The sequence below is a fragment of the Clostridium sp. TJA038 genome, assembly GCF_058310255.1.
The window spans coordinates 807,398-865,068 of the sequence record NZ_JBZEFA010000001.1; the positions used below are offsets into that span (position 1 = coordinate 807,398).

Annotated in this window: 56 protein-coding genes, 1 tRNA gene and 2 riboswitches (2 of these 59 running past the window's edge); of the genes, 40 read left to right on the top strand and 17 right to left on the bottom strand. The window is 26.5% G+C overall.

All coding sequences use genetic code 11. From position 1 onward, the window contains the following. The 4 genes from AC4FQV_RS03850 to AC4FQV_RS03865 form a co-directional block, all read left to right on the top strand. Window positions 1-2,846, top strand: the 3' portion of a protein-coding gene (locus tag AC4FQV_RS03850) for an insulinase family protein (protein ID WP_491164536.1). 73 nt of this gene lie to the left of the window's left edge; 2,846 of the gene's 2,919 nt are visible here — the last part of the coding sequence; the start codon falls outside the window, past its left edge; the stop codon is at window positions 2,844-2,846. Window positions 2,847-2,997: 151 nt separating this feature from the next. Beyond that, complete coding sequence (locus tag AC4FQV_RS03855) at window positions 2,998-3,903, top strand: exonuclease domain-containing protein (RefSeq protein ID WP_491164539.1); 906 nt, start codon at window positions 2,998-3,000, stop codon at window positions 3,901-3,903. Between the two features lie 132 nt (window positions 3,904-4,035). Beyond that, window positions 4,036-4,380, top strand: coding sequence for a hypothetical protein (locus AC4FQV_RS03860; RefSeq protein ID WP_491138708.1), 345 nt, complete (start codon window positions 4,036-4,038; stop codon window positions 4,378-4,380). A gap of 10 nt (window positions 4,381-4,390) precedes the next feature. After that, window positions 4,391-5,686 (top strand): zinc ribbon domain-containing protein, encoded by a 1,296-nt coding sequence (locus AC4FQV_RS03865; RefSeq protein WP_491164541.1) that lies wholly within the window; start codon window positions 4,391-4,393, stop codon window positions 5,684-5,686. Between the two features lie 42 nt (window positions 5,687-5,728). On the opposite strand, the gene deoD is transcribed toward AC4FQV_RS03865, so the two are convergent. Next, a complete protein-coding gene (gene deoD, locus AC4FQV_RS03870) occupies window positions 5,729-6,436 on the bottom strand; it encodes a purine-nucleoside phosphorylase (protein WP_491164543.1) in 708 nt (235 codons plus the stop codon). Between the two features lie 180 nt (window positions 6,437-6,616). Here deoD and AC4FQV_RS03875 point away from each other — a divergent pair, with 180 nt between their 5' ends. Then, on the top strand, window positions 6,617-6,832 hold the full coding sequence (locus tag AC4FQV_RS03875) for a hypothetical protein (protein WP_491164545.1): 216 nt from the start codon (window positions 6,617-6,619) through the stop codon (window positions 6,830-6,832). Window positions 6,833-6,882: 50 nt separating this feature from the next. On the opposite strand, the gene AC4FQV_RS03880 is transcribed toward AC4FQV_RS03875, so the two are convergent. Then, window positions 6,883-8,469, bottom strand: coding sequence for a DEAD/DEAH box helicase (locus tag AC4FQV_RS03880; RefSeq protein ID WP_491164547.1), 1,587 nt, complete (start codon window positions 8,467-8,469; stop codon window positions 6,883-6,885). A gap of 203 nt (window positions 8,470-8,672) precedes the next feature. On the opposite strand from AC4FQV_RS03880, the gene AC4FQV_RS03885 reads away from it, so the two are divergent. The 13 genes from AC4FQV_RS03885 to AC4FQV_RS03945 all read left to right on the top strand — a co-directional run bounded on the left by AC4FQV_RS03885 (window position 8,673) and on the right by AC4FQV_RS03945 (window position 21,379). After that, window positions 8,673-9,461 (top strand): sugar phosphate isomerase/epimerase family protein, encoded by a 789-nt coding sequence (locus AC4FQV_RS03885; RefSeq protein ID WP_491164548.1) that lies wholly within the window; start codon window positions 8,673-8,675, stop codon window positions 9,459-9,461. A 125-nt stretch (window positions 9,462-9,586) separates the two neighbouring features. Then, window positions 9,587-10,873, top strand: a complete 1,287-nt coding sequence (tig, locus tag AC4FQV_RS03890; RefSeq protein ID WP_491138700.1) for a trigger factor — start codon at window positions 9,587-9,589, stop codon at window positions 10,871-10,873. A 189-nt stretch (window positions 10,874-11,062) separates the two neighbouring features. Next, entirely contained in the window at window positions 11,063-11,647 is a 585-nt protein-coding gene (gene clpP, locus AC4FQV_RS03895) for an ATP-dependent Clp endopeptidase proteolytic subunit ClpP (protein ID WP_491138698.1), read from the top strand. A 39-nt stretch (window positions 11,648-11,686) separates the two neighbouring features. Further along, window positions 11,687-12,994 (top strand): ATP-dependent Clp protease ATP-binding subunit ClpX, encoded by a 1,308-nt coding sequence (clpX, locus tag AC4FQV_RS03900; protein ID WP_491138697.1) that lies wholly within the window; start codon window positions 11,687-11,689, stop codon window positions 12,992-12,994. A 108-nt stretch (window positions 12,995-13,102) separates the two neighbouring features. Continuing rightward, on the top strand, window positions 13,103-14,794 hold the full coding sequence (gene lonB, locus AC4FQV_RS03905) for an ATP-dependent protease LonB (RefSeq protein ID WP_491164550.1): 1,692 nt from the start codon (window positions 13,103-13,105) through the stop codon (window positions 14,792-14,794). Between the two features lie 135 nt (window positions 14,795-14,929). Then, entirely contained in the window at window positions 14,930-17,263 is a 2,334-nt protein-coding gene (lon, locus tag AC4FQV_RS03910) for an endopeptidase La (protein WP_491164552.1), read from the top strand. Beyond that, complete coding sequence (yihA, locus tag AC4FQV_RS03915; protein WP_491138693.1) at window positions 17,263-17,856, top strand: ribosome biogenesis GTP-binding protein YihA/YsxC; 594 nt, start codon at window positions 17,263-17,265, stop codon at window positions 17,854-17,856. The genes lon and yihA overlap by 1 nt, the downstream gene beginning before the upstream one ends. 179 nt (window positions 17,857-18,035) lie before the next feature. Continuing rightward, the gene (locus tag AC4FQV_RS03920; protein ID WP_491138692.1) at window positions 18,036-18,428 is read left to right on the top strand and encodes a hypothetical protein; all 393 of its coding nucleotides are present in this window, start codon (window positions 18,036-18,038) and stop codon (window positions 18,426-18,428) included. 35 nt (window positions 18,429-18,463) lie between these two features. Then, entirely contained in the window at window positions 18,464-18,670 is a 207-nt protein-coding gene (locus tag AC4FQV_RS03925) for a hypothetical protein (RefSeq protein ID WP_491164554.1), read from the top strand. Between the two features lie 20 nt (window positions 18,671-18,690). Beyond that, entirely contained in the window at window positions 18,691-18,924 is a 234-nt protein-coding gene (locus tag AC4FQV_RS03930; RefSeq protein WP_491138688.1) for a hypothetical protein, read from the top strand. Window positions 18,925-19,009: 85 nt separating this feature from the next. Continuing rightward, window positions 19,010-19,513 (top strand): hypothetical protein, encoded by a 504-nt coding sequence (locus AC4FQV_RS03935; RefSeq protein ID WP_491138687.1) that lies wholly within the window; start codon window positions 19,010-19,012, stop codon window positions 19,511-19,513. A 98-nt stretch (window positions 19,514-19,611) separates the two neighbouring features. Beyond that, entirely contained in the window at window positions 19,612-20,184 is a 573-nt protein-coding gene (locus AC4FQV_RS03940; RefSeq protein ID WP_491138685.1) for a zinc dependent phospholipase C family protein, read from the top strand. Between the two features lie 325 nt (window positions 20,185-20,509). Further along, window positions 20,510-21,379 carry a methionyl aminopeptidase gene (locus AC4FQV_RS03945; RefSeq protein WP_491164556.1) on the top strand — a complete coding sequence of 290 codons (870 nt, stop codon included), beginning with the start codon at window positions 20,510-20,512 and terminating at the stop codon, window positions 21,377-21,379. A gap of 37 nt (window positions 21,380-21,416) precedes the next feature. On the opposite strand, the gene AC4FQV_RS03950 is transcribed toward AC4FQV_RS03945, so the two are convergent. Beyond that, entirely contained in the window at window positions 21,417-22,349 is a 933-nt protein-coding gene (locus AC4FQV_RS03950) for a DUF6414 family protein (protein ID WP_491164558.1), read from the bottom strand. Between the two features lie 138 nt (window positions 22,350-22,487). Here AC4FQV_RS03950 and AC4FQV_RS03955 point away from each other — a divergent pair. The 7 genes from AC4FQV_RS03955 (at window position 22,488) to cax (ending at window position 28,314) form a co-directional block, all read left to right on the top strand. Further along, window positions 22,488-22,574, top strand: a tRNA-Leu gene (locus tag AC4FQV_RS03955). Window positions 22,575-22,771: 197 nt separating this feature from the next. Continuing rightward, window positions 22,772-23,560: a M15 family metallopeptidase gene (locus AC4FQV_RS03960; protein WP_491138680.1), complete on the top strand. Its 789-nt coding sequence runs from the start codon at window positions 22,772-22,774 to the stop codon at window positions 23,558-23,560. A gap of 34 nt (window positions 23,561-23,594) precedes the next feature. Next, window positions 23,595-24,500: a DUF368 domain-containing protein gene (locus AC4FQV_RS03965; protein WP_491138679.1), complete on the top strand. Its 906-nt coding sequence runs from the start codon at window positions 23,595-23,597 to the stop codon at window positions 24,498-24,500. 211 nt (window positions 24,501-24,711) lie between these two features. Beyond that, on the top strand, window positions 24,712-25,125 hold the full coding sequence (locus tag AC4FQV_RS03970) for a hypothetical protein (RefSeq protein ID WP_491138678.1): 414 nt from the start codon (window positions 24,712-24,714) through the stop codon (window positions 25,123-25,125). 111 nt (window positions 25,126-25,236) lie between these two features. Beyond that, window positions 25,237-25,608, top strand: coding sequence for a hypothetical protein (locus AC4FQV_RS03975; protein ID WP_491164560.1), 372 nt, complete (start codon window positions 25,237-25,239; stop codon window positions 25,606-25,608). A 63-nt stretch (window positions 25,609-25,671) separates the two neighbouring features. Further along, window positions 25,672-26,952 carry an alkaline phosphatase family protein gene (locus AC4FQV_RS03980; RefSeq protein ID WP_491164562.1) on the top strand — a complete coding sequence of 427 codons (1,281 nt, stop codon included), beginning with the start codon at window positions 25,672-25,674 and terminating at the stop codon, window positions 26,950-26,952. Window positions 26,953-27,264: 312 nt separating this feature from the next. Then, entirely contained in the window at window positions 27,265-28,314 is a 1,050-nt protein-coding gene (gene cax / locus AC4FQV_RS03985; protein WP_491138674.1) for a calcium/proton exchanger, read from the top strand. A 59-nt stretch (window positions 28,315-28,373) separates the two neighbouring features. Here cax and AC4FQV_RS03990 read toward each other — a convergent pair whose 3' ends face one another. From AC4FQV_RS03990 to AC4FQV_RS04000, 3 genes are all read right to left on the bottom strand, one after another. Then, complete coding sequence (locus tag AC4FQV_RS03990) at window positions 28,374-29,459, bottom strand: pyridoxal phosphate-dependent aminotransferase (RefSeq protein WP_491164564.1); 1,086 nt, start codon at window positions 29,457-29,459, stop codon at window positions 28,374-28,376. A 109-nt stretch (window positions 29,460-29,568) separates the two neighbouring features. Further along, window positions 29,569-30,264 carry an energy-coupled thiamine transporter ThiT gene (gene thiT / locus AC4FQV_RS03995; RefSeq protein ID WP_491138670.1) on the bottom strand — a complete coding sequence of 232 codons (696 nt, stop codon included), beginning with the start codon at window positions 30,262-30,264 and terminating at the stop codon, window positions 29,569-29,571. A gap of 96 nt (window positions 30,265-30,360) precedes the next feature. After that, window positions 30,361-30,465, bottom strand: a riboswitch (TPP riboswitch). A gap of 120 nt (window positions 30,466-30,585) precedes the next feature. Further along, window positions 30,586-31,365, bottom strand: coding sequence for a histidinol-phosphatase (locus AC4FQV_RS04000; protein WP_491138668.1), 780 nt, complete (start codon window positions 31,363-31,365; stop codon window positions 30,586-30,588). A 304-nt stretch (window positions 31,366-31,669) separates the two neighbouring features. On the opposite strand from AC4FQV_RS04000, the gene AC4FQV_RS04005 reads away from it, so the two are divergent. The 5 genes from AC4FQV_RS04005 to ybaK all read left to right on the top strand — a co-directional run bounded on the left by AC4FQV_RS04005 (window position 31,670) and on the right by ybaK (window position 35,431). Beyond that, window positions 31,670-32,173 carry a GNAT family N-acetyltransferase gene (locus AC4FQV_RS04005; protein ID WP_491138666.1) on the top strand — a complete coding sequence of 168 codons (504 nt, stop codon included), beginning with the start codon at window positions 31,670-31,672 and terminating at the stop codon, window positions 32,171-32,173. 216 nt (window positions 32,174-32,389) lie between these two features. Next, the gene (locus AC4FQV_RS04010) at window positions 32,390-33,145 is read left to right on the top strand and encodes an MJ1433 family protein (protein WP_491164566.1); all 756 of its coding nucleotides are present in this window, start codon (window positions 32,390-32,392) and stop codon (window positions 33,143-33,145) included. Between the two features lie 127 nt (window positions 33,146-33,272). Next, window positions 33,273-34,220 carry a ribonuclease Z gene (locus tag AC4FQV_RS04015; protein WP_491164568.1) on the top strand — a complete coding sequence of 316 codons (948 nt, stop codon included), beginning with the start codon at window positions 33,273-33,275 and terminating at the stop codon, window positions 34,218-34,220. Window positions 34,221-34,292: 72 nt separating this feature from the next. After that, window positions 34,293-34,853, top strand: coding sequence for an ATP-binding protein (locus AC4FQV_RS04020; protein ID WP_491164569.1), 561 nt, complete (start codon window positions 34,293-34,295; stop codon window positions 34,851-34,853). A 92-nt stretch (window positions 34,854-34,945) separates the two neighbouring features. Next, entirely contained in the window at window positions 34,946-35,431 is a 486-nt protein-coding gene (gene ybaK / locus AC4FQV_RS04025) for a Cys-tRNA(Pro) deacylase (protein WP_491164571.1), read from the top strand. 60 nt (window positions 35,432-35,491) lie between these two features. On the opposite strand, the gene AC4FQV_RS04030 is transcribed toward ybaK, so the two are convergent. Further along, a complete protein-coding gene (locus AC4FQV_RS04030) occupies window positions 35,492-35,866 on the bottom strand; it encodes a hypothetical protein (protein WP_491164573.1) in 375 nt (124 codons plus the stop codon). A gap of 171 nt (window positions 35,867-36,037) precedes the next feature. Between AC4FQV_RS04030 and AC4FQV_RS04035 the strand changes: the two genes are divergently transcribed. The 3 genes from AC4FQV_RS04035 to AC4FQV_RS04045 all read left to right on the top strand — a co-directional run bounded on the left by AC4FQV_RS04035 (window position 36,038) and on the right by AC4FQV_RS04045 (window position 38,844). Then, entirely contained in the window at window positions 36,038-36,406 is a 369-nt protein-coding gene (locus AC4FQV_RS04035; RefSeq protein ID WP_491138658.1) for a DUF2164 family protein, read from the top strand. A 156-nt stretch (window positions 36,407-36,562) separates the two neighbouring features. Beyond that, the gene (locus AC4FQV_RS04040) at window positions 36,563-38,125 is read left to right on the top strand and encodes a C40 family peptidase (RefSeq protein ID WP_491138656.1); all 1,563 of its coding nucleotides are present in this window, start codon (window positions 36,563-36,565) and stop codon (window positions 38,123-38,125) included. A 107-nt stretch (window positions 38,126-38,232) separates the two neighbouring features. After that, window positions 38,233-38,844 carry a hypothetical protein gene (locus AC4FQV_RS04045; protein WP_491164576.1) on the top strand — a complete coding sequence of 204 codons (612 nt, stop codon included), beginning with the start codon at window positions 38,233-38,235 and terminating at the stop codon, window positions 38,842-38,844. Between the two features lie 29 nt (window positions 38,845-38,873). On the opposite strand, the gene AC4FQV_RS04050 is transcribed toward AC4FQV_RS04045, so the two are convergent. The 4 genes from AC4FQV_RS04050 to AC4FQV_RS04065 form a co-directional block, all read right to left on the bottom strand. Then, window positions 38,874-39,437 carry a class IV adenylate cyclase gene (locus AC4FQV_RS04050; RefSeq protein WP_491138653.1) on the bottom strand — a complete coding sequence of 188 codons (564 nt, stop codon included), beginning with the start codon at window positions 39,435-39,437 and terminating at the stop codon, window positions 38,874-38,876. A 133-nt stretch (window positions 39,438-39,570) separates the two neighbouring features. Next, window positions 39,571-40,437 (bottom strand): class II fructose-1,6-bisphosphate aldolase, encoded by an 867-nt coding sequence (gene fba / locus AC4FQV_RS04055; protein ID WP_491138652.1) that lies wholly within the window; start codon window positions 40,435-40,437, stop codon window positions 39,571-39,573. A gap of 87 nt (window positions 40,438-40,524) precedes the next feature. Beyond that, entirely contained in the window at window positions 40,525-40,959 is a 435-nt protein-coding gene (locus AC4FQV_RS04060) for a DUF4363 family protein (protein ID WP_491138650.1), read from the bottom strand. Next, window positions 40,956-41,654 carry a DUF421 domain-containing protein gene (locus tag AC4FQV_RS04065; RefSeq protein ID WP_491138649.1) on the bottom strand — a complete coding sequence of 233 codons (699 nt, stop codon included), beginning with the start codon at window positions 41,652-41,654 and terminating at the stop codon, window positions 40,956-40,958. Before AC4FQV_RS04065 ends, AC4FQV_RS04060 begins: the two co-directional genes overlap by 4 nt. Window positions 41,655-41,780: 126 nt before the next feature. Between AC4FQV_RS04065 and AC4FQV_RS04070 the strand changes: the two genes are divergently transcribed. Further along, a complete protein-coding gene (locus tag AC4FQV_RS04070; protein ID WP_491138648.1) occupies window positions 41,781-43,436 on the top strand; it encodes a nucleoside kinase in 1,656 nt (551 codons plus the stop codon). An 84-nt stretch (window positions 43,437-43,520) separates the two neighbouring features. Here AC4FQV_RS04070 and galT read toward each other — a convergent pair whose 3' ends face one another. Both galT and AC4FQV_RS04080 read right to left on the bottom strand, forming a co-directional pair. Next, window positions 43,521-45,017, bottom strand: coding sequence for a UDP-glucose--hexose-1-phosphate uridylyltransferase (gene galT / locus AC4FQV_RS04075; RefSeq protein WP_491164578.1), 1,497 nt, complete (start codon window positions 45,015-45,017; stop codon window positions 43,521-43,523). Window positions 45,018-45,211: 194 nt separating this feature from the next. Beyond that, window positions 45,212-46,375: a galactokinase gene (locus AC4FQV_RS04080; protein WP_491138645.1), complete on the bottom strand. Its 1,164-nt coding sequence runs from the start codon at window positions 46,373-46,375 to the stop codon at window positions 45,212-45,214. Window positions 46,376-46,590: 215 nt separating this feature from the next. Between AC4FQV_RS04080 and AC4FQV_RS04085 the strand changes: the two genes are divergently transcribed. After that, on the top strand, window positions 46,591-47,622 hold the full coding sequence (locus AC4FQV_RS04085) for an aldose epimerase family protein (RefSeq protein ID WP_491164581.1): 1,032 nt from the start codon (window positions 46,591-46,593) through the stop codon (window positions 47,620-47,622). Between the two features lie 40 nt (window positions 47,623-47,662). Here the strand turns inward: AC4FQV_RS04085 and mglC are convergent, their stop codons facing one another. The 3 genes from mglC to mglB all read right to left on the bottom strand — a co-directional run bounded on the left by mglC (window position 47,663) and on the right by mglB (window position 51,348). Then, complete coding sequence (gene mglC, locus AC4FQV_RS04090) at window positions 47,663-48,691, bottom strand: galactose/methyl galactoside ABC transporter permease MglC (RefSeq protein WP_491138642.1); 1,029 nt, start codon at window positions 48,689-48,691, stop codon at window positions 47,663-47,665. Beyond that, window positions 48,663-50,210, bottom strand: a complete 1,548-nt coding sequence (gene mglA / locus AC4FQV_RS04095; protein WP_491138641.1) for a galactose/methyl galactoside ABC transporter ATP-binding protein MglA — start codon at window positions 50,208-50,210, stop codon at window positions 48,663-48,665. Before mglA ends, mglC begins: the two co-directional genes overlap by 29 nt. A gap of 67 nt (window positions 50,211-50,277) precedes the next feature. Continuing rightward, window positions 50,278-51,348: a galactose/glucose ABC transporter substrate-binding protein MglB gene (gene mglB, locus AC4FQV_RS04100; protein WP_491138640.1), complete on the bottom strand. Its 1,071-nt coding sequence runs from the start codon at window positions 51,346-51,348 to the stop codon at window positions 50,278-50,280. Window positions 51,349-51,565: 217 nt separating this feature from the next. On the opposite strand from mglB, the gene AC4FQV_RS04105 reads away from it, so the two are divergent. Continuing rightward, complete coding sequence (locus tag AC4FQV_RS04105; protein WP_491164584.1) at window positions 51,566-52,579, top strand: LacI family DNA-binding transcriptional regulator; 1,014 nt, start codon at window positions 51,566-51,568, stop codon at window positions 52,577-52,579. A 53-nt stretch (window positions 52,580-52,632) separates the two neighbouring features. On the opposite strand, the gene AC4FQV_RS04110 is transcribed toward AC4FQV_RS04105, so the two are convergent. Next, the gene (locus tag AC4FQV_RS04110; protein ID WP_491138636.1) at window positions 52,633-53,475 is read right to left on the bottom strand and encodes a patatin-like phospholipase family protein; all 843 of its coding nucleotides are present in this window, start codon (window positions 53,473-53,475) and stop codon (window positions 52,633-52,635) included. Window positions 53,476-53,591: 116 nt separating this feature from the next. Next, window positions 53,592-53,703: riboswitch (TPP riboswitch) on the top strand. 64 nt (window positions 53,704-53,767) lie between these two features. Here AC4FQV_RS04110 and thiD point away from each other — a divergent pair. From thiD to AC4FQV_RS04130, 4 genes are all read left to right on the top strand, one after another. Next, window positions 53,768-54,562, top strand: a complete 795-nt coding sequence (thiD, locus tag AC4FQV_RS04115; protein ID WP_491138635.1) for a bifunctional hydroxymethylpyrimidine kinase/phosphomethylpyrimidine kinase — start codon at window positions 53,768-53,770, stop codon at window positions 54,560-54,562. A gap of 31 nt (window positions 54,563-54,593) precedes the next feature. Further along, window positions 54,594-55,223, top strand: coding sequence for a thiamine phosphate synthase (gene thiE, locus AC4FQV_RS04120; protein ID WP_491138634.1), 630 nt, complete (start codon window positions 54,594-54,596; stop codon window positions 55,221-55,223). A 144-nt stretch (window positions 55,224-55,367) separates the two neighbouring features. Next, entirely contained in the window at window positions 55,368-57,149 is a 1,782-nt protein-coding gene (gene recQ / locus AC4FQV_RS04125; RefSeq protein ID WP_491138632.1) for a DNA helicase RecQ, read from the top strand. Window positions 57,150-57,239: 90 nt separating this feature from the next. Beyond that, window positions 57,240-57,671, top strand: partial view of a serine protein kinase gene (locus AC4FQV_RS04130; protein ID WP_491164586.1) — the 5' end (the start) only. Its footprint extends 1,491 nt past the window's final position; 432 of the gene's 1,923 nt are visible here — the first part of the coding sequence; the start codon lies at window positions 57,240-57,242; its stop codon lies beyond the right edge, outside the window.

The window sequence follows — 57,671 nt, forward strand, 5'->3', positions numbered from 1 at the left end:
GTTTAGCTTTAACCTTTCAACATGAAAAAACTAAGGCTAAGTTAATAAAAATATTAAGTGAAGATGATAATAAATGTTTTGCAATAGGCTTTAGAACACCACCAGAAAACAGTACTGGTGTTCCTCATATTTTAGAGCATTCAGTTTTATGTGGTTCTAGAAAATTTAATACAAAAGAGCCTTTTGTAGAACTTTTAAAGGGTTCTTTAAATACTTTTTTAAATGCAATGACCTATCCAGATAAAACAATATATCCTGTAGCATCAAGAAATGATAAAGATTTTATGAATCTTATGGATGTTTATTTAGATGCTGTGCTATATCCTAACATATATAAGCATAAAGAAATATTTATGCAAGAAGGATGGCACTATTACATAGAGAATAGAGAGGATGAATTAAAATATAATGGTGTTGTTTATAATGAAATGAAAGGGGCCTACTCTTCACCAGACTCTATACTTTATAGAGATATAGCTAAAACAATATATCCAGATACTTGTTATGCTTTATCTTCAGGAGGAGACCCTGATAAAATACCAGATTTAACTTATGAAGAATTTTTAGATTTTCATAAAAGATATTATCATCCGTCAAATTCTTATATTTTCTTATATGGAAATGGAGATACAGAAAAAGAATTAGAGTTTATAAATGAAGAATACTTAAAAAACTTTGAATATAAAAATATAGACTCAAGAATTAAGGAACAAAAAGCTTTTGCTTCTATGAAAGAAGAAGTTTTTAATTATGGTATAGCTGAAAATGAAGATTTAAATGATAAAAGTTATTATAGTTTAAATTTTGTAATTGGAGATTCTACAGAGGGAGAGCTTACTTTAGCCTTTGATATCTTAGCCTATATTTTAACTAGAAGCACAGCTGCACCTTTAAAGAAAGCTTTAATAGATTCTGGTATAGGAAAGGCAGTATCTGGAGAATTTGACAGTTCAACTAAACAATCAACTTTTGCGATATTAGTTAAAAATTCTAAATTAAACAAAGAAGAAGAATTTAAAAAGATAGTTATGAATACCTTAGAAGACTTAGTTAAAAATGGTATTGATAAGGAGCTCGTAGAAGCTTCTATAAATAGAGTAGAGTTTGAATTAAGAGAAGGAGATTTTGGCTCTTACCCTAAGGGGCTTATATACTATTTGAAAATTATGGATAGTTGGCTTTATGAAGGGGAGCCTTATGTTCATTTAGAATATGAAAAAAATCTAGAAAAAATAAAATCAGCTTTAACTAGTAATTACTTTGAGAATTTAATTGATAAATATATATTAAAAAATAATCATGCTTCTTTAGTAGCGCTTCATCCTAAAAAAGGAATAAATGAAGAAAAGGCTTTAAAACTAAAAGAAAAGCTACAGAAGATAAAAGAATCTCTTAGTGAAGAAGCTTTAGATGAAATAATAGAAAATTGTAAAAAGTTAAAAGAAAGACAAAGTACACCTGATAAAAAGGAAGATTTAGAAAGTATTCCTATGTTATCTTTAAAGGATATAGATAAAGAAGCTATAAAGATACCTGCTGAAAAGAAGGAAATAGAAAAAATCTTAACCTTACATCATGATTTTCAATGTAATAAAATAGACTATGTTAATTTTTTCTTTAAGACTAGAACAGTTTCTATGGAATTAATACCATATGTTAGCTTGTTATGTGATATTTTAGGTAAATGTGGTACAGATAATTATGATTATTCTAAATTATCAAATTCTATTAATATTAATACAGGAGGAATAAGTTTTGGTGCTATAACCTTTGCAAACTTAAAGAAAAATGATGAGTTTAATCCTTATTTAGAGGTTTCTTATAAAGCTTTAAGTAGTAAGGGAGAAAAAGCAATAGAATTAGTTTATGAAATTATAAACAAAACTAATTTAGATGATATTGATAGAATTATGCAAATAATAAATGAAAAGAAAGCTAGACTAGAAGGAGCTATTTTTGATAGTGGTCATAGAATAGCTATGAAAAAAGTTTTATCTTATTGCACTTCTAGAGGAGCCTATGATGAAAAGATAAGTGGTCTTAATTATTATGACTTTTTAGTTAATTTAGATAAAGAAGATAAGGAAACTATATGTAATAATTTAAAAAAGGTAAGAGAGTTAATATTTAATAAAAAGAATATGCTTATAAGTTATTCAGGAAGAGAAAAAGAATATGATAAATTTAAAAAAGATGTAAGCTTATTAATAAAAAATATTAGTGATAAAGAATTTGAAGAAAAAGAGTATAACTTTAATTTAGGAAATAAAAATGAAGGGCTTATTCTTCAAGGGGATGTAGATTATGTAGCTAAAGGTGGAAATTACAAAGATAAAGGATATAAATATTCAGGGGTTTTATCTTTATTAGAAAGTATTTTAGGTTTTGATTATTTATGGAATGCTGTAAGAGTTAAGGGAGGAGCTTATGGAGTTTTCTCTAACTTTAGAAGAGATGGAGGGGCTTATATAGTTTCTTATAGAGACCCTAATATAGAAAGTACTTTAGAAGCTTATGATAATATACCTAATTATTTAAATAACTTTAAGGTAGATGAGAGAGAATTAACTAAATATATAATAGGAACTATAAGAAAGTATGACCAACCAATAAGTAATGGAATAAAAGGTGATTTAGCAGTTTCTTATTATTTAAGTAATTTTACTTATGAAGATTTACAAAAAGAAAGAGAAGAAATAATAAATGCAGATTGTGAAAAAATAAAAAGTTTTGCACCTATGATTAAAGAATTAATGAAGGAAAATTATATCTGTGTTTTAGGAAATGAAGATAAAATAAAAGAAAATAAAGAGTTATTTAGTGAAATAAAAAATGTAATAAAATAATTTTTAGTATTTAAATTATCTTTATAAATTTTTAGACCTTATATTTAGAAAAAACTTCTAGATATAAGGTCTTTTTTCTTTTGTAATAAAAGACTAAAATAAAATATGATATAATATAGGTTACTGTATATAGAAAGGGAGAAATATATAAATGGATTTTGTGGCAATAGACTTTGAAACTGCTAATGAAAAAAGAAATAGTGCCTGTTCTATAGGATTAGCAATTGTTAAAAATAATAAAATAATAGAGGAAAAATATTTTTTAATAAAGCCTTGTGAAATGAGGTTTTTACCTATGAATATATGGATACATGGCATAAGACCAGAGGATGTTAAAGAGGAAAGAAATTTTAAAGAAATTTGGAAAGAAATTAGAGATTATATAGATGGAGCTTTTGTAATTGCCCATAATGCATCCTTTGATATTAGTGTTCTTAGGAAAACTTTAGATTTTTATGGTATAGAGTATCCTAATTTTAAATATGCTTGTACTGTTGTTATGGCAAAAAATTATTATAAAAACTTACCAAATCATAAATTAGGAACTGTAAGTGAAGCTTTAGGTTTTGAATTTTCTCACCATCATGCAGGAGAAGATGCAAGAGCTTGTGCTAATATTTTGATGAATATATGCAAAGATTTAGATATATCTTCAATTGAAGAACTTTCAAAAAAGTTATCTATAAGAATTGGAGAAGTATATAATGGAGGATATAAATCTTCGGGAAGATTAGGGGAGTGTAAATACTCTAGTTTTTTAAAGCTTAAAGAAAATAAGGACAACAGAAATATATTAAAGTGTAAAAATGTGGTTTTTACAGGGCCTTTAAGTTCTATGTCTAGAGGAGAAGCTATAGGAAATGTAATAAGATGTGGTGGATTTGTTAAAAATTCAGTAAGTAGAAAAACTAATTATCTAATTACAGGTATTAAGGATTTAGCAAAGTTAAAAGAAAAGGAAAAAAGTTTAAAATTAAAAAAGGCAGAAAGTTTAATAAAAGAAAATTTTGATATTAAAATAATAAGTGAAGAGGAATTTTTATCTATAATAAAATAATTTTACTTATATTTTAAATAGTTTATTTACAATAAGCTTTATTATGCTAAAATAAGTTAGTAAAATTAATTAATTTATGCAATACTAGTATTAGCTAGTAAATATTTAAGTATAAATTTTAGAGGTGATTTAATGAATAAGTTATTTACTATAAGTGGGGTAGACTTTTTTTTAGAGGATTTTCAAGATGATATAAAGGAATTTCAGGATATAATACCTATATTACAAGATTTTCAAGAGGAATTAACCTTAGAAAAAATAAATTGTACAGATAAAAATGATTGTTGTTATAAAAGTAATGAAAATTATATAGGAGAATTAGTAGGGGCCTTAACAGAAGACGATGAATTTTATTCTTTAAAGGAATTAAGAAGTAATTATGATAAATTTAAAGATGAAATTTTATATCCTTTTGGAATACAAGTTTATAAATGTACAGCCTGCAATAAATGGATTATAAATTTATTAGAGGAGTAAATTTATAATTATGGAGAAGTTTAAGGAGAGTATTAAAGGGGTAGGGCATAAGGTTTCGAGCTATTACAAGAAATTTAAGGATAAAATTATAAAGGAAAGAGATCCAAAAATAATTTTACTTTGTATTTTAGCAGTAATTTTAATGATAGTTTTCTTATATGGAAATGTAAGTAGTAAAAAGAGAGATGTAATTGAGCAACTTTCTAATTCTTTAAGCAAAGGGAATGAACGAGCTTTAAGAAATTTAATAGAGGATGGAAATAAAAATTCAGGAATAACTAAAGAAGAATTAATACCTTATATTAACTTTTTTAAAGCAGATAAAAGTAGAATTAATAAGTTAGTTTACGCTTTAGAAAATGGAGATGAGCTTTATTCTACAAAGTTAGAATCTAAAAAAGGTTTTTTTGGAGAGAAGTGGTATGTTGATATTGAAAAGAAAAATCTTTTGGTTTCATCAAATTTTCCAGAAACAAATGTATATTTAGATAATAATTTTATAGGAACTACAAATAACAGTAAAAAATTAGAGATTCCTAATATTATGCCTGGAGTTTATAAGGTTAAAGTTGAAAAAAAGGCTTATAATTCTAATTTGAAAGAGGAAAAAGAGTTTATATTGATGGATGATAATAAGGTTGATATACCTTTAAAAGGTATGCTTGTTACTATAAAGAGTACCTTTGAAGATGGTGAAGTTTACATAAATGGAGAGGATTCTGGAATAAAGGTTAGAGATTTTAAGGATGTAGGACCTTTTCCAAAGGATGGTTCTACTTATTTAACAATAAAATGTAATACTCCATGGGGAGAAATTGAAAGTGATAAAGTGTATATAAAAGATCATCCCGATTTAAATATAGAATTAAATTTAAAAGATACTGTTATAAAAGATGACGTAGAGAAGGTTGTAAAAGAATTTTATGGAAGTGTATTTCAAGCTTTAAATTCAGAAAATAAAGGCGACATAAGAGATGCTAGAGAAAATGTAAAAGATACAGTATATAATATTTTAAGTCAAAAATATTTTCTTCTAAAAAATGATTATGACATAAGCGATCTTAAAATAAAGATGGAAAATAGTACTATAGAACAAAATAAGGGAGTTTATGAGGCGAGAATTGTTGTAAATGTATCTTATAAAATAAAAAAGAAGATTTTAGGCATAGATATAAAAAGTGAATTTATGGAGAAGAACTTTTTTACTGATTTAAAATTTGAAAATGGAAAGTGGATAGTTTGTGAAGTGCAAAACTTTTCCTTACCAGGTTTAGAAAAAGATAATACTAAAGAGGGAAATAGTTAAATAAAAAAGCTATATAAAATATTTTATATAGCTTTTTTATATTTATAAAGTTATAGCAGCATCAAGGGCAACTTCCATCATTTTTGTAAAAGTAGTTTGACGTTCTTCTGATGTAGTTTCTTCAGCTGTAATTAAGTGGTCGCTTATTGTAAGTATTGTTAAAGCATTAACTCCATATTTAGCAGCTAAAGTATATAAAGCAGCTGTTTCCATTTCAACAGCTAAAGTACCAAACTTAGCCCATTGTTTCCATGCTTCTGGATTATCATTATAAAAACTATCAGCTGTAAATACACTACCAACCTTTGGGTCGTATCCTTTTTCAAAAGCTGTGTCATAAGCAGCTTTTAAAAGCTTAAATGATGCTGTAGGAGCAAAATCTAAACCATTAAATCTAACTTTATTTATTGCAGAATCAGTATGAGAAGACATAGCTAAAACTAAATCTCTAACCTTTATGTCTTCTTGCATTCCTCCTGCTGTACCTACTCTTATTAAGTTTTTAACACCATAATCTCTTATAAGCTCATTAACATAAATTGATATTGAAGGTACTCCCATACCAGTACCTTGAACTGATATTCTTTTTCCCTTATATGTTCCTGTATATCCTAACATTCCTCTAACTTCATTATAACAAATTGGGTTTTCTAAAAATGTTTCCGCTATAAATTTAGCTCTTAAAGGATCTCCTGGTAATAAAATTGTTTCAGCTATTTGACCTTCTTTTGCACCTATATGAATACTCATAAGTTACCTCCTCTTAATGTAAATGTTTTATAAGTAAATTTTATCATAAATAATGAAAAAATGCTAAAAATTATATAAATTTAAAATTAATATTAAGTAGTTAAAGAATATTTAATATGTTATATTAGTAAATAACAATTAAATTTTAAAAATCTTTTCAATATAATGAGGTGATAAATTTTGTTAAATATAGATAAAAGTGAAATAAAAGATACTTTAGAATATGAAAGTTTTGGAGAAAATGAATTTCCACTTAAATATTTAAGTGAAGAAGAGTTAAGAGAGTTAGGCTTTAAAAAAAGTTGTTGTGGAAGTTTAGGTGGATATAATAAAAAAAATCATAGGAAATGTTTAGGTTGTTCTAAAAAGGGAGGAAGTAGTTGTTGTAAAAAATAATATTTTTAAATAAAAAATACATACTCAAAGGAGTATGTATTTTTATTTTATTATTTTCTTCTTTTTGCAACTTCTATATTAACAGTTCTCTTGTTAAGTTTTTTACCCATTGATTTTTTCATTATGTTATTTACAACATCAGAATCAACATTTGCAAAGCAGAAGTTTTCTTTTATATCTATATCTCCTACTTGTTTAGGACTTATTCTAGCAGTTTCTTTTAAGAAGTTTACAAGAGTTTTAGGTGTTATACCATCTCTTCTTCCAACTGACATAAATAATCTTGTTTCATCCATTACAGGAGCTTCTATAGAATTTGATGTATAATCAAAAGAAGATTCTTTATCAAATACTATTTTTAAAAGAGCAGCAGCTACATCTACTAAACTGTAATCTTCATCTAACTGAGTAGCTATTGGAATAAATTTTTGGAAATCTTCATTAGCTTCTTCTATGGTAGATTTTACAGAGTTTATTATATTATTATGTTTATTTTGGAATATTTCATCAACTGTAGGGACAGCTTTTCTTATTATTTTACTTTTAGTATGCTTTTGAATTTGTTTAAGCATCATATATTCTTTTGGAGTAACTAAAGAGTAAGCAACTCCTTCTCTATTTGCTCTACCAGTTCTTCCGATTCTATGTACATAACTTTCGTTATCTTGTGGTAGGTCATAGTTTATAACATGAGTTACGCTTTCTACATCTATTCCTCTAGCTGCAACATCTGTAGCAACTAAGAAGTCTAAGCTACCTTCTTTAAATTTTCTTAAAGTTTGAAGTCTATGGTTTTGGCTCATATCTCCGTGCATACCTTCAACCATATATCCTCTAGCTTGCATTTTTTCTACAACTTCATCAACACCTTTTTTAGTTTTGCAGAAAATTATTGCAGCATTTGGCTCATCAAAATCTAAAACTCTACAAAGAGTTTCAAATCTATCTCTATGTTTTATTTCGAAATAAAATTGCTCTATTTTTGAAACTGTTAAAGAACTTTTCTTTATTGCGATGTGCTTTGTATCTTCTTTCATGTAATTTCTAGCTAATTTCTTAATTTGTGGAGGCATAGTAGCAGAGAATAAAAGTGTTTGTCTATCAGTTTTTAAGGATTTAACAATTTCTTCTAAATCATCAATAAATCCCATGTTTAACATTTCATCAGCTTCATCTAAAACTAAGAAGCCTATATCATTAAGAGGTAAACTCTTTCTTCTTATTAAATCTAGCACTCTACCTGGTGTTCCAACAACTATGTCAACGCCATTTTTTAATGCTCTTATTTGTCTATCTATTGGTTGGCCACCATATATTGGTAAAACAGAAAGCTTTTCATGTTTTCCAAGTCTTACAAGTTCTTCGTTAACTTGTATAGCAAGCTCTCTAGTTGGTGCTAAAATAAGTGCTTTTGGAGATTTTTTCTTTCCAGAAAAATTCGCATTATTTATTATGGCACATCCAAAAGCAGCTGTTTTACCAGTACCAGTTTGAGCTTGACCGATTATATCGTGTCCTTCTAGGGCTACAGGAATACTTTCAGCTTGTATTTGGGATGGTTCTTCAAATCCCATATCTTTTATAGCTTTAAGTAAGCTTTCCTTAAGACCTAAGTCGTCAAATTTTATATTGTTCATTCTTTATCCTCTTTCTTTTTGTATATTTTTAGTTTTTAAAATTTATTTTATTTTTAAAATTCTCACAATCAAACAAAGCTTATCATAACATAGTATCTCCATATAAGCAAATGGTATTATTTAAAATAAAAATTTAAAGAGTTTATTTAAATGTTTACTATAAGGTATAATAATGAAAAGAAAATAGGAAAGGAGAATTTAATTTGGAAGTTGGAATTTCTTCAGCATGTTTTTATCCAGATTTTGAATTGGAAAAATCCATAAAGATAATGAAGAATTTAGGTTTTAATAGTGGAGAATTATTTTTAAACACATATTTTGAATATGGAGAAGAATTTTTAGAAAGATTAATTTATGAAAAGAATAGATATAATTTTAATATAAAATCAGTACATTTTTTTTCATCTATGTATGAGCCATATTTATTTGATAAATATGAAAGAAGAAGAAAAGATGCCTTAGAAATTTTTAAAAGTATATGTAAAGCTACTAATAAATTAGGTGCATCCTCTTATACCTTTCATGGAATGAAAAAAGAAGGCTATAAAGATATAAATAAAAAGAGAGTTTTAGATATATACAATGAATTAAATTATATAGCTAGAGAAAATAACATATATTTGTCACAGGAAAATGTTTCTTGGTGTATGTCTTCAGATTTAGATTTTTTAAAATATATAAAAGAGAATTTAAAATATGATATGAAGTTTACCTTTGATATAAAACAGGCCTATAAAAGTTTTGAAGAACCTTTAAAATATATAGATATAATGGGTAAGGATTTAATAAATTTTCATATAAATGATAGAGATGAGAAAAATATTTGTCTTCTTCCAGGAAAGGGTAAAGTTGATTATAAAAGTATAATTAAAGGACTTAAAAAAATAGACTATAAAGGGCCATTAATAATAGAAGTTTATAGAGAGAATTTTAAAAATTACGAAGAATTAAAAGTTGTTAAAGATTTTATAGAAAAAAAACTACTATTATGATAAAATGTATAAATGTAAGAATAAAATAAAAGAAATATTTGATAAAAAAAGAAATTATATGTTATAATTGCCTAGGTTAATTCACAATTTAGGAATTAAAAGGCTATTTACAGGAGGAATATACAATGGAAGCTAAAATGAACAAAATAGACACAAACCTTGTTGAATTAGAAATTAAAGTTGATGCTAAGGACTTTAACGAGGCCTTAAAGAAATCTTATAATAAAAACTCAAAGAAGTTTAACGTACCAGGATTCAGAAAAGGAAAAGTTCCAATGAACATGGTAAAAAAATTCTATGGAGTTGAAGTTTTATTTGATGATGCTATAAATACTTGTATAGATAAAACATATGGAGTTGCTTTAGATGAAAACAACATAAAGCCTGTTGATTATCCACAAATAGAAGTAGTAGAGGTTGGAGAAGGAAAAGACTTAATATATAAAGCAAAAGTTACAACTTATCCAGAAGTTACTTTAGGAGATTATAAAGGATTAGAAGTTGAAGAAGTATCTTATGAAGTAAATGATGAAGATATAGAAAAGCAATTAGCTGATATGCAAGCTAGAAACGCTAGAGTTGAAACTAAAGAAGAAGGAACAGTTGAAAATGGAAATATAGCTGTTATCGACTTTAAAGGATTTATAGACGGTGTAGCATTTGAAGGTGGAGAAGGAAAAGATTATCCATTAGAAATAGGTTCAGGAAGTTTCATAGATAACTTTGAAGAACAATTAGTTGGCTTAAAGGTTGGAGAAAGTAAAGAAGTTAATGTAACATTCCCAGAAGCTTACGGAAGAGAAGAGTTAAATGGTAAACCAGCTAAATTTGATGTTACTGTAAAAGAAATCAAAGTTAAAGAATTACCAGAGTTAGATGATGAGTTTGCTAAAGAAGTTTCAGAGTTTGATACATTAGAAGAATTAAAAGCTAACTTAAAAGAAAAAGCTAAAAAAGCTAATGAATTAAGAGCTAAGAGAGAAATGGAAGAAAAAGTTATAAACACTGTAGTTGATAACGCAAAAGTAGAAATTCCAGAAGCTATGATAAACAGAGAAGTTGACAACATGGTAAGAGATTTAGAAGTAAGATTAGGACAACAAGGCTTAAGCTTAGCTCAATACTATGAGTTTACTGGAAGCACTGAAGAAAAAATGAGATCTTACATGAAAGAAAATGCTGAAAGAAAAGTAAAAACTGACTTAGTTATGAATGCTATAACTGAAAAAGAAGCTATAGAAGCTACTGAAGAAGAGTTAAAAGCTAAAGCTGAAGAAGTTGCTAAAATGTATGCAAATGGAGCAGAAACTGAGAAAATGGTAGACTTATTATTAAACGCTCAAAGAGCTGCTTTAGAGTTAGATGTTAAAAGAGAAAAAACTTTAAAAATGTTATTTGAAGCTTTAAAATAATAAATAAATTAACTTTCAGATAATTGCCAGGAAATATTTCTTGGCAATTATTTTAAAATTAAAAGTTTATTTAGAAAAAGACTAATTAACAAATCTTTATTTTTTTTATATAATAATTATGATAATGTATGTTTTTTATAAATATATGGCAATATTATAATTAGAGTTTTTTTAAAAGGAGGGAATTTAATGAGCAATTTAGTGCCTATGGTAGTTGAACAAACAAGTAAAGGTGAAAGAAGTTATGATATATTCTCAAGATTATTAAAAGATAGAATAATAATGTTAAGTGGAGAGGTAAATGACGTAACGGCTAATCTTGTTGTTGCACAACTATTATTTTTAGAAAGTGAAGACCCTGATAAAGATATATATCTTTACATAAATTCACCAGGAGGTTCTATAACTTCTGGTATGGCAATTTATGATACTATGCAATATATAAAGCCTGATGTATCTACAATTTGTATAGGTATGGCTGCTTCTATGGGAGCCTTTTTATTATCTTCAGGGGCAAAGGGTAAGAGATTTGCACTTCCAAATGCTGAGATTATGATACACCAACCTTTAGGTGGATTCCAAGGTCAAGCTACTGATATAGATATTCATGCAAAGAGAATATTAAAAATAAAAGATAAATTAAATCAAATTTTAAGTGAAAATACAAATAAACCTCTTGAAAAAATAAAAGTGGATGTGGAAAGAGATTACTTTATGGAAGCATCAGAAGCAGTAGAATATGGATTAATAGATAAAGTTATAGAAAGAAAATAATTTATAGCTTAAATCTTATGGAAAGTTGAGGTGGATAAGATGGGAAAATTTGAAGATAAGAAGCAATTAAGATGTTCTTTTTGTGGTAAAAGTCAGGAGCAAGTTAAAAGATTAATAGCAGGTCCTGGAGTATATATATGTGATGAATGTATAGAGCTTTGTTCAGAAATTATAGAGGATGAATTTGAAGGCAATACAGAAACATCACCATTAGAAGCTAGCAACCTTCCAAAGCCACAGGAAATAAAAAGTTATTTAGATCAATATGTTGTTGGTCAAGAAAGAGCTAAAAAATCATTAGCAGTAGCTGTTTATAATCATTATAAAAGAATAAATGCAAACAAATCAGAAGATGAAGTTGAATTACAAAAGAGTAATATACTTTTACTAGGACCTACAGGTTCAGGTAAAACTTTACTTGCACAAACCCTTGCTAAAATGTTAAATGTACCATTTGCAATAGCTGATGCTACAACATTAACAGAAGCTGGTTATGTTGGTGAAGATGTTGAAAATATACTTTTAAAGTTAATTCAAAATGCAGATTATGATGTTGAGAAGGCTGAAAAAGGTATAATATATATAGATGAGATTGATAAAATAGCTAGAAAATCAGAAAATCCATCTATTACAAGAGATGTTTCAGGAGAAGGTGTTCAACAAGCCTTATTAAAAATTTTAGAAGGAACAACTGCTTCAGTACCGCCACAAGGAGGTAGAAAACATCCACATCAAGAGTTTATACAAATAAACACTTCAAATATTTTATTTATATGTGGTGGAGCTTTTGATGGAATAGATAAGATAATTGAAAAAAGAGAAACTAAAAGTTCTATAGGCTTTGGAGCTGATGTTAAGGGTAAAAATGAAAAGAATGTTGGCGAACTTTTAAAAGATATAATGCCTGGAGATTTATTAAAATTTGGATTAATACCTGAATTTGTAGGAAGATTACCAGTTTTAGTAACTTTAGAAGCCTTAGATAATGAAGCTTTAGTAAGCATATTAACAAAGCCAAAGAATGCTTTAGTTAAGCAGTATAAAAAGTTATTTGAATTAGATAATGTAAAGCTAGAGTTTACAGAAGGGGCTTTAAAAGCAATTGCAGATGAAGCTATAAGTAGAAATACAGGGGCTAGAGGTTTAAGAGCTATAGTAGAAGAAACTATGATGGATATAATGTTTGATATTCCTTCAGATGAAAATATAGTAAAAGCTACTATAACAGAAGAAACTATAAAAGATAAGAAGCCACCAATAATTGAAAGACTTCCAGAAGGTGAAGTTAGACCAAATTTAGTAGCTGAGAAAAAAAGTAAGAGTAAAAAAGATATAGAAACAGCTTAATTTTAAAAGATGCATAGTAATTGTGCATCTTTTTTTATTTATAGTTTTTTGTGGAATATACTCATAAATTTAGGAGAATACTAAGCCTAAGAAAGGATGGTATTTAATATGAATATATATACATTTATGTTATTTTTACAAGTATTAATGTCAATTTTTTTCTATATCTACATGACAAAATCATTTTCTAATAAAAAAAATAATAAAAACATTTTAAAAAAAGAAAATGAAAAAGAGATGGAAAAGTTAAATAATTTAAAGAAAATAAAATTAACAGAGCCTTTAACTGAAAAAAGTAGACCTAATAATTTATATGAAGTAATAGGGCAAGAAAAGGGAATAAGAGCACTTAAAGCAGCACTTTGTGGGCCAAATCCACAGCATGTAATAATATATGGACCTCCAGGGGTTGGTAAAACTGCAGCTGCTAGAATTATTTTAGAAGAAGCTAAAAATATTGTTTCTTCTCCTTTTGATAGAGAATCTAAATTTGTAGAGATAGATGCAACTACTTTAAGATTTGATGAAAGAGGAATTGCAGACCCCTTAATAGGTTCTGTGCATGACCCAATATATCAAGGAGCTGGAGATTTAGGCATTAAAGGAGTACCACAACCTAAAGTTGGAGCAGTAACTAGAGCACATGGAGGGATGCTTTTTATAGATGAGATTGGAGAACTTCATCCTATTGAGCTTAATAAGCTTCTTAAAGTATTAGAGGATAGAAAGGTATTTTTAGACTCAGCTTATTATAGTTCAGAAGATCCAAATACTCCTCCTTATATAAAGGAAATTTTTGAAAAAGGACTACCAGCTGATTTTAGGTTAATAGGAGCAACAACAAGAAGTCCAGAAGAAATAGCTCCTGCTATAAGATCAAGGTGTGTAGAGATATTTTTTAAAGCCTTAAGTTTTGAGGAAATTAAAAAAATTGCATCAAATGCAACAAGAAAGGTTGGATATAGAATAAGTGATGAAGGGCTTAATATAGTTTCAAAGTATTGTACAAATGGAAGAGAGGTTATTAATTTAATTCAATTATGTTCAGGACTTGCAATGAATGACAATAGAGATTACATAAAAGAAGAAGATATTTACTGGGTAATTGAAAATGGTCAGTATAATCCTAGGGTAGAGAAGAAAATTTTAGAAGAACCTGAAATAGGTTGTGTTAATGGCTTAGCTGTTTATGGAACAAATAATGGTATATTAATGGAAATAGAAGCTACAGCTAAGGAAGTTAAAAAAGGAAGAGGAAATTTAAAGATAACAGGAATAGTCGAACAAGAAGAATTAGGAGAAGGAAATAAAAAAATAAGAAGAAAGAGTACAGCTTATTGTTCAGTGCAAAATGTTTTAACTGCATTAGATAATTTGTATAATTTAAATACAAAAGATTATAATATACATATTAATTTTCCAGGAGGTATTCCTATTGATGGCTCATCAGCTGGAATTAGTATAGCTACAGCTATATATAGTGCAATTAAAAACCTTCCTGTAAATAATAAAATAGCTATGACAGGAGAGATATCAATAAAAGGAAGAGTTAAGGCTATAGGAGGAGTAAATGCTAAAATATTAGCAGCTAAAAGGGCAGGAGCTAGTACTGTTATTTTACCAAAAGAAAATTTAGCTAATGTAAATAAAGAAATAGAAGGAATTTCTATAGTTTATGTTAAAAATTTAGAAGAGGTTTTAAATAAAAGTATTTTAATAGAAGATAAAATAAATAGTGATTTAATATTTAATGAAAATATAGCATTTTTAGGAGCAAGTTCTTTAGAGGCAAAATCATAAAATAAAGCTAGCACTTTAAGTGTTAGCTTTATTTTGTGATTTTAAATAAGCTTGAAAAAAACTTATAATATGTGTATACTTGATAAAGACTATATATTTATACATAGTTATTAAATTTTTTTGGAGGGGATATTTATGAAAGAAGATAAATTAATTCTTCCTTTAATTCCTCTAAGAGGGTTAACCGTATTTCCTAGTATGGTTATATACTTTGATGTTGGTAGAAAAAAATCAATAGAGGCTGTTGAAAGAGCTATGGCTGAAAATCAAAAGATATTTTTAGCAGCTCAAAAAAATATTGATGTTGAAAATCCAAGTGAAGATGACATCTTTAACATAGGTACAATATGTGAAATAAAACAAATTGTAAAAATGCCAAAGGATACTATAAGAGTTTTAGTAGAAGGTATCAAAAGAGCAAAGATAGATGAATTCTTTGAAAAAGAGGAATTATTTGAAGTAGAAATAAAAGAAGTCGAAATAGATAAAGATGACAATGAAGAAGAACTTGAGGCTTTATCAAGAAAATTAAAGGATGATTTTTTCGAACTTTTAGATATTACATCAGGTAATGGTGTATCTAATGCAGATTTATTTGACAATTTAGAAGATGAAAAAGATGTAGAAAAGGTAACAGATTTAATATCTGCATATACTCTTATGAAACAAGAGGACAAGCAGGATATACTTCAAACTTTAAATTTAAAAGAAAGAATTGAAAAATTAATATTTTATGTTAAGCAAGAAATTGAAATAGCTAAAATAGAGAAGAAAATAGGTTCTAAAGTAAAAAAGAAATTAGATAATGGGCAAAAAGAATATTATTTAAGAGAGCAAATTAAAGTTATTCAAGAAGAACTTGGAGAAGAGGATGAAAATAAGAAGGCTATAATTGAATTTGAAAAAATTATTAAAGAAAAAAAACTTCCTAAGGATGTAAAGGAAAAAGCCTTATATGAAATATCAAAGCTTAAATCATCATCTCCATACTCTCAAGAAGGTGGAGTTATAAGAACTTATCTAGAAAATTTATTAGATATGCCTTGGGGAGAATTTACTAAGGATACTTTAAATATAAAAGAAGCAAGAAAAATTTTAGATAAGGACCATTATGGCTTAAAGGATGTAAAGGATAGAATTTTAGAATATTTAGCTGTTAAACAAATAAGTAATTCACTAAAGGGGCCTATAATTTGTTTAGTTGGTCCTCCAGGAGTTGGAAAAACTTCGATTGCTAAAAGTGTATCTAAGGCATTAAGTAGAAAGTTTGTAAGAATGTCTTTAGGTGGAGTTAGGGATGAAGCTGATATAAGAGGACATAGAAGAACTTATGTTGGTGCAATTCCAGGAAGAATTGTTACTGGGTTAAAAGAAGCTAAAAGTATGAATCCAGTATTTTTATTAGATGAAATAGATAAATTAGGTATGGATTTTAAAGGAAATCCAGCAGATGCTTTGTTAGAGGTGTTTGATAAAGAACAAAATAAGACTTTTAGAGACCATTATTTAGAAGTAGATGTTGATTTATCTCAAGTTTTATTTATAACAACTGCGAACTCTTTAGAAGGTATTCCAAGACCTCTTTTAGATAGAATGGAATTAATAGAAGTATCAGGATATACTTATGAAGAAAAATTTAAAATTGCTAAAAGATATTTAGTTCCAAAGGTTTTAAAAGAACATGGTGTAACTAAAGAACAAATAAAAATATCTGATTCTTCTTTAAAGCTTATAATAGATAGTTATACAAGAGAATCTGGAGTTAGAAATCTTCAAAGACAAATAGCTAATGTTATAAGAAAAGGAATAAGGGATATAATAGAAAAAGATAAGAAAACATTAACTATATCAACTAAATTAGTTGAAAAATATTTAGGCCCAAAAATCTTTAGCTATGATGAAATTGATAGGGAAGATAAAGTTGGAGTAGTTACAGGAATGGCTTGGACAGCTTATGGTGGAGATACATTGCCTGTAGAAGTAGTAGTTATGGATGGTAAAGGTAGATTAGAACTTACAGGACAACTTGGCGATGTAATGAAAGAATCTGCAAAAGCGGCATATTCCTATGTTAGAGCTAATATGAAAAAATTAGGAATAAAAGATGAATTTTATTCAGACAAGGATATTCATATACATGCACCAGAGGGAGCAGTTCCTAAGGATGGTCCTTCAGCGGGGGTTACTATGACTACTGCGTTAGTATCGGCATTAACTAATAAAAAGGTTAAGCATAATGTTGCTATGACTGGTGAAATAACCTTAACTGGAAAAGTTTTAGCTATTGGTGGGTTAAAAGAAAAATGTTTAGCAGCAAGAAGAGTTGGAATTGATACAGTTATAGTTCCTAAAGAAAATGAAAAAGATGTACTTAAACTTCCTAAAATAGTTAAAGATAGTTTAAATATAATACTTGCAGAGAAAATTGATGATGTATTAGAAAATGCATTGGTTGGAGTGAAAAAATAATGAAAATAAAAAGTTCTGAATTTATAATATCAGCAGTTAAGAGAGAACAGTATCCTACTGATAATTTACCTGAGATAGCCTTTGTAGGTAGATCAAATGTTGGTAAATCTTCTATAATTAACTCCTTAACTAATAGAAGAGGATTAGCAAAGGTAAGTCAAACACCAGGTAAAACTAGATTAATAAATTTCTTCCTATTAAATAAAGATTTTTATTTAGTTGATTTACCTGGATATGGATATGCAAAGGTATCTAAAAAGGAAAAAGCATCTTGGGGTGCTACAATAGAGAGATACTTATTAAATAGAGCTCCGTTAAAGAAGGTTGTTTTATTAGTTGATTGCAGACATAAACCTACTGCTGATGATGTTCAAATGTATGAGTGGATAAAGCATTATGGATATGAAGTTGTAGTTATTGCTACAAAAAGTGATAAAATATCTAATAATCAAATAGGGAAAAGTGAGAAGCTTATTAAAGAAACTTTAGGGTTACCAAAAGATTATAAGCTTAAGTTTTTCTCTTCACTAAATAAAAAAGGAAAAGATGAACTTGTAGATTATCTTTTTGATGATTTAGTTAATGAAGAGTAAGTAGATAATAAAAAGAAGTTATGAAATTTAATTTTCATAACTTCTTTTTTATTTTAGAAATTATATGTTTTAAAAAATAAATTTATTACAAAAAGTAGAAAAAATTACAAAAATATGTGTCAAAAAAATATTATTAGAATAGTATGTAGTATAAAGAAAATAAATGGAGGTTAAGATTTATGGAATTAAATGAAATCTTAGATGGAATGACAAGAGATAATTGCTGTAATAAGGGTTATGGAAATTCTTTTGATAATTGTGGAACAGTTGGAGGAAATAATAATTGTGCACCTTTCCCTAATAATTGTGGAGGCTTTGGAAACAACTTTGGCTTTGGTGGAGGCTTTAACTCTTTAATTTGGTTATTCTTATTATGTGGCGGTTTTGGTGGAAATAGTGGTTTTGGAAATAGATGTTGCTGTGATGAGGATTGTTGCTGTGGAAATAGAAATAGTGGCTTTGGTTGTAACTCTATAATATGGATAATAATTTTATCAACTTTATGGGGTGGTTCTTCAAACAACTGTGGAAATAATAATGGAAATGGATTTTTAGGAAACTGTGGATGCTAATTTAAAATAAAATAATAAGAAAGGAGATATTTAAAATGAGCAAGAAGAGAAAATGTTGTTGTAGAGAAAATAATGTTAAAGATAATAGATGTAATGGAATGGATGCTTGTACAGTATTACCAACTCTTTTAATATTACAAAACTCAGGATTATTATGTAATGATAGAGCATATATCTTAATTTTATTATCATTATTATGTGGTGGATTTAATTCTTGTGGAAGTAACAATAAGTGTTGCTAAAGTAAAAAGGAGTGAATTTTATGAGCAGAAGTAAATGCTGTAAAAATAAATGCCATTGCAAGAGCAAGAAGAATAATTGTTGTCATGAAAAAAATGTAGCATGTTCATCATTTAATCCATGTACAACTTTACCAACTTTATTAATGCTTTGCCAATCAGGTTTATTAAATAATGATAGAGCATATACTTTATTCTTATTATTCTGGCTATGTGGTGGTGTAAATACAAATAGCTGCGGCTATAAATGTTGTTAGAATAATTATTGGAGGGTTTTTATTTAAAACCCTCCTTTAAATAAAAAAATAATACATATATTTTTATTTATAAGGAGGATAGTAGATGTCAAAAGGAAAACATAAAAATAAGAAAAGGGAAAATTTAAGAGAAGAAAACTTTGCTCCTAGTTTAAATCCTCAAATTTTAGAACTTTTAGGACTTAATAATATAAACCAAAATAATTTATCAGAACTTTTATCAGCTATGAATAATAATGGCTTTGATATGAACTCTATAAATTCAATTTTAAGTAATGAAGGTAGTTTCATTGATAATAAAAATCAAGTTAATAATGAAAATAATTTCAATCCCTTTGGAAATGTAGGTGGATTTGGAGATTTAGGTTCTCTTATGGGGCTTTTAGGAAATAATAATTTCAATAATATGGGAAACTTAGATTCATTAATTAATAATTTTGGAGGAGCATCTTTAAATAATTTGAATAATACAGGAGAAGATAATATAGTCAATATGTTAATTTCTATTAGAAATCTTGTGGATTCTGATAGAGCTAGATTTTTAGATAAGGTTTTAAAGATGTATAAAGAAGGAAAAATAACTTATTGATTTTTTTAAAGGTTAAATTAATATATTTAACCTTTTTTTATTATTGTAATTTAAAAAAAGTTTTTTTGAGCAAAATAAATTAAAAGGTGGTGATTTTTATGCTTTATAAAACTCATGTTGAAATAGGAGAGAACACATTTAATAGCATAGAAGGAGATTTAAAAAGTTTAATAGATAAAGATAGTTTTTTAAAGGGAAATGTTCTTCCTGATATATCTCCTAAATATAGAGTTAAAAAACATGGAAGAAAGCAATTTGAAGATATAATATATCATAAGGTAAAGTGGTTAAGTAGTTTAAAAAGTAAAGACATAATAAATGAAATAGGAAAAGAAAAATTTAGTATAGAATTAGGCGTTGTATGTCATTTTTTATGTGATTTTTTTTCACTTCCTCATGAAGAAGAATGGGGATTTAAAAAAAGTGTTACCTTAAAACATGTATTATATGAGAAAAAACTTCATAAGGTACTTACAAAGGATATAGAAATAAATGATAGTTATAAAATTTTAGAAAACTCTACCTATGAAAATTTTTTAAAAAAAGCTCTAGAAGATTATAGAAAGTCTGAAGGCTTTATAAGTGATTTATTTTTTGCAATGTATTTAAACAATTCTATTGTTAGATATGTTTTAGAGTCTATAGAAAAAAATGATTCTATTTTAAATTAAAGTATTAATAAATTCTTTAAGTGTTACATATTATTATAAAAAGAGTAGCTTTTGGGGGGAAATATTTTGATAATATTTGCAAAAAAAATTAAAGTAAGAGGAGTTATATATAATTTGTTAAACTATAATGAATATAATAAAAGAAAATATAGTTCCTTCTATGTATAAAATTTCATTAATTACATTTATGTATAGGTTTTAAATTTAACCTATACTTTTTTTATAAGAGCTTTTTATAGTATGCTTGAAAAAAGTATAACTTAGTATATACTTAAATATAGAGATTACTTTAATTTTATTTAAAGTTTTTATAAGGAGACAAAAAATGAAAATAAATAGAAATGACCTATGTTGGTGTAATAGTGGAAAAAAATATAAAAAATGTCATATGGAGTTTGATGAAAAATTAGAAGAACTTGCTAGGGAAGGATATGAAGTTCCTACAAGAGACATAATAAAAAATAAAGAGCAAATAGAAGGAATAAGAAAAAGTGCAGAAATAAATAATGCAGTTTTAGATTTAGTTTCTGAAAATATAAAGGTAGGAATGAGTACAGAGGAAATAAATAAAATAGTACATGATTATACTATAAGCAAAGGAGCAATTCCTGCACCTCTTAATTATGGAGGATTTCCTAAAAGTGTTTGTACTTCAATAAATGATGAAGTTTGTCATGGTATTCCTGATGAGAATATAATTCTTAAGGAAGGAGATATAATAAATGTAGATGTATCTACTATATATAATGGATACTATTCAGATGCTTCAAGAATGTTTATTATTGGAGAAGCTAGTGAGAATGCAAAAAAATTAGTAAGAGTTGCTAAGGAATGTTTAGAAGAAGGAATTAAGGCAGTTAAACCTTGGGGATTTTTAGGAGATATAGGATATGCCATTGAAAAACATGCAAAGGAAAATGGATATTCAGTAGTTAGAGATTTTGGAGGTCATGGAGTAGGATTAAAATTCCATGAAGACCCTTTTGTATACCATTATGGAGATGCAGGAGAAGGTATGGTTTTAGTACCGGGAATGGTATTTACTATAGAACCTATGATAAATGAAGGAAAGTATGATGTCTTTGTAGATGCTGATAATGATTGGACAGCATTAACTATGGATGGTTCTCTTTCAGCACAATGGGAGCATACTGTTTTAGTTACAGAAGATGGAGTAGAAATAATAGCTAAATAAAAAAAGACCTTCTAATATTTTTTAGAAGGTCTTTTTTTTAAAAATACATGCTTATAGGAAGGATTAAAATACTAGGTCCTTTTATTTTAGTAACTGGACATTTAGGTAGGGGAATATTAAGTTTTCTTAATACTTCAAAATAGGGGCTTATAGCTTTTAAAAGTTCTATATGATAATCTTCTTGATTTACTTTTCTAAATAGATTTATATCTTCTTCATTGTTGCATATTTTAATAACCTTTCCTAATACATTGATATTTGATTTATGAAAGGCGTAAAAATCACCATTTAAAAAGTATTTTGAATTAACATTTATTATAGCATTATAATCTACACAGGATAAAATCATATCTTCTGTAGAGTTTAAGGTAAATTTAGATTTTATATTTTTTAGTAAATTTAATATAATAGAAAAATTTAATTTTTCTAAAGAGGTATCTTTTAGAAGAAAGTCTAAGTCCTTTAGTGGAAAGGCTTCTATTAAATTAATTAAAGAATCTAAGTAAGAGTTTAAGGAGTTTTCTATTAAAGAGCCTTTTATTTTTAAAAAATCTCCTTCGCAAATATTAGTATCTTTAAAACTAGAGGCGTCAATATCTTTAATAGCCTTAGAATTAGTCATTTTTTTTAAAAGTTTATTGTGAATTTCAAAGGAGGTATAAATTCTTTTGATTTCTTCTTCTGTTCTTCCAAAAAGTCTATTTTCTATACTTTTATTATTTCCGTAATAATTTGTTTTATTGAAATCTCTTGATTTATTACTAGTTTTAAAGCCTTTATTATATATTTTATTTTTCCCTTCTCCAAAAAATAATTTATTATTTTCATCTGAATGAATTCTACCAGATAAGGTATTATCACAAATTTTTTTAGAAGTGTATATATCTATATATCCATTTAAATATACAGAGGAAAGACTTTTTATTAAATATTCATCTATATAGATAAATAGGTTTAAAAGTTCGTTCATAATCTATTCTCCTAAGGCAAATTTATACTCTTATAATTTATATTACAAAAAATAAATACTATGATAAGTTTTTTAAAAGCTAGTTTAATTGGAAATATTGACAATGAAAGGAGGGTAATGTATAATTAAAATGTTCAAGCCGAAGTGGCGGAATTGGCAGACGCAGCGGACTCAAAATCCGCCGGGCTAATACTCGTACGGGTTCGAGTCCCGTTTTCGGCACCAAACACCTGATTTTGTCAGGTGTTTTTTTATATATTTATTATTTATTTACTTTTTAAATTACTTTAAACTTTAATAATTTTTAACAAATATAAATAAATTTATTTTATAATATAAATAAATTTATATTTTTAAGTTTATATATCTTTAATTTTGGAAATAATTTAAAAGATTATGTTTAAAGTTGGAGGTATATTTTCTTGAGAATAAAAAGATATATAAAAATATTAGCTTTTTTTATAATTTTATTAATTAGTTTTTTTAGTGGTAGATTTTATGAAGTATATAAAAATAAAGCCTTTGAAGTTGCTGTTTTAAATGAAACTTTAGAGGAAAAGGTCAATGAAGAAAATTCTTATGAAAATCTTAAGGAAGATGAAATTTATATAAAAGATAAAATCTTAAAAGATGATAAAGGACTTTTAAAACTTGTTAATAAAGAAAATTTAATAAGTAAAGATTATAATATAGAAAAACTAGTATTGCCTAAGGCTAACTTTGTTGGTTTAGAAAGTGAAGAGAGAAATAAGATAAGTAGTATTATGAAAGAAGATATAGAAAGACTTTTTGATGATGCTAAAAAAGAAGGGTTAGATTTATATATATCCTGTGCTTATAGGTCTTATGAAGAACAAGATTATTTATATAAAAGAGCTTTAAAGAGAGAAAATAGTGAAAGTAGTACTTTAGTTGCCATACCAGGAGCTAGTGAACATCAACTAGGATTAGCAGTTGATTTTACAACAAGGTCTATAGGATTTCAATTAGAAAAATCTTTTGAAGATACAAAGGAAGGACAATGGCTATTAGAAAATGCTCATAAATATGGTTTTATATTAAGATATATGAAGGGAAAAGAGGATATAACAGGATATGAATATGAACCCTGGCATTATAGATATGTTGGAGATTTACGGGTTAGCAATTACTTTTATGAAAATAATATAACCTTAGAAGAATTATATGAAAAATTAGATATAATAAAATAATAAACAATAAAATAAAATTAAAAGGAGATTTTCTATGTATGTAATTAACTTTATAAGAGGTTTTTTAATGGCTTTAGCAGATAGTGTACCAGGAGTTTCTGGTGGAACTATAGCATTTATAATGGGATTTTATAATAAATTTATAAGTTCTTTAAATGCTTTAACCTCTTCAAAGAAAACTGACATTAGTAAAAAGGATGCTATAAAGTTTTTATTAAAATTAGCAATTGGATGGGTAACAGGATTAATTTTATCAGTTTTATTTATTTCTTCAATCTTTGATAAGGAAATATATAAGATAAGTTCTTTATTTACTGGATTTATAATATTTTCTATTCCTATAATAATTAAAGAAGATAAGGAAACATTAAAGAAAAATTATGGATACATAATATATGCTATTTTAGGGATTTTAGTAGTTGCATTAATAACATATTTTAATCCAGCTTCAAGTGGAGATAGTGGAACAAGTATAGTTTTAAATAAGTTTTCTTTTCCTTTAGCTATATATGTTTTCTTAGCAGGAATGATTGCTATATCAGCAATGGTTTTACCAGGAATATCAGGTTCAACTCTACTTTTAATATTTGGTCTTTATGCACCAGTTTTAAAAGGTGTTAAAGCTGTTTTAACTTTAAACTTTGATTATCTTCCTATGCTTTTAATTTTTGCCTTAGGAGTTATTGTAGGAATAGTTACTACTATAAAGTTAATAAAATATTTGCTTTCAAATTACAGATCACAAATGGTTTATTTTATAATAGGACTTATGATAGGTTCTATATATGCAGTTTTTATGGGTCCTACAACTTTAGAAGTTCCAAGAGCTGCTATGAACTTAAAAAGTTTTAATTTTTTATTCTTCATTATAGGAGGAGCTTTAATTATAGGGTTACAACAATTAAAAACTTATTTAGAGAAAAAAGAGGGAATTTCTTAAAATTCTTTGTAATAAAATACAAAAAAGCTATCATTATATGAAATAATGGTAGCTTTTTCTTTAATAATATAAATTTTTAGAATATAATTAGATAAAAAGAGATAAATGAATATCTTTTTTATAAATTAGCTATTAAGCTTTTGTTATAATTTTTTTTTTATAGTATATTATTATTAATAAGTTAAAGTTTTATTTATATGGAGGGATTTCAATGTTTTTAAGAGAATTAAACAAAGAACAAGCCTTAGCTTTTATAAATTTAGTAACTGAATTTGCTTTAGTTGATGAAAATATAAGAAAAGAAGAAGAGGATTTAATTAGAAAGTACATAAGTGAATTAAGCTTAGAAGAAAGTAATTTAGGTAACTTGTCTTATGAAGAAGCTATAGATGTTATAAAAAATTCTTCAGAAAGAATAAAGAATATAGTTTACTTTGAATTAGTTAGAATAGGACTTGTAGATGAAGATTGTGATATTGAAGAGGTTGACTTTTTAGAAAAGGTAAGTAAAGATTTAAATATATCAAGAGCTAAAAAAATTCAAATTGCAAATTGTTTTTATAATTTCTCAGAAAAAGAAGGAGAAGTTAAATTAGAGGATATGGCAAAGGATATAATAGGATAATAAAAAAGACTATTATTAAAACTATTTTAATAATAGTCTTTTTTTAAAAGTTTAATATGGTAAAAAATTCATTTTAAGTATATAATTGTATTATATAAAGGGGGAATTAAGATGAATTTAAAAAAAAATAAGAAAAAAAGAGAAGTTTATAAGATTGAGTGTAGCAATGAAGTTTTAAGTCTTTGTAAAACTTATAAAATAGTCTCTAATATAGCTTGGATAGTAGTCTTGTTTGCTTTAGTTGAGCCTAGAGTGTTATTACCTGCTTTTTTACTAAGTATTTTAATATTTTTAAGTAAAAAAATAAGAGTTTCCTATAGAATAAATACTTTTATAGAAAATATTAGAATTGGTAGAATTAGAGAAGGAGAAAAAATTTTAAGTAAAATAAAGGGGCAAATACCTAAGGAAATTTATGAAGAACTTAGAGGGATTTTAAAAAAATCAAAGGAGAGTACAAATAAATCCTATGCTTTAACATAAATTATCATTGACATAAGAGATAAAAGAATTAAAATAATTTAATAGGAACAGGAGATGATAATATTGAGTAGCAAATATATGGTAGTTATATCTTTAGATGCAGTTTCTTCTAAGGATATTGAGGTAATGAAAAATTTACCTAATATATCAAAATTGATAAAAAATGGTTCACTTATAAAGAATGTTAATAGTATATATCCTTCTTTAACTTATCCAGCACATGTAACTATTGTAACAGGAAAATATCCAGTAAATCATGGAATAACTAATAATACTATTTTAAGTTTTAAAGAAGAAAATCCTAATTGGAATTGGTATGGAAATAAAATAAAGGGAGAAACTTTATTTACTTTAGCTAAGAAAAAAGGACTTAAAACAGCCTCTATACTTTGGCCTGTTACAGGAAAGGTAAAGATTGATTATAACATGCCTGAAATTTTTACAACAAAACCATGGCAAAATCAAATAGTAATGTCTGCTTTAGCAGGAAGTAAAATTTTTCAATTTAATATGAATAAAAAGTTTTCTCATATTAGACAAGGAATAAAAGAGCCATATTTAGATGATTTTGCTACAGCCTGTGCAATAGAAACTATAAAAAAATATAAACCAAATTTAACTATGATTCACTTAATAGATGTAGATTCTAATAGACATGATTTTGGATATTCTAGTAAAGAAGCCTTAGAAGCTTTAAAAAGACATGATTTAAGAGTTGGAGAAATAATAAAGGCTTTAAAAGAAGCTAAAATTTATGAAGATACTACTTTGATTTTATTAGGGGACCATAGTGCAATAAATACAGATAAAGTCATAAGGTTAAATAGTGCTTTTAAAGATGCAAATTTAATAAATATAAAGGAAGGTAAGCTTAAGGGATTTAAGGTTATTTCTAAAGAGTGTGGAGGTTCTGCTTATATTTATTTAAAAGATGAAAATAAAGAGGTTAAAGATAAAGCTTTAGAAATTTTAAATAAGCTAAAAAGAGAAGGAGTTATAGAAAGAATATTAACTAAAGAAGAAGCCATTAAAGAAGGGGCAAATAATGAATGTACTTTTATGGTTGAAGGGGGGAGAGGATATTATTTTTCCAATGAATATTTTGGGAAAGTTGTTGAAGAAACTAAATTTATTAAAGATAAACATATTTATAAAGCAGTTCATGGATACTCTCCTAAAAAAGAAAATTATGAAACTTTTTTAATAGCTTTTGGAAAAGGAATTAAAAAGGGAGTTGTTTTAGAGGGAGGAAGTATTGTAAATCATGGACCTACTATTGGAAAAATCTTAGGAATTGATTTTAAAGATATAGATGGAAAAGTTGAAGAAAGAATATTAGAATAAAAATTAATTTTTTGATTAAAATAATTAATTGAATAAAATTATTGAAATTGTCGCAAAATTATGATATTTTAAAATAGTAGAAAAAATATTGCCAAAGTTATTTCATAATGTAGATATGTAATTAATTAAAAGAACGCTTAAAAGAGCGTTTTTTTTGCTTTTTAAAGTAATTTTTTAAAAATTTATATAAAAATCTAATTTGGGTATATTAACTTTATGTAATACTAAAATTTTGTGTATTAATAAAATGTAAATTTTTTAATAAAATGTTATAATTGTTTTAGCAAAATTTGTTTATATGGAGGACTAAAGATGAAAATATTAAAATTACTTTTAATATTCATTCCTATAAGTATTATAGGAGAATTTATGAACTTTTCACCGACTATTAGATTTTTATTATCAGCTTTAGCTATAATACCCTTAGCAGGGCTTATGGGTGAGGCTACAGAAGAAATATCATTTTATACAGGACCTAAGCTAGGAGGTTTTTTAAATGCTACCTTTGGAAATGCAACAGAGCTTATAATATCTTTTTTTGCTTTAAAAAGTGGCTTGTTTGATGTTGTTAAAGCATCTATTGCAGGGTCTGTAATTGGAAATATTCTTTTAGTTTTAGGAGCTAGTATGTTAGCTGGAGGAATAAAATATAAAACTCAAAGTTTTAACAAGAAGATTATGGAGAATAGTTCAAGTATGTTACTATTTGCAGTTATTGGTCTTACTATTCCTGCTATATTTATGCATACTATAAAAATAGAATTTTTAAATACAAAGTATGAAAGTTTAAGTGTAATAGTAGCTTTAGTTATGTTTATAATATATATTTTAAGTTTAGTATTCTCTTTCTTTACTCATAAGGATATATATGCTATAGAAAGTGGAGAGGATTGTGAAGAAGAGAGTAAATGGTCTTTAAAAAAATCTATAATAGTTCTTATAGTAGCTACTATAATTATTGCAGTAGAAAGTGAATTTTTAGTAGGGGCTGTAGAGCCTATGACAAGAACTTTAGGGCTTAGTGAATTTTTTGTAGGAATAATTTTAATTCCTATAATAGGAAATGCTGCAGAACATAGTACTGCAATAATAATGGCTATGAAAAATAAAATGGATGTTTCTGTAGAGATTGCTATAGGTTCAAGTTTACAAATAATATTATTTGTAGCTCCAGTTTTAATATTTTTAAGCCTTATTTTTGAACCTATGAGTATTATTTTTAATAAGTTTGAATTAGTTGCTTTAATAGTATCTGTTCTTATAGCTAATCGTATAGTTAGTGATGGAGAATCTAATTGGCTTGAAGGAGTTCAGCTTTTAGCTGTTTATATAATAATTGCTGTTATGTTTCTTATAGTTTAACTTATAAAGATAAAAGGTTATAAGTATAATTAAATTTAATTATGCTTATAACCTTTTATTTAACTTAAATTAGAAAATATTTCTTTTAGATTTTCTACAAGAAGTTTATTATCTTCATGTTTTAATAAACACACTCTAAAAAAGTATTCATTTAAACCTTCAAAGGAAGTACAGTTTCTAATTATTAAATCTTTTTTTAAAAGTTCATCATAAAGATTTTTAGCATTTATTTTTTTTGATTTAATTTTGCAAAGGATAAAGTTACTATAACTTTTATAAACTTTTAAGTCTTTTATTGAATTTAATTCTTTAAAAAGATACTCCATTTCTTCTTTTAACTTATGGTTATTTGATAATATGTAATCAAAATCTTTAAACATAATTTCTCCCATAGTTGTGGCAAAAATATTTATGTTCCAAAGGTCTAATTTTTCTAAAATAGATTTTTTTATTTTTTCATTAGAAATAAGTCCATAGCCTAACCTTATTCCTGGAGTTGAAAAAAATTTAGAAGTTCCTCTAATTACAAAAAGGTTATTAAATTCATCTATTAAAGGAGTAGAGGAATAAATTTCAGGCTCTGTAAACTCTACATAGGTTTCATCAACCATAAAAAATGTTGAGGTGTTTTTTATTAAATTTTTTATTTCATCTTTTGAAAAGGCAAAGCCTGTAGGATTATTAGGATTACAAATTATGACTAAGTCAAAGTTTGAAGAGTTTATATGATTTATAAGATTTATATAATCTATTTTAAAGTTATCTTCTTCCCTTGCAAAAAATTTATATACCTTACAATTTATCTTTTCTAATTCACTTTCATATTCTGAATAAGAGGGAGATAAAAGAAGTGCTTTTTTAGGATTTATAATGTTTATAAAAGATGATATAAGCTCAGTAGCACCACTACCAACTATAATATTTTCTTCCTTGCATTTACAATATGAAGAAATGGATTCTTTTAATTTTTTATATTTAGGGTCTGGATAAATAGAAACTAAATCTATATTTTCTAAAATAGCTTCTTTAGCTTTTTTAGAAGCACCAAAGGGATTTATATTTGAACTAAAATCTTTTATATCGTTTTTATTTACTCCTAATTTATCTGATAAATCAAATAAATTAGCACCATGATTAATACTCATAAGTACCTCCTTTAAATTTGATATAACTTTAAATTTCTTAATTATAGTATAATTCTTTACTAAAGAAATAAAAAGGGTTAGATTAATTAAATAATCTAACCCTAGTATTTTAAGAAGCATAGTTATTTGCTATGTTTTTTGGTCTTATGGCCTTAATAAGCCTATTTACAGGTAATATGCTTAAAATAATTATACATATTAATCCATCAGCGCCTATTAATGCACCGTTTACTAAGAATGAATATAAAATTGGAGACATTCCTTCAGGTGCAAAAGAACCAAAGAATACTACTCCTGAAATAAAGTGAGCTAAGAATTTTAAAAATATCGCAACTATAGCTCCAAACATTCTATGATTTTTAAAGAAACCTGCTACTCCTAAAGCCATATATGGAATTGGATAATCAAAAAGAACTTGAACAGGATGTATAATATATGGGTCTATAAATAAGGATATTATCCCAAATAAAAATCCTGTAAGCATTCCAACTAATGGACCATAAGCGTAAGCAACTAGTATAATAGGAATCATGCTACCTAAAGTTATTCCTCCACCTTGTGGAAATTTATATATCTTTAGCATATTTAAAACAGCAGTAAGAGCTAAAGCAATTCCTATAGTTGTAAGCATTTTTGCATCAAATTTTATGTTTTTAGCTTTTATAAGTAAAAATAATATAATTAGGACCCCTATTAAAGCGAGAATTGTCATTGGATTAGTTACAATCTCCTTAAAATTTCCTCCTAAATTAATTGATGAAAAACTTTGAATAAAATCATTTATTATTTGAGAAAATGACATCATAGTTTTTCAGTCCCCCCTTCTTAAACTTTAATTGTGCTAAGGGAGAGTTTAAATATTTTAAATAAAAAACCAGATCTTTTTAAAGATCTGGTTTAAATACAGCCCTAAACGCTTCCCTACGCTGGAATTAACCAGATCAGGTGTTGAGGGTTAATGATAAAAATATCATCTCTCAGCCAATAGGCACCCCTAGCACATGAAATAATTCTAAATATATTTTATATATAAATTTACCTTTGGTCAAGTAATATTTACTATTAAATGAAAAATATTATCTAAATTTGTATTTTTTAAATAAAAATAGAAAGTTTAAAAGAAAATTTATATGTCATAAACTAGATTTAAATTAAGTGAGTTAGCTTTTTCATAAGCATAATAAACATAAGAGTCAAAGACTTCTTTAGGATTATGACAGTCTGAATTAATTATTACTTTTACATTAGACAAAGAAACTTTTTCCCAAAACTTTTCATAAGGATATGCAAAACGTTCTCCATCTATAAATTTTTTCTTTCCTCTTCTAAAGCCATTAGCGTTAAATTCTAAGATAGAATTATATCTTTTTGCATAGGAAATTATAATATCACAGGCTAAATCACAATTTTCATCCCAAGGGAAATTATTTATAAAGATTAAATCAGGGTGGGCTATAAAACTAAAGTAACCACTTTTTATTCCAAGGGATATACTTTTTGCATAATCTATATAATCCTCTGTGCTATCTAAATTGTAAGTATTTTTAAGATTTCCTTCCTCATTTAAAAATAAATGCTGCCCTAGAGCTAAATAATCAAATTTTAATTCATTTTTTAAGTAGTTATAATAAAAATCATCTGTTTGCAAATATTCTATTTCTAAACCTATTTTTATATTTATATAATTTTTATATTTATCTTTTAATTTCTCTAAAGAATCTTTATATTCACAAAGTTCATTGAAGTTCATTCTAAGAGAAAATCTATTGTCAGCATAAGGAGCGTGATCGCTAAAACCTAAGGTATTTAAATTTTCTTTAAGGGCTTCTTTAATATAATCCTCATCTTCTCCAAGGGCATGTTTACATCTTTTAGTATGAGTATGAAAATTAATTTTTTTTAACATAAATTCCACTTCCTCTCTATAAATAGAGTATATCAAAAAAATAATTAAAAGATAAATGTTAATAAAATTTTAATAGAAAAATGTTAACAAAAAATTCTTTGACTTTTCCTTTTGAATAAAATAAAATTATTCCACGATAAGTAATTAAGTGGATTTAAAGAGGGTTTTATGTAAAGAGAACTTTACATAATTAAAGTTATTTTATTATTAACATTTAAAGGAGATATGAACATGGGGTAAGTTTTGGTTAATTGTTTAATTAGGCATTATTTTAAATTAGTTTTTAGTAAGAGGTATAAGGAAAATGAAAATAAGATTGATAGAAGAAAAAGAATTAGAAAAAGTTAAAAGTATTTATGATAATGTTGTAAAGGAAATGAATTTAAGGGGTCTTTATAATTGGAATGAAAATTATCCCAATACAGAAATAATTTTGAAAGATATTTTTAATAATCATCTTTATGGAATAGAGGTATTAGGAGAAATAGTAGCAGTAGCTACAGTAAATGACTATGCCTATGATGTTTATAATGATATTTCATGGCAAGTAGATGGTCCATTTTTATCTTTTCATAGAATAGCTGTTTCTACAGAACATAGAGGTAAGGGCTATGGTAAAAAAATGATAGATTTTATAGAAGAAATGGCTAAAGAGAAAAAATGTAACTCCATAAGAATAAGTGCTTATCATAAAAATGAAAATGCTGTCAATTTATATAAAAATTTAGGATATGTCCATGTAGGGGAAATGATGTCTATGAGAGACATAGTAGAACCTTTTTTATGTCTTGAAAAAGCAATAATATAATTAATAAAAAATCAGTTTATAGAAAGTTTTCTATAAACTGATTTTTTATTTAAGGATTTAGATTATAAATTAAGTATAAGTTTTAATTAATATATATTTTATTTGTAAGTATCTTTGTAAATTAAATTTTAAAAGCATAGAAAGAGTTTAAAAGTAAGGTTATAATATATAATGTCTTAAATAGGAATGACTTTAAATACAAAGGAGAAACAGAATATGAGCAAGCAGAAAAAGGAATTTTTACTAATTGGTGTTGGGTTAATAGGATTGTCTTTATTTTTGCATTATTTACACTATCTTATATTTAATGATCTTAATCATACTTTAATATTTCTTTTTGCAGACATAGCTTTTATACCTATGGAAGTATTTTTTACTACTTTAGTAATTGATAAATTACTTGAAAAAAGAGAAAAAGAACATTTAAAAGATAAGTTAAGTATGTTAATTGGAGTTTTCTTTAGTGAAATTGGAACAGAGATTTTAAATATATTTGTCTTTGCAGATGATAGTACAGAAATTATTGCAAAAGAAGCTTTAGTTACGAAGGAATGGAATAAAAATGATTTTAAAAGATTAGAAGAAGTTGTGAATAATTATTCTTATGAAATTGATATAAACAAGATAGATTTAATATATTTAGAAAATAAGTTAAATTCACAAAAAGATTTAGTAATAAATTTAATAACTAATCCTATGTTAATAGAACATGAAGAATTTTCAGAAATGCTTATATGTCTTATGCATTTAAGGGAGGAGTTAAGTAGTCGATTTTCTCATAGATTAGAAGAATATGAAGTTAATCATATAGAAAAAGATATAAATGTTGCATATAAATATTTAACCTTTGAATGGGTTCAATACATGAAACAGTTAAAGGCTAACTATCCTCAATTGTTTTTAAGAGCTTTAGTTACAAACCCTTTTGATAAAAGGTCTTTAAAAGAAAAGGAATGTAATTATTTTAAATAAAAGATATCTCTTTAAAAAAGATATCTTTTATTTATTATTTTATATTTATAAAATAGTATTTATTATTTCCTTATGGTATATTTTACTTAAAAACATTGAGATTTAATGACTTTTAGGAGGAGTAGTTATGATTAATTTAACTTTTTTAGGTTGCGGTGGAGGAATGCCAATGCCTGATAGATTTTTATCTTCCTTTATGGTTAATTTTAAAGGAAGAAATATTCTTATAGATTGTGGTGAGGGAACTCAAGTTTCCATGAGAAAAAGAAAAACAGGATTTAAGTCAATAGATATTATATGTATAAGTCATGTTCATGGAGATCATATTTATGGTTTACCAGGATTATTATCTACAATTGGTAATAGTGGAAGAGTTGAGGATTTATATATAATAGGACCTAAGGGGATAAGTGAAGTTTTAAAAGGCTTTTCAGTAACACTTACATATCTTCCCTTTAATATAGAGATAATAGAAGAAGCAAAAAATATAGACTTTTCTATAAAAGATTCTAGGTTACAATTAAATTATGACCTTGATTGTGATACAGATTTAAGCATAGAAACTTTAGATTTAGACCATTCTTCACCTTGTAATGGATATTCTTTTATGATTAAAAGAAAAAGAAAATTTAATATAGAAAAGGCTATGGCAAATAATATTCCAAAGGCAATATGGTCTAAATTACAAAAAAACAACTATGTATTATTTGAAGGAGTTAAATATTCCTCTGATATGGTATTAGGAGAGGAAAGAAAAGGGATTAAAATAAGTTTTACCACAGATACAAGGCCTACAGAACAAATACCTAAATTTATAAAGGATAGTGATTTATATATTTGTGAAGGAACTTATGGAAGTGAAGAGGATAAAGAAAAAGCTATAAAGAATAAACATATGACCTTTAAAGAAGCTGCCTCTTTAGGAAAAATGGGAGAGGTTTGTGATTTAGTTTTAACTCATTTTAGCCCTTCCCTTAAAGAGCCTTATGAATTTATAAATAATGCAAAGAATATTTTTAAAAACTCTAGTTTAGCTTTTGAGGGGAGAGAAATTATACTAAATTTTAAAGAATAGTTTAAAATTGTAAATTTAAAGAGGTGTTATAATTATTATGTAAATCTTATGCTAAGAAGGGAATTGATAACTATGGTTGGGTTAATAATTTTTGGAGAAAAAGGTTCAGGAAAAGATACTGTAGCTAAACTTATAAATGAGTATTCAGAAAAAAGTGTTAGTTTCTTCAATATAGGAGATTTAGTTAGAGATATGTCTTGTATATTTTTAGCTGAAGATAAATGGCGTAATAAAAAAAGAGAATTTTATGTATATACAGCTTTAAAGTTAAAGGAAATAGATAAAAACTTTTTAAGCTATTATGTTTTAGGAAAAATTTTAGAAAAGTTTAAGAAGGAATTTGTATATGAAATAGATGATGAACAGCTTATAATAGTAACTGGTGGAAGAACTTATGAAGACCTTGAGTTTTGGAAAAAATATGGTTTTAAAAGTGTAGGAGTTACTTGTAGTGAAGAGGTAAGAAGAAAAAGACTAAAAAATAGAGATGGGTATGAACAAAATTCTAAGGATGATTTAGAAAAAGATACAAGAGAAATAATTAAGTTATGTGATTTTAAAATAGATAATAGTACTTCCTACGATAATTTAAAAAAGGAAGTAACAGATTTTGTTTTCCTAAGAGAAATATAAAAAATATGAATATAACTATTTTAAATATATAAGATTATACTTTTATTTTATTGTATAATAATAAAGTATTTAATATTTAAGAGGTGAAATTTATGGCAAAAGATAAAAAACTTAAGACAAATGCTATGAGAATATTAGATTCTAAGAATATTTCATATGATATGTTAAGTTATGAAAGTGAAGATGGGAAAATAGATGGAATTTCAGTAGCTCATAAAATTGGAGTGGATGAGAAGAATGTATTTAAAACATTAGTAGCTCAAGGAACAAGCAAAGAGTTATATGTTTTTGTTATACCAGTTGCAGAAGAATTAGATTTAAAAAATGCTGCTAAGATAGCTGGTGAAAAGAAGGTTGAAATGATAGCAGTTAAAGATATATTAAAATATACAGGATATATCAGAGGAGGATGTTCTCCTATAGGATTAAAACGTAATTATAAAACCTTTATAAATGAAAGTGCTAAGGATTTAGATTTTATGATAGTAAGTGCAGGAAAAATAGGTCATCAAATAAAGTTAAAGCCTATGGACTTAGTAAAGGTTGTAGAGGGTGAGTTTGAATCTTTAATAAAATAGATTTAAATATAAATTTAACTTAAATAAAAGAAGCCATAGATTTATGGCTTCTTTTATTTTTTAGAATAAGTTTTTAGTAAGTTTTAGTATTGGTGTAGCAGTTTCTAAAATATTGATTTTATTTTTTTTCCTTTTCTTAGCACAGCTAAGTCCTATAATACTTACTGTAGATACTAAAAGAGAAGCTAATAAAAATTTTTTGTTTATTTTAAAATTATTATCTAAAATACAAGGCTTTAATTTGCAATGTCCATCTTTTATATTTTCATATCTTTTTATATTTTTTAATGGTTCTGAAAAAGAATTATTTATATTTTCTTTTTCATTATGACAAGAACAAGTTTTTTTATAATGATATGGAGGAACAAAGCGTTTAGTTTTTTTTCTTAAAGCTTTTAATTCTTTGTCTTTATTTATACCAATTGCTTTATACATAAAATCACCTCATAGTTAGTATTTACAGAAATAATTTATATAATCATAAAATAAACTTTTTATTATAAAAACTTAAAAGATAAAACTTATATTAAGTAACTTTAGAATATTTTTTGAATAAAATATATAAAGGAATATTAAAAATTTTAAATTTAAAGGCGTGAAAGTAAAATGGAAAAAGATGATTTAAATAAAATTGAAGAAGGATATTATGGTAACAAAGAAGATTATTATGATAAGCAGGGAATTTGTTATACAAGTTTTTTTATAAGTGATATAACAATAGATAATAAAAAGAGAGGAAGTATTAAAATAAATAATAATTTTGATATTTCTAAAGAGAAGAAGGAGTTTTTGAAAAAGGAAATTCTAAAATATTTTAAGGAGGAAAAAGAAGAAAAGTTAGATGAAGAATTTTTAGAAGATATAATAAAATTTTTTATTGAAAATTTAGGAGCAAAATTTTATTTGCAAGGAGTTTTAGATTCTTATAAATATATTTTTGAAAAATCTGATGATTTATTAACTTTAGAAAAGTAGTAGAACATAGAGATTACTGAATAAATTACAGTAATCTCTTTTTCTTTTGAAATTTTTTTGTAACTATTTTGTTGATTAATCTTTATAAAAAATATATTATAGAAGTGAAGGATTATTTTTGTAGGGGTGTAATATGACTACTAGGGAGGATTGTGTATGAATAAAAATAAAATAGCAGCATTACTTTTTGCTGTAACAACGGTATGTGTAGTTACTGCACATAGCGAAAAGGCTTATGCAGCTGAACATAAAAATGCAAAGCAGTTAGAAGCAAATGCAGATAGAAGCGTAAGAAAAGGACAAGTTGTAGATGTTAGTACAAATTTAAGAATTAGAAAAAGTCCAAGTACAAATAGTGAGGTTCTTGGATATTTAACTAATGGTGAAGTTTTTAATATAGAAGGAAAAGAAGGCGCTTGGTATAAAATAAGTGCTAAGGGTAAAGTTGGATATATTCATGGTGATTATGTAAAGGAATTAGGTGGAAGTTCTAATTCAGGTGGTAATTTAGATACTTCTTTAGCTGGAAAAAGAGGAACAGTTATAAATGTAAGTTCTTCTTTAAGAGTTAGACAATCACCTAGTACAAGTAGTGCCATTGTAGGAAGCCTAAGAGGTGGAGATAGCTTTGAGATAAAAGGAAAAAGTGGCAATTGGTATTATATAAGTGCAAATGGAGTTACAGGATATATCCATGGAGATTATGTAAAGGTAGGAGATAATTCTTCAAATAATGGGGGTAATTCACAGGTTGATACTTCTGTAGCTGGTAAAAAAGGTAAGGTTGTAAATGTAAGTACTTCTTTAAGAGTTAGAGAAAAGCCAAGTACAAGTAGCTCAGTTGTAGGTTCTTTAAGTGCAGGAGATACTTTTAATATACAAAGCAGAAGTGGAGAATGGTATAATATTGAAGCTGAAGGAACAAGAGGACATGTTCATGGAGACTTTGTACAACTTATAGAAGAAGGAAATTCAAATAACAACCAAGGTGGAAGTGGAAATTCTGGTTTAGATGAAACTTATAAAGGCAAAACTGGAAAAGTAGTAAATGTTAGTAGTAATTTAAGACTTAGAAGTCAACCAAATACTAATAGTTCAGTTTTAGCATATTTATTACCAAATGAGCAATTTACTATACAAGGAAAAACAGCTTCAGGCTGGTTTAAGGTTAATTATAATGGTAAGGTTGGCTATTTAAATCAAGAATATGTTAAAATAGTAACTTCAAATGAAGGAAATACAGGCGGAAGTCAAAATGGACAAGTTAATCAAGGAACATATGAAAAAGTTTTAAGTGCTATGAAACAACAATTAGGAGCACCTTATGTTTATGGGGGAACAGGAGAAGTTTTAACTTCAAATTTATTAAGTAATTTAAGAAAAACTTTCCCAGACCATGCAAGAAGAGGATTCTATGATATTCCTTCACAATATTTAAATGGAAATTATAGAGCTTTTGACTGTTCAGGTTTAATGCAATGGGGATTTAAACAAGCAGGTGTAAATTTAGGAAGAAGTACTTATGACCAAATAAATAATGGATATGAGGTTTCTCCAAGTAATGCAAAGCCAGGAGACTTATTATTCTTTAAAGATTTAGGTCATGTAGGAATGTATATAGGAAATAACCAATGGATAGAATCACCTAACAAAGGAAAATTTGTTTCTATAGCTCCTGTTCCATGGAGCAGAATAGGAAGAGCTAGAAGAGTTCTTTAAACTTAACAGAATAATTTAAAGCAAGCTATTTATATAGCTTGCTTTTTTTATATACAAAAAATGTAAAATATAATATAATTAAATTGTAAAATTTTGGGAGGTGTTTTGTGAAAAGGGTATTGATATTAATTAATGATTTTAAAGATAAGGAAAGTAATGCTTATTATATAAGCCAATGCATAAAGAAAAGTCTTATAGAAAAAGTAGAATTTAGTATAAATTTTTTAGAAGAGAATTTTTTATATAATTTTAATAACCAAATAAGGGATTATAACAATGTAATATTTATTTCTTCTATTAAAAATAATATTTTAAATGATTTTGACAGAAAGTTTATAGAGAAGATTAGAGAGGAAAATAAAAGAAAGAGTTTTTTAAATGAAATAAAGCTTTCAGTTATCTTAAACGAAAATTTTGATGTTTTTAAAGAGAGTGAGCCATTAAATATTTTATTAGAGGATTTTAGAAGTGCATGTAATAAAAAAAATATTACTTGGCAAAAGGGTATAGGAGTTTTAGTTAAAGATAGCTTATTTGAAGAGGGATTAGAAGAAAACTATATGGAATATGAACAATTAGTAATAGAATTAGAAATGTTTTCCCAGGATATATTAAATAATAAGAGATATCATCATAATAGCTTTGCAGTTCCTAAAAAAAGTGGGAAAATATTTAAGATAATAAAGGATAAAATTAAAAATAAGAATATTTTTAAATAGGATGACTAAAAGTCATCCTATTTAAAAGATTAAATTCCTTTTTTGCTAGAATCAGGGCATAATCCTCTTTCTTCTAAAATTTCATAAATAGTTTTTGATGTAGTATCTTCTATAGAATATCCTAAATCTTTTAAAATTTCATTAAGTTTTTCAAGAGAAGTAGTTTCTATTTCTACATAAGGAAAGGGGCAAAAAGAAGGGTCGTTAATATCTATTTCAATTAAAGAGTTTTTATAACTATAACTTTCTCTATATTTTTTTATACTTTGAAAAAGCTCTAAGCCTAAAGAAGTAAAAATGTTTTTTCCAATTTCACCGTTTTCTATAATAGTTTCATTTTCTTCCATAACCTTAAATTCTTCTTGGCTTATCATTTTCTTTGTAGTTATAAAGTAAATAGTTTTATTATTTATAAGGTCTTCAACAGTTCTTATTCTAGCGTATCCTTTTTTGTTTAATAATTTTCTATCTGGAAAGTCAAAAATATCATTTATTTGATTTTCCCTTTTAACATTTTTAGCGCCTAGTTTTACTAGAGTATTTCTTAAATTTTCTACATCTATATCCATAATTCTAGTTTCTAATTCTTTCATAATAATTACCTCCAAAATTTTTATATTACTATTATAAACAAAATATAAGAGAGTGAAAAGAATATTAAAAGTTAAAGCTTTTTAAAATAAAAAAAGAGATTAGAAAAATCTAATCTCTCTTATTTGTAAATTATTAAGCTCTGTTTACTGAACCGAATAATTCCATTTTTTCTTTAACTGTAGCTTTTATAGCTTCAAATCCAGGATTTAATAATTTTCTTGGGTCAAATCCTTTTCCTTCTAAATCTTTTCCAGCTTCTATATATTTACGAGTAGCTGCAGCAAATGATAATTGACATTCAGTATTAACATTTATTTTTGATACTCCTAAAGAAATAGCTTCTGCTATCATATCTGAAGGAATTCCAGTACCACCGTGTAATACTAAAGGCATATCTCCAGTAGCAGCTTTAATGTTAGCTAAAGCTTCAAAGTTTAATCCAGCCCAGTTTGCAGGGTATTTTCCATGGATGTTTCCTATACCAGCTGCTAACATAGTAACACCTAAATCAGCTATTTGCTTACATTCAGCAGGGTCTGCGATTTCTCCAGCACCAACAACTCCATCTTCTTCTCCACCAATTGATCCAACTTCTGCTTCAACAGATATGTTTTTAGCAGCTGCTAAATCTATGATTTCTTTAGTTTTTACTATGTTTTCATCAATTGAGTAGTGTGATCCATCAAACATTACTGATGAGAATCCAGCAGCCATAGCATCTATAGCTCCTTGGTAACTACCGTGATCTAAGTGAAGAGCTACAGGAACAGTTATTTTTAATTCTTCCATCATTCCATTAACCATTCCAACTATTGTTTTAAAACCACACATATATTTAGCAGCACCTTCTGATACTCCTAATATAACTGGTGAGTTATTTTCTTGAGCTGTTAATAATATAGCTTTTGTCCATTCTAAGTTATTTATGTTGAATTGACCAACAGCATATTTTCCTTCTCTTGCTTTATTTAACATTTCTTTTGCGTTAACTAATGCCATTTTGTTTACCACCTTTCAAAATCTGTCATTAACTTTTTGTATAGGGACAAAAAAAGTCCATGCGGGACTTGCCCCTTTCAAATAATATTATAAACTAAAATCATTATAAATTCCACAATAAAATATATTTTTTAAATTGGAATTTAAAATATTACCTATGTTAACCTTTTGAATATCTTTTATATGCTTTGTATAGATTTTTATTACATGGATTGAAGATAGACTACTTGAAACATCCTCTGCCTTTATATATTGAGTTAAGCTTAAAATTTCCTTATTTAAGTTGTCTAGTTGTTCATGGTTTATGTAAAGAGATAAAGAGAGGTAATTATCCTCTAATATTTTACTTAAATTTAAGGACTTTTCATAGGAAGATTTAAAATCTTTTAAGCTCAAAGTATTTTCAATTTCGTTACTATACATAGTTATATTATCGCATAATTTTATTAACTTATTATTAAAAAACAATATAGATGCAAGAAGAGAAAAAAATATAACTGAAGAAATTATTGTGTTTTTCATAAAGCTATGTCCTCTTTTTTCTTAGATAAATTTTTTTGAATATAAAACTCTCCCTTAGAATCTAGCATAATAAGGAAAAGTTCTTCTTTTTTAGGATAATTAAGGGACTTTAGTTTTTTATCTAACCATGTTTCATCTTTATTTATTTCTTTTAAGGCCTTTTTATTTAATTTTCCTCTTTCAAATAAGACAATTGGCATTTTTGCTTCTTCTTTTTCTATATTTAAATCTTCTCTTTTTAAAGTATCACATACACTTTTAGGAATAATAGAAATAGTTCCATTAGTTTCTATTATTGCATATTGTATATCTTTTATATCTAAAAAACCAGCACTTCTTAATTCTTCTAAAAGGTCATTCATAGTAAGTCTTTGTTTTTTCATCATGTTTAAATCTATTTTTCCATTGCTTATAATTATTGAAGGGGTTCCATCTAAAATTCTCTCAAATAAATTACTATGTTGTTGAATTTCAGAAATTACTATTTTTACAAATAAAAGAGTAATTATAGGTACTATTCCTAAAAGGAGAGGAAGACGAGTATCTTGCATTGGCAAAGAGGCAAGGTCAGATAGCATTAAGGTAATTACAAGCTCGTAAGGTTGAAGCTCTCCTATTTGTCTTTTCCCCATAAGTCTAATACTCAAAATTACAATAAAATAAAGTATTACAGTCCTTATAAAAGTTATTAGCATAAAAAAACCTCCTGTTAAGTAGGGTAACAATTTTTATTAAGATTTATACAAAAATAAATAATTTTTTGAAAGTTTTAAGTGTATAATAACAATGAGGTTTCTTATAAGTAGAGAGGAAGGGTAGTTATGAAGAAATTTAAAGTTTTTTTAAAGGGAAAGGAATTTATAATAAATAAGGGAGATAGATATGAAAAGCTTTTAGGAAAAGATTATATAAATGAAAAGGTTCCTATAACTTTAGTAAAACAAGGAAATAGATATTATGAATTTACTGATTTAATAAATAATGAAGGACCTTTAGAGTTTATAGATATTTCTAATCCTGAGGGAAAAATAGCCTATAGTAGAACTTTGCAATTTGTTTTTATAAAAGCTACTTTAGATTTATTTAAAGAAGCTAGAATAAATATAGAACATTCTATAAGTAAAGGAACCTTTGGAGAGATTCACAAAGAAAAGGCGTTAGATAAAGAAGATGTATTAAAGATAAAAAATAGAATGATAGAATTAATTAATAAAAATATTGTAATAGAAAAGATAAAGATGCCTAAAAAAGAGGCTATTGATATATTTAAGTCTTATAAAATGAAAGATAAGGTTGATTTGTTAAATTGGGTTAAGGAAGAGTATGTGAATTTATATAAATTAGAGGATAGATATGATTATTTTTATGGAGATATGGCCTATTCAACTGGTGTTTTAAAGTATTTTGATTTATTATATCATAATCCTGGATTTATACTTATGGTTCCAAGTTATAAAAATCCAACCATAGTTCCAAAGTTTAAGGAACAAAAGAAGTTATTTAGTGTATTTAGAGAAAATGAAAGATGGTTAAATATTTTAGGAACACCAGATGTAGGTTCTTTAAATTATAAATTAATAGGAGAGGATAAAGAAGATATAATAAGAGTTTCAGAGGCTTTGCATGAGAAAAAGATAGCCCAAATAGCAGATATGATAAGTGAAAGAAAAGATGTTAAAATTATTTTAATTGCAGGTCCTTCTTCATCAGGGAAAACAACATTTTCAAAAAGACTTTCAATACAACTTAGAGTTAATGGATACATTCCAATTGCTATATCATTAGATGATTATTTCATAAATAGACTTCATACTCCTTTAGATGAAGAAGGAAAACCAGATTTTGAATCTATAAATGCTTTAGATTTAGATTTATTTAATAAAAATCTTTATGATATTTTAGAGGGGAAAGAGGTTGAAATACCTTCTTATAATTTTAAGCTTGGAGAAAGAGAGTGGTTAGGAAATAAAATAAAGCTTCCTACTAATGGTGTTTTAGTTATAGAAGGAATACATGGATTAAATCCAAAACTTACAGAAAAAATTAGCTTAAAAAATAAGTTTAAGATTTATATATCTGCTTTAACTCAATTAAATTTAGATAATCATAATAGAATACCGACTACAGATGTAAGAAAAATAAGACGTATAGTAAGAGATTCATTGTCAAGAGGATATGGAGCTGAACAAACTTTAGAAATGTGGAGTTCTATAAAAAGAGGAGAAGAAAAGAATATATTTGTTTATCAAGAAGAGGCTGATGTTATGTTTAACTCAACTTTAGTATATGAACTAGCAGTTTTAAAAGAGTATGCTTTAAAAGAGTTAGAAAGGGTAGATAAAAATAGTAGTGTTTATTATGAAGTTAAAAGATTAATAAATACCTTAAAGTTTTTTGTAGATGTAAAGGAAGAAAGGGTACCAGAAAATTCAATTTTGAGAGAGTTTATAGGAGGAAGTTGTTTTTATAAATATTAATATAAGTTTTTATTGAATTTTTAAGTAGTTTATTAAAAAATTAGATGTATCAAAATAGTATTTATCTATTTTGATACATCTTTTTTAGCTATTAAGTATTTTTATAAATCTTTTAAAGCCTTCTAAGCCTTCTTCATTTAGTTTAAACACACCACAATGTTCTAAAACAGCTACGAACTTATTTGATAATTCTTTATTTACAAAGTCATTTAAATCTATTGAGGATTTTAAATAATCAAACTTTTTCTTAAGTTCAAGAGCCCATGTTCTATGATAATCTTCAATATTATCTAAGGATGTTTCATCTTTTAAGTATTCTTTTATTGTTTCAAGTTCCTTTAAAAGTCTTCCAGGTAAAACAGCAAGTCCCATTACTTCTATTAAACCTATATTTTCCTTTTTAATGTGATGCACTTCACTATGAGGATGGAATATTCCAAGAGGATGCTCTTTAGAAGTTCTATTATTTCTAAGAGCTAAATCAACTACGAATTTACCCTTTTCTTTTCTTACCATAGGAGTTATTGTATTATGTCTTTCTTCATTAGAATAGGCTAATATTCCTAAAGCTTCATCAGAATAATCTCTCCATTTTTTTAATATTAAATCAGAGGCTAAAACTAAAGAATCTATATTTTCACCTCTTAATCTTATTGTAGAAATAGGCCATTTAATAGCTTCACATTCCACATCTTTAAAGGCATTTAAAGAAAAATCAAATAATTTTTTTGCATCATTCATAGGAAATCTATGATTTCCTCCTTGATAATGTTCATGAGATAAGATTGAGCCTCCAACTATAGGTAAATCAGCATTAGAACCTGCAAAATAATGAGGGAATTTATCTACAAAACTTAATAGATTTTTAAATGTAGAAATATCTATTCTCATAGGAGTATGATTTTCTGAAAGAATTATACAATGCTCATTATAATAAAGATAAGGAGAGTATTGAAGCATCCAAGTTTTATCATTTAGGTTTAATCTAATCATTCTATGATTAGCTCTATCAGGATGAGTTACTGTTCCTTCATAGCCTTCATTTTCAATACATAATAAACATTTTGGATAATTACTTTTAACAGAATTTCTTGCTAAAGCTATTTCTTTTGGATCTTTTTCAGGTTTTGATAAGTTTATTGTAATGTCCATAACTCCGTATTTAGATGGTGCTTTAAAACTTATATTTTTAGCTATTCTATCAGTTCTTATATAATTTGAACTTTTGCTTAAAGAATAAAAATAATCTGTACTTTCTTTAGGTGAAATATGGTATTTTTTATAAAATTCCTTATTTATTATAGAAGGAGTTGGTAAGAATATATTCATCATATCACTAGAGAATATATCTTTTGCATATAAAGCATCTTCTATAATTTTCTTTTCTATAGCAATATTTATTAGTTCATTTAAAGTTTCGTGAAGAGTAAGATTAAGTTTTTCTTCACATGGAGTATATGAATTTTCATTAAATAGACTAAGAAGTCTATTTCTAACATATATATTATCCATATTTTCTATAAGATTATTTTCTATTGATATTTCTATTAATCTATCTATTAAAGCATTTAAATTATACATTGGAAAATCCTCCTTAATTAAATTGAAGAGAGCGTATCAAAATATATTTTTATAAGCTTAAAATATATTTAATTTACTGCATTTTAGTAAAATTTTTATAATATGTTTAAGGGATTTAATTTAGCTTATAATGATTATTTATATATTTTAAAATATTTTAAGCTTAATATATTTTGATACAGCTAAAAATTATATTAAAGCTTAGTAGGACCATTACCTATAGATGCTACATAGAAAGAAGCATCATAGCCTATAGCATCTTTATATGATTGTCCAACATTTTTTATAAATTCATCTACATTATTATTGTTAACTATTGCTATAGCACAACCACCAAAACCAGCACCAGTCATACGAGCACCTAAAACACCAGGTTGTTTCCAAGCATTTTCTACTAAGGTATCTAATTCTTTACCTGTAACTTCATAGTCATCTCTAAGAGATATATGAGATTGGTTCATAAGTTTTCCAAAAAGCTCAAGGTTATTTTCTTTTAAAGCTTTTACAGCTTCTTTTACTCTTTCATTTTCTGAAATAGCATGATAACATCTACGAGCTTTAATAGGGTCATTTATTTTATCTTTATACTTTTCAAATTCATCTAAATCTAATTCACAAAGAGAAGAAATATCTACATATTTTTTTAATATTTCTAAGGAATCATCACATTCTTTTCTTCTTTCATTGTACTTAGAATCTGCAAGTTCACGTCTTTTATTAGTATTCATTATTATTATTGAGTTATCTCCTAAGTTTAAAGGAACATATTCATAGTATAAGCTATTACAATCTAATAAAATTGCCTTATCTTTTTCTCCTAAAGAAATTGCAAATTGGTCCATTATACCACTATTTACACCTATATAAGTGTTTTCTACTTCCTTACCTATAAGTGCTGCATCTACTTTTGAAATGTTAAGTGAGAAGAAAGTATCTAATATTTTTACAATTAACATTTCTAAAGAAGCTGAAGAAGAAAGACCGGCACCATTTGGAAGATTACCGTATATAAGCAAATCTAATCCTTTATCTATTTTATATCCTTTTTCTAAAAGAACTTTTAATACTCCTTTTAAGTAGTTTGTCCAATTATCTTCTTTTTTGTATGATAAATCCTCTAAAGAAAATTCTATTACTCCAAGAGATTCAAAGTTAAGAGAGTAAGCTCTAAAAATTTTATCTTCTCTTAAACTTGCAGCAGCAAAAGTTCCAAGAGTTATTGGACAAGGAAAAACAAAGCCTCCATTATAATCAATATGTTCTCCTATAAGATTTATTCTTCCTGGTGAGAAAAATAAAGCTTCAGGTTGTTCTCCAAATTTATTTATAAAATCTAATTTAAGTTTATTTAATTCCATTTTATACCTCCGAAATAGAAAATCTGTAATTTAATTATACGATTACAGAAGGTAAAAATCAAATGTTTTACTAAAAATTTTACTAACTTTTTGTTAATTTATTTTAAAATATATACTTATTATTATCATTGTCTAAAATAGGCGCTTTAAAAGGTTAAACTTGTTGAAAAATACAATTTAACTTGTTAGAATTTACTTATAAATATGAGAGGAGAGTGAATAATTTGATTAAAGAAAGTAAAATTAATGATAAAATAAGTAAAATACTTTTAGAAAATGAAAAGATATCTTTAGAATTATTAAATGTAGGGGCAACTTTAGAAAGACTATGTGTACAGGATAAAAGAGGAGTTAAGGAGAATATAGTTCTTACTTATAAAGAGGAAGAAAATTATATAAATAATCCATCAAGTTTAGGTGCTATAGTTGGTAGGGTTGCAGGAAGAATAGGAGGAGCTTCTTTTAAGTTAAATGAAGTAACTTATAATTTAGACAAAAATAATAATGGTAACTGTCTTCATGGAGGAGAACATAGTTTTAATAAAAAAATATGGGATTATTCTTATAAAGAAGAAGGAGATAAGTTAATAGCTACCTTTACTTATTTTAGTAAGGATGGAGAAGGTGGTTTTCCTGGAAACTTAAAAACTACAGTAAATTATATTTTACAAGGGGAAAAGCTTTCTGTAGAATATGAAGCGATTTCAGATAAGGATACGATTGTAAACTTAACTAATCATTCTTATTTTAATTTATCAGGAAATAGTAAAAGAACTGTATTAGATGAAAAACTTTTTATAGATGCAGATAAAATTTGTGAATTAGATGAATATTTAATTCCTACGGGGAACTTATTACCTGTGGAAAAAACACCTTTTGACTTTAGAGAGGTTAAAAAAATTGGAGAGGATATAGATAAAGAGGATGTTCAATTAAAAATAGGTTCAGGCTATGACCATCCTTGGGTTTTAAATAAAAAATCAGATTATGATGCTATGCTTATAGATGAAGTTTCAGGCAGAGTTATGAAGGTTAAAACAGACCAAAAAGCCGTGGTTTGTTATTCAATGAATTTTCCTGATGAATTACCTTTAGATAAAGGAGAGGTTGCTAAAAAGCATGATGGTATATGCTTTGAAACACAATCTTTACCAATAGGATATGATGATTGCTTTTTAGATTATATAGTTTTAAAAGCAGGAAATAAATATACTCAAAATACATCCTTTGAATTTAGTATATTATAAAATAAAATGTATGGAAGAATATTCTTCCATACATTTTTTGTTAATTTTTTTTCATATATTTTCTCATATCAAGAGCTACAGCTAATACTATAATTAAGCCTTTTATAACAAATTGTAAATAAGGACTTACTCCTATGAAAGCTAAGCCATAGTTTATAACTTGGAATATTAAAACTCCAGTTACGATTCCTGGAACTGTTCCAACACCACCAGCAGTTGATACACCACCAACAACACAAGAAGCTATAGCATCTAATTCATACATTTCACCAGTACTAGCAGTAGCACTACCAACACGACCTGCTTCTAAGGTTCCTGCAAAACCATAAAGAACTCCAGCTAACATATAAACTAGTAAAAGTGTTTTCATTACATTAACTCCAGAAACTACAGCAGCTTCTCTATTACCACCTATAGCATAAAGGTTTTTACCAAATTTTGTTTTGTTCCATAAAGTCCAAATTACAGCAATTACAATAAGTGCATATATAACTAAATAAGGAATTTTTATATTGCCATAAATAGGAATAGAGCCAAGAGTAAAATTGCTAAAAGATTGACTAAGTCCACCAATTGGCATAGCACCATAAGGAGGTCTATCAAAATATATTGAGTTAATACCATATATTCCTGTCATCATTCCTAAAGTAGCTATGAAAGGAGGCACATTAAATTTAGAAACAACTAATCCATTTATAAGACCAACAACTCCACAAACAATCATTGCTATTAAAATAGGAAGAAATATAGGAAGTTCAGGTAAATTAGGATACATTTTATAGGCATAATCACCAGCTTGTAGTAAAGAAGCTGATACTACAGCGGAAAGACCTACTGTTCTACCTGCTGAAAGGTCTGTACCTGCTGTTAAAAGGATACCACCAACTCCAAGAGCTATTATTATACGAGATGAAGATTGGCTTAATATATTAATAAAGTTTTTTATTGATAAAAAATCTGGTGAAATAATACAAATTCCTATTAATAAAACAAGTAAGACAATATATATAGCATTATTCATAAGCCATTGTGTATTAAAATTAAACTTTTTCTTTGATTTGATTTCCATTTATAACTCCTCCTGATACTGATAGATATTTTGCAGATAGATGCATAATTTCTTCTTGAGTTGTTTCATTTGCATCAACTATGCCAGAAACCATTCCATTACTCATAACTAGTATTCTGTCACAGACACCTAAAAGTTCAGGCATTTCAGAAGAAACCATAATTATGCCTTTATCTTCCTTTGCAAGTTCATTTATAAGTTGATATATTTCAAATTTAGCACCAACATCTATACCTCTAGTAGGTTCATCTAAAAGGAGAATTTCAGGCTTTCTAAGAAGCCATTTTCCAATTACTATCTTTTGTTGATTTCCACCAGATAGACTACCTATTAATGTTTTTTGACTTGGGGTTTTTACTTTCATTGAATCTATAACCCATTTTGTATCTTTAGAAATTCTGTTATTTGATAAAAGTCCTGAAGGGGTTTTATAATTATCTATATTAGCTATTATAGAGTTAAAATCTATTGGCAGATTCCCAAAGATTCCAGTTTGACGTCTTTCTTCAGTAACAAGAGCAAAACCATTTTTCATAGCTTTAAAAGGTCTACTATTATCTACTTTTTTTCCATGAAGTAAAATTTCACCTTTTTCTTTCTCCCTAAGACCAAAAAGAGTTTCTAATGTTTCAGTTCTTTTAGCACCAACTAGTCCTGCAATTCCTAAAATTTCACCTTTTCTAAGTTCAAAAGAAACATCTTTTAGTTCATGTTTTTTATCACTAAGATTTTTTACTTCCAGGATTGTTTCTTTAGGAGTATGATCCTTTTTAGGAAATCTATCAGTAAGTTCTCTTCCCACCATAAGTTTTATTATTAAATCCATAGTAAGTTCAGAGGATTTTTCAGTAGCAATCCATTTACCATCTCTCATTATGGTAACTTCATCTGAAATTTCTAATATTTCCTCCATTTTGTGAGAAATATAAATTATACTAATACCTTGTTTTTTAAGTTTATTTATTATTCTAAAAAGATGATTTACTTCTTTTTCAGTTAAAGAAGAAGTAGGCTCGTCCATTACTATTATTTTAGAATTATATGAAACAGCCTTAGCTATTTCAACCATTTGCATTTGGGAAACAGATAAATTAGAGACTTTATCCTTAGGATTTACATTTATATCTAAGTCCTTAAATATTTTTTCTGTTTCTTCATACATTTTCTTTTCATCTATAAAAAATCCCTTTTTAGGATATCTACCAAGCCAAAGATTATCCATTACATTTCTTTCTCTAACTTGATTTAATTCTTGGTGAACCATAGATACTCCATTATCTAAGGCGTGTTTTGAGTTTTTAAATTGTACCTTTTGGCCAGAAATAAAAATTTCTCCTGAATTTGGGTGATATATTCCAAATAAGCACTTCATTAAGGTGGATTTACCAGCACCATTTTCTCCCATCAAAGCATGAACAGAGCCTGATTTTACTTTTAAAGTTACATTATCTAAGGCTTTTACTCCAGGAAATTCTTTAGAGATATTTCGCATTTCTAAAAGGTTTGAAGAGTTTTTCATCTTTTTTACCTCCTGCTTTATTAAGAGGGATATATCAAATATTTGATATATCCCATTTAAATTTTGATTATTTATATGAATCTTCAGCGATAGTTATATTATCTTTATTTATACCTACATAAGGAACACGAATTGATTTTTTATCATCAAGTTTCCATTCAGTTCCATCAGTTATTTCTTTACCATTTACTAAATTCATACAAGATTCTACTAAGGCCTTAGCTTGATTTTTAGCATCATTTAGTACTGTACCTGCCATTTTTCCAGATTTAATTTTATCTAGTGCTTCAGGGATTGCATCTACACCATATACAGGAACATATTTTTCAGGAGTTCCATCTAAATATCCTGCTTTTTCAAGGGAAGATATAGCTCCAAGAGCCATGCCATCATTATTACAAATAACCATTTCTATATTATCTCCATTTTTAGCAATCCAAGCATCCATTTTTTCAGTTGCCTTTGTTGAATCCCACATAGCAGCATCCATAGCTAATTCTTCAGTTTCTATTCCTGCCTTATTTAATGTTTCAATAGAATATTTAGTACGTGCTTCTGCGTCAGGATGTCCTGGTTCTCCTTTAAGCATTACATATTGAATTTTTCCATCTCCATTTTTATCCCAGTTAGGATTAGCTTTCCAACCTTCAGCCATTACTTCACCTTGTATTACTCCAGATTCCTCAGAAGTAGTTCCTACATACCAAGCATTATCATAGCTTTGCATAGCTGCTTCATCAGGTTCTTTATTAAAGAATACAACAGGTAGATTTTCTGCCTTAGCTTTATCTATAACTGTAGGTGCAGATTTAGGGTCTACTAAGTTTATTGCAAGAATGTTAACACCTTTAGCAATCATAGTATCTATTTGTTCTATTTGTCTAGATTGATTATTTTGAGAATCATTCATAAGTAATTCTGCTTGTCCTTCAGAAAGTTTTTCTATATTTCTACGTTGGTAAGACATAAAGTTGTCTTCAAAGCTATAAATTGTTGCTCCTATTTTAGGTAAATCGTTTTCCTTTTGAGCTTCAGTAGATGATTCATTAGTATTAGAAGGAGCGCCACCTCCACAGCCGATTAATGTTCCCATAGTTAAAGCTGAAATTAAAATAAGTGCTAACCCTTTCTTTTTCATAATATATCCTCCCTTATTTTACTAGAAAATTTGATGTAATTTTAAGTAAATTATAACATATTATGGAAATTAAACAAGAGAAATTTGTTAAAAAAAATTAAATAAAGTATTATTTTATATTTGTTCAGTTAAAATTTATATATTATACAAATAAAATGTTAGAACATTTTAGTAAAAAAATATATAATATAAACTAGGAAAAGTAAGGAGTGATTATGTGGCTACTATTAAAGATATTGCAAAAAGTGCTGGTGTTTCCATAGCTACTGTATCTAGAGTTTTAAATTTAGATGAAACTCTTAACGTATCTGAAGAAACTAGAAAAAAGGTAATGGAAATAGCAGAAGAATTAAATTATATACCTGTAAAAGAGAGAAGAAGTAAGATGAAAAATTATACTATAGGTATAGTTTATTGGTATACAGAAATACAGGAATTAAATGACCCATATTTTCTTTCAATTAGAATGGCTGTGGAAAAGAAATGTAATGAAGAAAAAATTAAATTTAAACCTATAGATTTTCAAAAGATTATAAATGAAGGAACTAAAGAATATAGAGAGTTAGATGGAATATTAGCAATTGGTATATTTAATGAGGAAGAAATAAACATAATGGAGAAATTATCTAAAAACATAATTTTTGTAGATTCTTCTCCTGATGAATGGAAATACGATTCTGTAGTTGTAGATTTTAAGTATGGAGTAAAGCTTTCTTTAGATTATTTAACATCTTTAGGTCATAAAGATATTGGATATTTAGGAGGAGAGTCTGTTACTCATAATGGAAGTGAACCTATTAAGAAGGTTAATTATAGAGAAAAAACTTTTAAAGAATATATGGAGAAAATAGGCAATTACAGAGAGGAATGGGTTTTAAAAGGAAAATTTTTACCAGAACATGGATATGAACTTATGAAAAAAATATTAAAAGAAAAAAATCTTCCTACAGCATTTTTTATAGCTAGTGATCCTATGGCTATAGGAGCTTATAAAGCAATATTTGAAAAAGGGTTAAGAATACCTGAAGATATAAGTATATTAGGTTTTGATGATATATGTACTGCTAAATTTTTAACTCCTTCTTTGACAACTGTAAAAGTTTTTACGGAGCATATGGGGAATATTGCTGTTGATACTCTTTTAGAAAGAATGAGAACAGGACGGGAAATATCAAAAAAAATAGTTTTACCTGTTAAGTTAATAAAAAGAGAAAGTTGTAGAGAAATATAGTTTAATACCATAAAAGAGACTAAAAGTTTTACTAAAGTCTCTTTTATTTGTCCCTAATTGAATAGAGCTTTGATTTTTTCTATATTCTTTATGCAGGCTTTATAACCACATAAATAAGCTTCTTCTAATTTATTTATGTCCTTTTCAAAACTTTCAATAGCTTCCTTTTCTTCTGGTCTTATTATAATAGCTTTTCCTTGCTTTTCTAATTCTTCACAAAATCTTACTGTTTCATTATATTTTATATGTCTTGTTAAAAAAGAATCCTTTAATTTAGGATATTTAGAGCCTACTATTTTAGAAGCTAATTTATTACTTTTTTTTAAGGTCTTTCTATAGCTTTTTGGTCTAGTAAGTATTATTAAGTGCTTTTCATTTCCATCTTCTATAGCTTTTTTTATTGGGATAGGGTCTAATAAGCCACCATCATAATATTCATTTCCATTTATTTTTATAGGCGGAAATAAAAGTGGAATAGCGCAGGTTGCTCTTAAAGCCATATATTTATCATCTTTAATTTTTCCATTTAAATATTCAGTTTTACCTGTATTTGCATTAGTAACTCCAACTAAAATCTCTCCTTTGTAATTTAAAAGATTATCAAAGTTGTAAGGATAAAGATTATTTGCTAATTCATCAAATACAAAATCTAGTCCAAAAATACTTCTACATTTGAAAATGTTATTTAAACCTAAATATCTTTTATCATTTCTATATTTTTTTAATATTTCAATATTTCTTCCCCTTTGATTAGAAAAGTATGAAAAACCATTAGTTATTCCAGCAGAAACTCCAATACAGTAGGGAAAGGTTATATTATTATCAAGAAGTGCATCCATAACTCCAGCACTAAAAATTGGGCGAAAAGTTCCTCCTTCTAAAATTAAGCTAACCATATAATTTCCTCCTAAAGTTTATCATATATTAAAATTATAGTACTTATATAAAATAAATTCAAAAGGAGTTATTGATAAATAATTGAATATATGATATTATTTGGAATATAATTTTATAAATTTGCTAGGGGAGCTAGTTTTATATCTAGCTGAGAGTAGAAATTAAATTTCTTGACCCTTTAACCTGATATAGATAATTCTAGCGTAGGGAAGCCTAAGGTATTAGTGTATTTAATTTTAGCATATATAAGCTTATGGCTTATATATGCTTTTTTTATTGAAAGGAGATAATATGTATAAATTATATAATGCATTAACAATTGCAGGGTCAGATAGTTCAGGAGGAGCAGGTATACAAGGTGATATAAAGACATTTTCTGCAAATGGAGTTTATGCAATGAGTGTAATAACTTCAATAACGGCTCAAAATACTATGGGAGTTTTTGAGGTTATGGATATTAATCCTAGTATTATAAAAAGACAAATAGAAGTTATTTTTGAAGATATAAATGTTGATGCTATAAAAATAGGGATGGTTTATAAAAAAGAGTCGATTAAGGCAATAAATAAAGCCTTAAAAGAAATAAGAAATTTACCTAAAATAATTTTAGATCCTGTTATGATATCAAAAAATGGATTTAAGCTTTTAGAAGAGGAGGCTAAAAGTATTTTAATAAAAAATTTAATACCTATATCAACTTTAATAACTCCAAATATACCAGAGGCTGAAGAAATTTTAGGGATAAAAATATCTAATTTAGAAGATATGAAAAGAGCAGCTTATCTTATTAAAAAATTAGGAGTAGAAAATGTTTTAATTAAGGGAGGGCATTTAAAGGGAGAAGCTACAGATGTTTTATATGATGGAAAGGAATTTACTTTTTTTAGAGAAAAAAGGATAATTACAAAAAATACTCATGGAACAGGTTGTACTTTATCATCAGCTATTACGGCTAATTTAGCTAAGGGAATAGACCTTTATAATTCAATAAAACTTGGAAAAATTTATGTTACAGAATCAATAAAAAATAGCTTAGAACTTGGAAGAGGAATAGGTCCTTTGCATCATTTTCACAAATTTTATTAAAGTTTAAGAGATTTAAATAGGGGGATTTAAATTGAGATTTAAAGAAAAAAAGTTATACTTAGTAACTGATTATAACCTTACATTTAAAGAGCTTTTAGAAAAAACAAGAGAGGCTTTAAAAGGAGGAGTTTCAATTGTTCAGTATAGAGCAAAAAATAAAAATACTAAAGAAATGTGTAGAGAGGCTTTAGAATTAAAAAGGCTTTGTGAAGAATTTAAGGCATTATTTTTAATAAATGATAGAATTGATATTGCTTTAGCTATAAATGCTAAGGGGGTTCATATTGGGCAAGATGATATGGATATTTTATTAGCTAGAAAAATATTACCTAAAGATTCAATTATAGGAGTTACAGTACACAATAAAGAGGAGGCTTTAAAAGCTATTAAGGGTGGAGCAGATAATTTAGGGGTTGGAGCATTATTTAAAAGTAGTAGTAAAGAGAATATAACTTTAATAAATTTAAAAATCTTAAAAGAAATAAGAGCGGTTTCTCCTATTCCTATTTATGGCATAGGCGGGATAGATACTCATAAATTAAGCAAGGAAATTTTGGAAAATGTAGATGGTGTTGCTGTTATATCTTCTTTATTAAAGAGTGATAATATAGGAAATAAAAGTAGAGAATTTTTAAATATAATGAATAATTTAGAATATTAAATATAAAAGATGAAATAATTAAAAGAGATTCTTAAGTTTTAGAATCTCTTTTTATTTAAATTTTATTTATAGTATAATATTTATAATTTAAATTCTTTTATATAAAATATTTAAATTATAAAACTTAAAAGTTAGGAGAGGGATATGGTAAGAGAGAAATTTAAGGTTTTAAATAATATTTTTGGATATAGAAACTTTAGAAAAGGGCAAGAAGAGGTAATTGATAAAATTTTAGGTGGAAATGATGTTTTTTGCATAATGCCAACAGGGGGAGGAAAGTCCCTATGTTATGAAATACCAGCTTATATTTTTAAAGGGACAACTCTTGTGATTTCTCCTTTGATATCGCTTATGAAAGATCAGGTTGATAATTTAAATTCTTTAGGAATAAAGGCAGACTATATAAGTGGAGGAGTAGAATTTTCAAGTGTAAAAGATATAATTTCAAAGTTTATAAAAGGAGATATAAAGCTTCTTTATGTTTCTCCTGAGAGATTAGAAAATAAATATTTTTTAGATAATATAAATAAGGCAAATATTGAACAAGTAGTAGTTGATGAGGCACATTGTGTATCAATTTGGGGACATGATTTTAGAAAAAGCTACGGAAAAATAAGACCTTTTATTGATAAATTTAAAAAAAGACCGATTATTACAGCTTTTACTGCTACTGCAACAGAATTAGTTATGAAAGATTCAATAGCTCTTTTAGGTCTTAAAAATCCTTTTATTTATAAAGGAAGTTTTAGTAGGGATAATCTAGAAATAAACGTATTAAAAGAAGTTGATAAATTAGAAGTAATAAGTGAAATTATAAGTGAATATTCAGAGGAATCTGGAATAATCTATTGTTCTACTAAAAGTGAAGTTGAAGAACTTTATAAGTGTTTAGAATATAGAGGGAAAAGTGTAGGAAAGTATCATGGTGCTTTAAAAGAGGAGGAAAAGAATTATTATCAAGAGGAATTTTTAAAAGATAATATAAATGTAATGATAGCTACAAATGCTTTTGGTATGGGAATTAATAAGCCAGATGTTAAGTTTATAATACATGCTACTTTTCCTAAGAGTATAGAAAATTATTATCAAGAGATAGGAAGAGCTGGAAGAGATGGCAGAGCTTCTAAATGTTATCTTCTTTATTCTGAAAAGGACATAAGAATAATGGATTATTTAATAAGTTCTACTACAGAAATTTCAAGAAGAAATATAGAGTTTAAAAAGCTTGAAAAAATTATAGAGTTTTGTAATTATGATAAATGTTTAAGAAAGTATATTTTGGATTATTTTGAAGAAGAAAATTCTATAAAGTATTGTAACAATTGTACTAATTGTTTAAAAAGTAATGATTTAGTTGATATGACTTTAGAAGCACAGAAAATATTATCTTGCATATATAGAACAAAGGAATCTTTTGGTGAGAGTGTTTTAATAGATATTTTAAGAGGGATACATGGACAAAAAATTGAAAAATATAAGTTATACGAGTTATCTACCTTTGGAATTATGAAAGAGTATACAAGTAAATACATAAAAGATATAATTAATGAACTTTTAGCTATTAAAGCCTTAGAAAGAAGAAAAGGAACATATTCTATGGTTAAATTAAACAGAAAATCAATAGCTATATTAAAAGGAGAAGAAAAGGTAGTCTTAAATGTAAACAAAAAAGAAGAGGAGATTTGCAATGATTTAGAACTTTTTAAGAGATTTCGCATTTTAAGAAAGGATATATCAAGAAAAGAAGGTATAAAACCTTATATAGTTTTTACAGATTCTATGATTATGGAAATAATAAATAAAAATCCTAAAAGTAAAGAGGAGTTAAGGGATATAAGAGGTCTTGGAGAACAAAAGATAATAAAATATGGTGCATTTATTCTTACAACTTTAAGAGATTATGATAGATATAAAAAAAGGAGTTAGGTTTTTACTAGCTTCTTTTTTATTTAAAAGAATATTTTGTCATAGAACATAACATAAAGAGAATATATTTAAGATAAAGGAGGGATTATAATGGATTTTAAGGAGCTTATAAAAGTTGATAGGGAAAAACATAATAAGCAAAGGTTTAAAGGAACCTTTCTTGATTATTTAGATATTATAAAAAATGATAAAGATATTATAAAACTTTCTCATAAAAGAATTTATGACCTTATTTTAGAAAAAGGCTTTGAAATATTGAAACCAGAAGAAAATATAAAAATAAGAAGACTCTATGGAAATGATAAGATAAAAAAATATAATTTTTTTAAGGAAAATTTTTATGGAATAGATAAAGTTATTATGAAAGTAATGGACTACCTTTATTCAGCATCAATGAATGGAGAAGAAGCAAGACAAGTTTTATACTTAGTAGGACCTGTAGGAGCAGGTAAGTCATCTTTAGTAGATTCTATAAAAAAGCTTTTAGAGCTTTCAAAAGAAATATATGTTTTAGAGGGATGT

What these genes read in the sequence shown, in the direction of transcription:
- mglA (WP_491138641.1), bottom strand. Translation starts at nt 50,210, where the DNA reads ATGAAAAACTCTTCAAACCTTTTAGAAATGCGAAATATCTCTAAAGAA.
- clpP (WP_491138698.1), top strand. Translation starts at nt 11,063, where the DNA reads ATGAGCAATTTAGTGCCTATGGTAGTTGAACAAACAAGTAAAGGTGAA.
- AC4FQV_RS04035 (WP_491138658.1), top strand. Translation starts at nt 36,038, where the DNA reads ATGGAAAAAGATGATTTAAATAAAATTGAAGAAGGATATTATGGTAAC.
- galT (WP_491164578.1), bottom strand. Translation starts at nt 45,017, where the DNA reads ATGTATAATTTAAATGCTTTAATAGATAGATTAATAGAAATATCAATA.
- AC4FQV_RS04005 (WP_491138666.1), top strand. Translation starts at nt 31,670, where the DNA reads ATGAAAATAAGATTGATAGAAGAAAAAGAATTAGAAAAAGTTAAAAGT.
- AC4FQV_RS03880 (WP_491164547.1), bottom strand. Translation starts at nt 8,469, where the DNA reads ATGAACAATATAAAATTTGACGACTTAGGTCTTAAGGAAAGCTTACTT.
- AC4FQV_RS03865 (WP_491164541.1), top strand. Translation starts at nt 4,391, where the DNA reads ATGGAGAAGTTTAAGGAGAGTATTAAAGGGGTAGGGCATAAGGTTTCG.
- ybaK (WP_491164571.1), top strand. Translation starts at nt 34,946, where the DNA reads ATGGCAAAAGATAAAAAACTTAAGACAAATGCTATGAGAATATTAGAT.
- thiT (WP_491138670.1), bottom strand. Translation starts at nt 30,264, where the DNA reads ATGATGTCATTTTCTCAAATAATAAATGATTTTATTCAAAGTTTTTCA.
- AC4FQV_RS04050 (WP_491138653.1), bottom strand. Translation starts at nt 39,437, where the DNA reads ATGAAAGAATTAGAAACTAGAATTATGGATATAGATGTAGAAAATTTA.
- AC4FQV_RS04060 (WP_491138650.1), bottom strand. Translation starts at nt 40,959, where the DNA reads ATGAAAAACACAATAATTTCTTCAGTTATATTTTTTTCTCTTCTTGCA.
- AC4FQV_RS03970 (WP_491138678.1), top strand. Translation starts at nt 24,712, where the DNA reads ATGTTTTTAAGAGAATTAAACAAAGAACAAGCCTTAGCTTTTATAAAT.
- AC4FQV_RS03975 (WP_491164560.1), top strand. Translation starts at nt 25,237, where the DNA reads ATGAATTTAAAAAAAAATAAGAAAAAAAGAGAAGTTTATAAGATTGAG.
- AC4FQV_RS04010 (WP_491164566.1), top strand. Translation starts at nt 32,390, where the DNA reads ATGAGCAAGCAGAAAAAGGAATTTTTACTAATTGGTGTTGGGTTAATA.
- thiD (WP_491138635.1), top strand. Translation starts at nt 53,768, where the DNA reads ATGTATAAATTATATAATGCATTAACAATTGCAGGGTCAGATAGTTCA.
- AC4FQV_RS03990 (WP_491164564.1), bottom strand. Translation starts at nt 29,459, where the DNA reads ATGAGTATTAATCATGGTGCTAATTTATTTGATTTATCAGATAAATTA.
- AC4FQV_RS03940 (WP_491138685.1), top strand. Translation starts at nt 19,612, where the DNA reads ATGCTTTATAAAACTCATGTTGAAATAGGAGAGAACACATTTAATAGC.
- AC4FQV_RS04030 (WP_491164573.1), bottom strand. Translation starts at nt 35,866, where the DNA reads ATGTATAAAGCAATTGGTATAAATAAAGACAAAGAATTAAAAGCTTTA.
- AC4FQV_RS04065 (WP_491138649.1), bottom strand. Translation starts at nt 41,654, where the DNA reads ATGCTAATAACTTTTATAAGGACTGTAATACTTTATTTTATTGTAATT.
- AC4FQV_RS04015 (WP_491164568.1), top strand. Translation starts at nt 33,273, where the DNA reads ATGATTAATTTAACTTTTTTAGGTTGCGGTGGAGGAATGCCAATGCCT.
- AC4FQV_RS04080 (WP_491138645.1), bottom strand. Translation starts at nt 46,375, where the DNA reads ATGGAATTAAATAAACTTAAATTAGATTTTATAAATAAATTTGGAGAA.
- AC4FQV_RS03925 (WP_491164554.1), top strand. Translation starts at nt 18,464, where the DNA reads ATGAGCAAGAAGAGAAAATGTTGTTGTAGAGAAAATAATGTTAAAGAT.
- AC4FQV_RS04110 (WP_491138636.1), bottom strand. Translation starts at nt 53,475, where the DNA reads ATGGTTAGCTTAATTTTAGAAGGAGGAACTTTTCGCCCAATTTTTAGT.
- AC4FQV_RS04040 (WP_491138656.1), top strand. Translation starts at nt 36,563, where the DNA reads ATGAATAAAAATAAAATAGCAGCATTACTTTTTGCTGTAACAACGGTA.
- AC4FQV_RS04070 (WP_491138648.1), top strand. Translation starts at nt 41,781, where the DNA reads ATGAAGAAATTTAAAGTTTTTTTAAAGGGAAAGGAATTTATAATAAAT.
- AC4FQV_RS03950 (WP_491164558.1), bottom strand. Translation starts at nt 22,349, where the DNA reads ATGAACGAACTTTTAAACCTATTTATCTATATAGATGAATATTTAATA.
- AC4FQV_RS04020 (WP_491164569.1), top strand. Translation starts at nt 34,293, where the DNA reads ATGGTTGGGTTAATAATTTTTGGAGAAAAAGGTTCAGGAAAAGATACT.
- yihA (WP_491138693.1), top strand. Translation starts at nt 17,263, where the DNA reads ATGAAAATAAAAAGTTCTGAATTTATAATATCAGCAGTTAAGAGAGAA.
- lon (WP_491164552.1), top strand. Translation starts at nt 14,930, where the DNA reads ATGAAAGAAGATAAATTAATTCTTCCTTTAATTCCTCTAAGAGGGTTA.
- AC4FQV_RS03855 (WP_491164539.1), top strand. Translation starts at nt 2,998, where the DNA reads ATGGATTTTGTGGCAATAGACTTTGAAACTGCTAATGAAAAAAGAAAT.
- AC4FQV_RS03860 (WP_491138708.1), top strand. Translation starts at nt 4,036, where the DNA reads ATGAATAAGTTATTTACTATAAGTGGGGTAGACTTTTTTTTAGAGGAT.
- lonB (WP_491164550.1), top strand. Translation starts at nt 13,103, where the DNA reads ATGAATATATATACATTTATGTTATTTTTACAAGTATTAATGTCAATT.
- clpX (WP_491138697.1), top strand. Translation starts at nt 11,687, where the DNA reads ATGGGAAAATTTGAAGATAAGAAGCAATTAAGATGTTCTTTTTGTGGT.
- cax (WP_491138674.1), top strand. Translation starts at nt 27,265, where the DNA reads ATGAAAATATTAAAATTACTTTTAATATTCATTCCTATAAGTATTATA.
- fba (WP_491138652.1), bottom strand. Translation starts at nt 40,437, where the DNA reads ATGGCATTAGTTAACGCAAAAGAAATGTTAAATAAAGCAAGAGAAGGA.
- AC4FQV_RS03935 (WP_491138687.1), top strand. Translation starts at nt 19,010, where the DNA reads ATGTCAAAAGGAAAACATAAAAATAAGAAAAGGGAAAATTTAAGAGAA.
- deoD (WP_491164543.1), bottom strand. Translation starts at nt 6,436, where the DNA reads ATGAGTATTCATATAGGTGCAAAAGAAGGTCAAATAGCTGAAACAATT.
- mglC (WP_491138642.1), bottom strand. Translation starts at nt 48,691, where the DNA reads ATGGAAATCAAATCAAAGAAAAAGTTTAATTTTAATACACAATGGCTT.
- AC4FQV_RS03920 (WP_491138692.1), top strand. Translation starts at nt 18,036, where the DNA reads ATGGAATTAAATGAAATCTTAGATGGAATGACAAGAGATAATTGCTGT.
- AC4FQV_RS04000 (WP_491138668.1), bottom strand. Translation starts at nt 31,365, where the DNA reads ATGTTAAAAAAAATTAATTTTCATACTCATACTAAAAGATGTAAACAT.
- AC4FQV_RS03965 (WP_491138679.1), top strand. Translation starts at nt 23,595, where the DNA reads ATGTATGTAATTAACTTTATAAGAGGTTTTTTAATGGCTTTAGCAGAT.
- mglB (WP_491138640.1), bottom strand. Translation starts at nt 51,348, where the DNA reads ATGAAAAAGAAAGGGTTAGCACTTATTTTAATTTCAGCTTTAACTATG.
- AC4FQV_RS03930 (WP_491138688.1), top strand. Translation starts at nt 18,691, where the DNA reads ATGAGCAGAAGTAAATGCTGTAAAAATAAATGCCATTGCAAGAGCAAG.
- recQ (WP_491138632.1), top strand. Translation starts at nt 55,368, where the DNA reads ATGGTAAGAGAGAAATTTAAGGTTTTAAATAATATTTTTGGATATAGA.
- AC4FQV_RS03945 (WP_491164556.1), top strand. Translation starts at nt 20,510, where the DNA reads ATGAAAATAAATAGAAATGACCTATGTTGGTGTAATAGTGGAAAAAAA.
- tig (WP_491138700.1), top strand. Translation starts at nt 9,587, where the DNA reads ATGGAAGCTAAAATGAACAAAATAGACACAAACCTTGTTGAATTAGAA.